A 56,786-nucleotide genomic window follows, 5' to 3' on the forward strand; every position below is an offset into this window, starting at 1 on the left:
AGGCGATCACCGTCGTGGCACACTATACGGACGCAGGCAATACTGCGGAGAGCATGAACAGCGGCGCCACCGCCGTGGTCGCCAACGTCAACGATGCGCCAGGCGGCAGCGTCACCATCAGCGGCACCGCTGAACAGGGAGAGATCCTGTCGGCGCAGCATACGCTGTCCGACCTCGACGGACTGGGCACGGTCGGCTGGCAGTGGCAGGCGGATGGCGTCGACATCGCCGGCGCCACCGGCTCGACCCTGGTCCTGACCCAGGAACAGGTGGGCAAGTCGATCACTGTCGTGGCACGCTATACGGACGTGGGCGGTACCGCTGAGCGCATGGACAGCGGCGCGACCGCCTTGGTCGCAAACCGCAACGATGCACCAGGCGGCAGCGTCACCATCAGCGGAACCGCTGAACAGGGAGAGCCCCTGTCGGCGCAGCACACGCTGTCCGACCTCGACGGCATGGGCACGATCGGCTGGCAGTGGCAGGCCGATGGCCTCGACATCGCCGGCGCCACCGGCGCCACGCTGGTGCTGGGCCAGGAACAGGTGGACAAGACGATCACGGTCGTCGCCCGCTACACGGATGGCGGCGGTGCGGCGGAAAGCATGGCCAGCATCCCGACCGCCGTGGTCGCAAACCGCAACGATGCGCCAAGCGGCAGCGTCACCATCAGCGGCACCGCTGAACAGCGCCAGACCCTGTCGGCGCAGCACACGCTGGCCGACCTCGATGGCCTGGGCACGATCGGCTGGCAGTGGCAGGCGGATGGCGTCGACATCGCCGGCGCCACCAGCGCCACGCTGGTGCTGGGCCAGGCCGAAGTGGGCAAGGCGATCACCGTCGTGGCGCGTTACACGGACGACGACGGCGTGCAGGAAAGCATGGCCAGCACCCCGACCGCGACGGTCGCCAATGTCAACGATGCGCCGACCGGCAGCGTCTCGATCGCCGGCGCCGCGCAACAGGGCGCGACCCTGGCGGCATCGCACAACCTGCTCGATGCGGACGGCCTGGGCGCCATCGGCTGGCAGTGGCAGGCCAACGGCGCCGACATCGCCGGCGCGACCGGCGCGACGCTGGTCCTTGGCGCGAACGAAGTGGGCAAGACGATCACGGTGCTTGCGCGCTACCGTGATGCCGGCGGCGCCATGGAACAGGTGGCTGCCGCGGGAACCGCGGCCGTCCGCGCGGCGGCTCCCGTCGACGTGACGCCGCCCTTCGTGACGCGGCTCGTGGATGGGGTCGAGATCGTCGTGCGCGCCACCAGTCCGGATGGGACGAACTGGCAGAACGTGTCGGTGCCGGTGGTCAGCACGGCGCGCCAGGACCAGATCGGCGACGCGAATTCCGCCGACATCGCACTGGTCACCTCCGCGTCGGGCGAACAGCTGCTGCTCGCGCAGGTACCGGCGGGCTACGGCCTGCAGGTCTCGGGCGCCGTGTCCACGCATCCTGCCGCCGCGGCGCAGGATGCGCTGCTGCGCGCCGTCACCAGCCACACGGGCGCGCAAGGGCTGGCGTCCGGCGTGAACGGCTTCGTGGACTCGCTGGCGCCAGGTGCGTCGCTGCTGGTCCAGACCGTCGCGATCACCGTTCCGGCAGGCTCGCCCGCCTCGGGACACGCGCTCACGCTGGTGGGCGATGCCGGCAGTGCGCTGGTCATCGACACCACGGCGGCCCCGGCGGGTGCAAACGTGCAGCTGGAGAACATCGGATTTGCCGCCATTGTCGGCGCGGCCAGCATCGTCGCCGCGGGCGGCTCCCAGCACATCGTGGCCGACGGCGCGCGGCAGGCGATCATGGCGGGCGCCGGCAATGACGTGCTGCACGCCGGCGCCGGTGACGACCTCATCGCCGGTGGCGCGGGGAACGACCTGGTCGACGGCGGCAACGGCGATGACGTGGCGCAGTTCTCGGGCCTCGGCCGCTCGGCTTACACGCTGCGCATCCAGGATGGGCAAGTCGTGGCGAGCGAACGCGGCAGCGGCGCGGACGGCGTCGACATCCTCGCCAACATCGAAACCCTGCGCTTCACCGGCGTCTCTTCCGATACCGGCGCCGCAGGCTCGCTCGCGCGCATCTACGACACGCTGTTCGACCGCGCCCTCGACGCCAGCGGCGAAGCCTGGTGGCTGGACCAGCAGGCCAGGGGCATGTCCATGCACGAGATCGCCGCCGGGATCCTGGGCAGCGAGGAAGCACAGGGAGCACAGCTCGGCGCCCTCGGCAATGCCGGCTACGTCGACCAGCTGTATGCGCGGGTACTGGGCCGTGCCGCCGACCAGGCGGGACTCGACTTCTGGGTGCAACAGCTCGACAGCGGCGCCGTCGACCGTGCGGGTGTGCTGCTGGGATTCGCCGATTCAGGCGAGAAGCTGGCGAGCGAACCTGGCGCCGCGGTCGACTTCGACTTCAACCACAGCGACGTGGCGACGCTGGTGCGCATGTACTACGCCGCGTTCGGCCGGACGCCGGATGAAAGCGGCATCAACTACTGGATCGGCCGCAGCGAAGCGGGTGCGGACCTGGACCTGATCGCGAACGAGTTCGTCGCCGCGGCCGAGGGACAGGCTGTGTATGGGGCGCTGAGCGACCGCCAGTTCGTCTCCGCGCTCTACCAGGACGCCCTCGGGCGGAATGCGAGCGAGGCGGAACTGGACGGATGGATGCGGGCGCTGGACGGCGACCAGGCCGATCGCGGCGACGTGCTGCTGGGCTTGGCCCAGTCCGAGGAGATGATCGGCCTGATCGGCGCCATCAACACCACGATCGACACCATCTGACCGGTGTGTCGGACCAGCCGGGAGTTGGCAAGCAACTCCCGGCCGGGATTACATGGCGAGGGCCTGTTCGATCTTGCCGACCAGCTGGGGATCCTCGGGCGTGACCTTGCTCGCGAAATGCTCGATCACCTTGCCGTCACGGCCGATCAGGTACTTGGTGAAGTTCCACTTGGGTTCCTTGCCGGTGATCTTCGTCAGGCTGGCGTGCAGCGGATTGGCTTCCGGTCCGCTGACCACGCTCTTGGCGAACATCGGGAATTTCACGCCATAGGTATTGAAGCAGAAATCGGCGATTTCCTTCGCGTTGCCCGGTTCCTGCTTGCCGAAGTCGTTCGACGGGAAGCCGAGCACCACCAGGCCGCGGCCGCCGTACTTGGCGTACAGCTTTTCCAGGCCTTCGTACTGCTTGGTGAAGCCGCAGTAGCTGGCCGTGTTCACCACCAGCACCACCTTGCCGGAGTACTGGCACAGGTCCTGCGGCGCTTCGTCCTGCAGACGCTTGAATTGATGCTTGAGCAGCGCGGGGCAGCTGGCCGGGCGCGCGACGGCTGGCGCCGCCTGGACCTGCGCGATCGCAGGCTGGGTGACGCTGGCGGCAGCGGCGGCGGCGATCGCCAGGGCGAGAATCTTGATCATGGGGTAATTCCACAGGCATTGAAGTGGCCATGATTGTAACGCAGCCGCCCCTCCGTAAACACGGTCTCAGGCGTCGAGGGCGCGGTGCGCTATCTTGAGGCAGTGGTTCATGACCACATCCAGGCCGGCGGCGCGCGCCAGGTCGGCCGCGGGCTGGTTCTCGATGTCGAGCTGCATCCACAGGCAGCCGGCGCGCACGGCGATGGCGTCGCGCGCGATCGGCGGGATGTCGGCCGACTTGCGGAAGCAGTCGACGATATCGATGCGCTGGCCGCTGGCGGCGAGCGCATCGGCGGCTTCCTGCAGGCTGGCGTGCACCGGTTCGCCGAGGATGCTCTCGCCGGCATGGTTCGGGTTGACCGGGATGATCTGGTAGCCGTGGTCCTTCAGGTACTCGGCGACGCCGTAGCTCGCGCGCTCGGGCTTGTTCGACAGGCCGACGATGGCGATGGTCCTGCTTTCCTTCAGAATCTGGGCAATGCTTCTCATGATGGCGACGTTGGCTGGAAGTGTTGGCGCTAGCTTATCAGGTTTGCATGGGCCAGGCGCATGCCCCCGCTGGCGCCCGGCGCGCAAACATGGAAAGATGGCGGCTCATCCGTTCTTGAGCGATCCTTATGCATTCTCCTGTCCTGTCCCGCCTGGCCGCCGTGCTGGCGCTGGCCGTCTCCAGCTTCACCGCCCAGGCCGCCGTGCCGCTTGCCGACGTCGAGCGCGCCATCCTTCCTGTCGCCGCCTGGGGCGGCACCCCTGCCGATCCGGCCAAGGCGCGCCGCCATGAGATCACCCACGTCACCTTGCACCACCAGGGCGAGCCGTTCAAGCCGGGCACCGACCCGCAGGCTTACCTGCGCCGGCTGCAGTCGTGGTCGCGTTCCAGCAAGGGATGGCTGGACATTCCCTACCACTACATCATCGATCTCGACGGACGCATCCATGCGGGGCGCGATATCGCCTATGCGGGCGATACGAATACCGAGTACGACCCGAAGGGGCATGCGCTGATCGAGGTGGTAGGGAACTTCGAGGAGGTCGAGCCGAACCAGAAGCAGCTCGATGCGGTGGTCGACCTGATGGCCATGCTGGCGGCCAAGTACAAGGTGGGGCTGGACGGGATCCAGAGCCATCGGGATTATTCGGACCAGACCGTGTGTCCGGGGGCGAATCTGTACCGGTATGTGCAGGAGGGATATTTCAGGCAGAAGGTGGCCTTGCGCCTGGCGCAGGAGCAGGTGAGTAAGTAATTGCTCTGTCCGTTACACAGCACCTGTGCGCGTCCACGAAGTGACGCCACAAAACAAGAAAGGCAGCCCGAGGGCTGCCTTTCCTTGATACCGAGCCTGGAAGCTTAGCGCCCTTTGGCGCGCAGCCTCTGGAGCGCTGCCAGCTGCGCGATCGCCGCGGCCAGTTCGGCCTGGGCTTTCGCGTAGTCGATCTTCGACTCCTTGTTCAGCATCAGCTCTTCCGCCTGGCGCTTGGCTTCCTGCGCCTTTGCCTCGTCCAGGTCGCTACCGCGGATCGCGGTGTCGGCCAGTACGGTCACGGCGTTCGGCTGCACCTCGAGGATGCCGCCGGCGACGAATACGAACTCCTCGCCGCCACCGGCAACCTGGATCCGTACAGCACCCGGCCTGATGCGCGTGATCAGCGGGGTGTGCTTCGGGTAGATACCCAGCTCGCCCGCTTCACCCGGCAACGCGACGAATTCGGCCTGGCCCGAGAAGATCTGCTCTTCGGCCGAGACCACGTCAACGTGAATAGTGTTTGCCATGTCTGTCCTTCAGGTTGGGAACGCCAGCTTAGGCAGCCAGTTTCTTGGCTTTCTCGATGGCTTCCTCGATGGTGCCGACCATGTAGAAGGCCTGCTCCGGCAGGTGGTCCAGTTCGCCCGATGCGATCATCTTGAAGCCCTTGATCGTGTCTTTCAGCGAAACGTACTTGCCCGGCGAGCCGGTGAACACTTCTGCGACGTGGAACGGCTGCGACAGGAAACGCTGCATCTTGCGAGCGCGTGCGACGACCAGCTTGTCTTCCGGCGCCAGTTCGTCCATGCCCAGAATCGCGATGATGTCACGCAGTTCCTTGTAGCGCTGCAGGGTGCCCTGCACGGCGCGCGCGGTGGCGTAGTGCTCTTCACCGACGACCAGCGGGTCCAGCTGGCGCGAGGTCGAGTCCAGCGGATCCACTGCCGGGTAGATACCCAGCGAAGCGATGTCACGCGACAGGACGACGGTCGAGTCCAAGTGGGCGAAGGTGGTTGCCGGCGACGGGTCGGTCAAGTCATCCGCAGGGACGTACACGGCCTGGATCGAGGTGATCGAACCGGTCTTGGTCGAGGTGATACGCTCTTGCAAGCGGCCCATTTCTTCGGCCAGGGTCGGCTGGTAGCCCACTGCCGACGGCATACGGCCCAGCAGTGCCGACACTTCGGTACCGGCCAGGGTGTAACGGTAGATGTTGTCGACGAAGAACAGAACGTCCTTGCCTTCGTCACGGAACGCTTCCGCCATGGTCAGGCCGGTCAGCGCGACGCGCAGACGGTTGCCCGGCGGTTCGTTCATCTGGCCGTAGACCATCGCCACTTTCGAGTTGGCAGGATTTTCCAGGTCGACGACCTTGGCATCGGCCATCTCGTGGTAGAAGTCGTTACCTTCACGGGTACGCTCGCCCACGCCGGCGAACACGGACAGACCCGAGTGCGCTTTAGCGATGTTGTTGATCAGTTCCATCATGTTGACGGTCTTGCCCACGCCGGCGCCGCCGAACAGGCCGACCTTGCCGCCTTTTGCGAACGGGCAGACCAGGTCGATCACCTTGATGCCGGTTTCCAGCAGGTCGGTCGACGGCGACAGTTCGTCGTACACCGGCGCCGAGCGGTGGATCGAAGCCAGACGCTCGTGGCTGACCGGACCGCATTCGTCGATCGGGTTGCCCAGCACGTCCATGATGCGGCCCAGGGTGGCGGTGCCGACCGGGACCATGATCGGGTTGCCGGTGTTCTGGATAATCATGCCGCGACGCAGGCCTTCCGAGCTGCCCAGTGCAATGGTACGGACCACGCCGTCACCCAGCTGCTGCTGCACTTCCAGGGTCAGTTCCGAGCCTTCCATTTTCAGTGCGTCGAAAACCTTCGGCATGGCATTGCGCGGGAATTCCACGTCAACCACTGCGCCGATACACTGAACGATTTTGCCATCAGCCATGTTCGTTCCTTCAGATATAGTTAAATTCTTTTACTTGATCAATCGGGGACAGGGTACGCGCGCTTATCGCGCTGACCCCTGGTCCCCGAATAGCGTTCTTACACCGCTGCCGCGCCTGCGACGATCTCGGAGAGTTCTTTGGTAATCGCCGCCTGGCGGGTCTTGTTGTAGACCAGCTTCAGCTCGCCGATGACGCTGCCCGCGTTGTCGCTCGCGGCCTTCATCGCCACCATGCGCGCCGACTGCTCCGACGCCAGGTTCTCGGCCACCGCCTGGTACACCAGGGCTTCCACGTAGCGCACCAGCAGTTCGTCGATGACGACCTGTGCGTCCGGTTCGTAGATATAGTCCCAGGCGTGCGTGTACGCATCGGCTTCCAGTGCCTGCTTCGGCAGCGGCAGCAGTTGCTCGACCATCGGTTCCTGCTTCATCGTGTTGACGAATTTCGTGTAGCACAGGTAGACAGCGTCGAGCTTGCCTTCCTGGTACGCGTCCAGCATCACTTTGACCGGGCCGATCAGCTTTTCCAGGTGCGGGGTATCGCCGATCTGGGTTGCGTGCGACACGACCTTGACGCCCACACGGTTCAGGAAGCCCAGGCCCTTGTTGCCAATGGCGACGGCTTCAATGCGGTTGCCAGCCTGTTCCAGCTCGCGGATCTTCTGCGTTACCTGGCGCAGCACGTTGGTGTTCATGCCGCCGCACAGACCCTTGTCGGTCGTGACGACGATGAAACCGACGGCCTTCGCCTGCACGTCCTTGGCCTGGGCCATGAACGGGTGCGTGTACTCCGGGTTTGCATTCGCAAGATGGGCGGTGATGGTACGAACCTTCTCACTGTAGGGACGGGCGGCGCGCATCCGTTCCTGCGCCTTGCGCATCTTGGACGCGGCGACCATTTCCATCGCCTTGGTGATCTTCTTCGTATTCTCTACGCTCTTGATCTTGCCACGTATCTCTTTGCCTACTGCCATGAGTCCTTACTCCTTCCACGCGCCGGAGCTACCATCCGGTAGCTCCGGCCCGACGATTAATATGCGCCGGATTTCTTGAAATCAGCAATGGCGGCGGCCAGCGCTGCTTCGCTGTCCTTGTCCAGTTGCTTGGTTTCTTCGATCTTCGACAGGAGCGCAGCTTGCTTGGACTTCATGAAGCCGTGCAGTGCCAGCTCGAACGGCAGCACTTTCTTGACTTCCACGTCATCGAAGTAGCCTTTGTTGACGGCGAACAGCGAGACGGCCATCAGCGACACCGGCAGCGGCGAGAATTGCGGCTGCTTCAGCAGTTCGGTCACGCGTGCACCGCGGTCCAGCTGCTTGCGGGTCGATTCGTCCAGGTCGGATGCGAACTGCGCGAACGCAGCCAGCTCACGGTACTGGGCCAGGTCGGTACGGATACCGCCCGACAGGTTCTTGATGACCTTGGTCTGTGCTGCGCCACCGACGCGCGACACCGAGATACCGGCGTTAATCGCAGGACGGATACCGGCGTTGAACAGCGAGGTCTCCAGGAAGATCTGGCCGTCGGTAATCGAGATCACGTTGGTCGGAACGAAGGCCGAGACGTCGCCTGCCTGGGTTTCGATGATCGGCAGTGCGGTCAGCGAACCGGTCTTGCCGGTGACGGCGCCGTTGGTGAACTTCGAGACGTAGTCGGCGTTCACGCGCGCTGCGCGTTCCAGCAGACGGCTGTGCAGGTAGAACACGTCGCCCGGGTAGGCTTCGCGGCCCGGCGGACGGCGCAGCAGCAGCGAGATCTGGCGATAGGCGACAGCCTGCTTCGACAGGTCATCATAGACGATCAGCGCGTCTTCGCCGCGGTCGCGGAAGTATTCGCCCATCGCGCAGCCCGAGTAGGCCGAGATGTATTGCATGGCGGCCGATTCCGAAGCGGAGGCGGCGACCACGATGGTGTACTCCATCGCGCCGTGCTGTTCCAGCGAGCGGACGATGTTCTTGATGGTCGAGGCCTTCTGGCCGATCGCCACGTACACGCAGGTCATGTTCTGACCCTTCTGGTTGATGATCGCGTCGACTGCCACGGCCGACTTGCCGGTCTGGCGGTCGCCGATGATCAGCTCACGCTGGCCACGGCCGATCGGCACCATCGCGTCGATCGACTTCAGGCCGGTCTGCATCGGCTGCGAGACGGATTCACGCGCGATCACGCCCGGGGCGATCTTTTCGATCGGGGCGGTCAGCTGGGCGTTGATCGGACCCTTGCCGTCGATCGGCTGGCCCAGTGCGTTGACGACGCGGCCGCGCAGTTCCGGACCGATCGGCACTTCCAGGATGCGGCCGGTGGTCTTGACGGTGTCGCCTTCCGAGATGTGCTCGTAGGCGCCCAGGATGACCGAGCCGACCGAGTCGCGCTCGAGGTTCATCGCCAGGCCGAAGGTGTTGCCAGGGAATTCCAGCATCTCGCCCTGCATCACGTCCGACAGACCATGGATGCGGCAGATACCGTCGGCGACGGAAATCACCGTGCCTTGATTGCGAACATCAGCGGAACCTTCGAGGCCCTGGATGCGGCTCTTGATCAGTTCGCTGATTTCAGATGGGTTAAGTTGCATGCTTGCTAACTCCTAATAGTTTCTTGATGCGTAGGGCAAGGGCGGGACGCCGGCGAGTGCGAGCAGGTTACGACACCAGCGCAACATGCATCTGTTGCAGCTTGGCGCGTACCGAGGTATCGAGCACTTCGTCACCGACGACCACGCGCACACCACCGATCAGCGAAGGATCCACTGTTACCGTTGGGTTCAGCTTGCGGCCAAATTTCTTTTCCAGCGTGGCAACCAGCTGTGCCAGCTGGTCAGCCGAGATCTCGAATGCGCTGTAGATCGTTGCGTCGGCGGCGCCTTCGCTCGCGTTCTTCAGGACAGCAAACTGCGTGCTGATCTCGGGCAGCAGAGCGATGCGGCCATTTTCTGCCAGCATCGCGATAAAGTTTTTCGCTTGAGCGTTCAGCGGCGACTTGACCAGGGACGCAATCGTGTCCGCCAGCTGTGCGTGCGTAACGTTCGGGTTGCTGGCGAAAGCCTGCACATCGGGAATGGCGCCGATCTGGCCCAGTTCCGACGCGATGGCCGACCACGCCGCCATGTCGCCGGATTGGGCGACACGGAACAGCGCTTCGGCGTAAGGGCGGGCGACGGTTGCGAGTTCTGCCATGATCAGAGCTCGGTCGACAGTTTCGACAGCAGGTCGGCGTGCGCCGTTGCGTTCACTTCACGCTTCAGGATCTGCTCTGCGCCCTGGACTGCAAGTGCAGCGACCTGGCCGCGCAGTTCTTCGCGCGCGCGGGTCACTTGCTGCTCGGCGTCGGCCTTGGCGGCGGCGACGATACGGGCGGCTTCGTCAGCAGCGGTTTTCTTGGCTTCGTCGATGATCGCAGCGGCGCGCTTTTCAGCGTCGGCGATGCGCTTCTGGCCTTCGTCACGGGCGCCAGCCAGTTCGGACTGCACGCGCTTTTCAGCGGCGGCCAGGTCGGCCTTGCCACGGTCGGCGGCGGCCAGTCCATTCGCGATCCTCTCAGCGCGCTCGTCGAGCGCTTTCATCAGCGGCGGCCACACGAACTTCATGGTGAACATCGCCAGGATGAAGAAGACAGCGAACTGTGCAAACAGGGTTGCATTAAGGTTCACGGTATTTTCCCTCTTACAGAAACACGGATGCCGAACCAGGAACTGGTTCGGCCCTTCAAGACGTCAAGACCGGGGGTCTTAAACAGCTGCCACGAACGGGTTAGCGAATGCGAACAGCATGGCGATACCGACGCCGATCAGGAATGCCGCGTCGATCAGGCCAGCCAGCAGGAACATCTTGGTCTGCAGGGTGTTCATCAGTTCAGGCTGACGTGCCGAGGCTTCCAGGTACTTACCACCCATCAGAGCGATACCGATACATGCGCCGATAGCGCCGAGGCCGATGATCAAACCGCAAGCCAGTGCAACAAAAGATACGTCAGTCATGATTACTCCAAAAAGTTAAATTAAAAACTAGATTAAAAACTACAACTTCGTTACAACCACTATCTTGTTCGATGCTTGCGGCGCCGATCAGTGGCCTTCATGGGCCTGACCGAGATACACCAGCGTCAGCATCATGAAGATGAATGCCTGCAGGAACACGATCAGGATGTGGAAGATCGCCCAGATCGAGCCAGCAATCACGTGGCCGACGAAACCGAACACCGTAGCGGTCGAGCCCAGCAGTGCGATCAAGAGGAACAGCAGTTCACCGGCAAACATGTTGCCGAACAGTCGCATACCGAGCGACACCATTTTTGCTGCGTATTCGATGATGTTCAGGAGCAGGTTGAACGGCGCCATCCAGATGCCGAACGGTGCTGCGAACAGTTCGTGGACAAAGCCGCCAAAGCCCTTGATCTTGATGCCGTAGTAGAGCATCAGGACCAGCACGCCGAGCGAGATGCCGATGGTGCCGTTCAGGTCGGCGGTCGGGACCACGCGGTGGTACGGGAACAGATGTTCAACGCCCATGGCCGAGAACATGGCCGAGAACAGGTCGACCGGCAGGAAGTCCAGCGAGTTCATCAGGGCGACCCAGACGAACACGGTCAGTGCGGCCGGCGCGATGAAGCTGCGGTCGCCGTGGACGATCGACTTCGACTGGTCTTCGACCATTTCGACCAGCATCTCGACGGCAGCCTGGAAACGGCCCGGCACGCCCGAGGTGGCACGGCGCGCGGCCATCCACATGACCAGGGAGCCGAGCACACCCATGGCGATCGACCAGAACACGGTGTCCATGTTGATGATCGAGAAGTCGACCGGACCATTCTGGTGTCCATTGGACAAATGGCCGAGGTGGTGCTTGATATATTCTGAAGCGGTTGGCGCGTGTGCTGCTGCGCCGTCTACGGTTGGATTCGCCATGTCAGTGCCTAAATAATAAGATGATGTAACTCTTCAGTGCCACGATGAACCCGCCCAGCAGGGCCAGCCAGTTCAGATCGCGGTACAGCCACGCCGTCACGCCCAACAGCGCCAGCGTTAATGCAATCTTTATAAATTCCCAGATGAAAAACGTGAAGGGGTTAGCCCCTCCCGCTTTCGTAGATGCGGCAAACAGGCGTACTGCCATGATGCCGTTGGGCACGACGCAACACAGACCGCCCAGTACCGCTGAAAACATCGCAGCCCTTCCCCCCAGCAGCGCGGCGATGATGCCGGCGACTACCGTTGCTATCAACTGCAGGGAAACGATGCGCAGCATATTCTTCTCTTCGCGCTAGCGCATTTGGACGAGTTACGATGTGGTAATTACATGAATCAGCGGGATTATAAGTGGTTATACGGACGCGAGTCAAACGATTCGCCACTTATAACTGCTGCGTAAAGATGACGAAAATGTGACGTAAAGACGACGTATTCCACAATCTTTTCAGTTACTTAACGACAGATCGCTGCTGACTTGACAGTTAACAATTGGGCGGGTCTGCTATAAGACTGGCGTTTGTTTCCGTAGTGCAGGAGGGGAAAATCTGCGGCGGGGGCGAGCGCGGGGCGTGCGCTACGGGACGGGGAAAAACCGCATCGGCGGACCTAAGCGCCGATGCGTTTACGCAACAAATGTTAACTGTGCTTAGGCACGCAGGCGGGCCAGCACGCCGTCGAGAATGTCGAGGTCGGCGAAATCGATGATCAGCTGGCCCTTCCCTTTCGCCCCCATCTTGAACACGACCGGCGTGGCCAGGCGGTCGGACAGTTCTTCCTCCAGGCGCACGATGTCGCCCGGCTTGTCCTTGGCGCGCGCCGGGGTTGCCGGGCTGTTCTGTTCCTCGATGGCGCGGGCCACCAGCTTCTCGGTCTCGCGTACCGACAGGCGCTTGGCGATCACCTGGTTGGCCAGGGTGATCTGGTTCGCGCTCTCGACTGCCAGCAGGGCGCGGGCGTGACCCATGTCGATGTCGCCCGCCATCAGCATGGTTTGCACCGGCTGCGCCAAGTTGATCAGACGCAACAGGTTGGACACGGCGCTGCGCGAACGCCCGACCGCGGCCGCAGCTTGCTCATGAGTAAAATTGAAATCCGAGATCAGGCGCTGGATGCCTTGCGCCTCTTCCAGCGGATTCAGGTCTTCGCGCTGGATGTTCTCGATCAGGGCCATGGCGGCGGCGGCCTGGTCGTCGACGTCGCGCACCAGCACCGGGATTTCTTCCAGGCCGGCCATCTGGGCGGCGCGGAAGCGGCGTTCGCCGGCGATGATCTCGTAGGAGGCGCCGGATCCCGCGGGCAGCGGACGCACCAGCACCGGCTGCATGATGCCCTGGGTCTTGATCGAGGCGGCCAGCTCGCTGAGCGAACCTTCGTCCATGCGGGTGCGCGGCTGGTATTTACCGGCCTGTATCTGGCCGACCGGCAGCGCGGACGGGTTGGCCGCCACCGGTGCTTCTTCGCTGACCCCGCCGAGCAGCGCATCGAGGCCGCGGCCGAGTCCCTTGAGTTTCTTGGTTGCCATTCTGATGTCTCTTCGGTTTACATTGTCTTGATGCGCTCGACCATCTCGGCGCCGAAGGCGATGTACGCCTGGGCGCCCTTCGACGACGGATCGAACACCACGCCCGGAATGCCGTACGACGGCGCTTCGGCCAGGCGCACGTTGCGCGGGATGATGGTCTTGAACACCTTGTCGCCGAAGTGCTGCTCGAGCTGGCTCGACACCTGCTGCGACAGGGTCATGCGCGGATCGAACATCACGCGCAGCAGGCCGATGATGCGCAGGTCGGTATTCAGGTTCGCATGCACTTTCTTGATCGTGTTGACCAGGTCGGACAGCCCTTCGAGCGCATAGTACTCGCACTGCATCGGGATGATCACGCCGTGCGCGCCGCACAGGCCGTTCAGGGTCAGCAGCGACAGGGCCGGCGGGCAGTCGATCAGGATGAAGTCGTAGTCGGCGTCGACCTGGGCCAGCGCGTCCTTCAGTCTCTTCTCGCGGTTATCCAGCGACACCATCTCGACTTCGGCGCCGGCCAGCTCGCGGTTGGCGGGCAGCACGTCGAAGCGCCCCGACTCGGAGCGCAGGCGCGCGGTGGCCACGTCCGCCTCGCCCAGCAGCACCTGGTAGATCGAGGCTTCGAGCTCGGCCTTGTTGATGCCCGCCCCCATCGTGGCATTGCCCTGGGGGTCGAGGTCGACCAGCAGCACGCGCTGGTTCAGCTTGGCCAGGCCTGCAGACAGGTTGACGGTGGTGGTGGTCTTGCCCACCCCGCCCTTCTGGTTCGCAACACAAAATATCTTCGCCATCTGTTCCTTCCGTGGAGGCCATCAATCCATCATACCGTTCATACGGTAAAAATCATATTAACGATTCATACTGAATAAACGATATAAACGGTATAAACGATTTATACAGTTAATACGGTTTATTCCGTTTTCTCATTTTGCCCGTTCGATGAAAACGAGGTGGCGTTCCGCTCCCAGCCGGGGCACCTGCAGGGGCTGCAAATCCGTCACTTTCCAGTCTGGCGGAATCCGCTCCCGCTCCTCGCTTGGGGCCACCCCTTTCAATGCGATGTAGCGCCCTCCGTCCGCCAGCAGGTGCCCGGACCAGTTGACGAAATCGGAGAGGTCGGCAAAAGCGCGCGAGGTGATGACGTCGAATTTGTCGCTCACCGCCAGGTCCTGCACCTTCATCGTGTACACGGTGACGTTGGCCAGGCCCAGTTCCGCCTTCACCTGCGTGAGGAAGGCGGTTTTCTTGTGCACGGTGTCGATCATCGAGACTTTCATGTCCGGGCGGCAAATCGCCAGCACGATGCCGGGCAGGCCGCCGCCCGCCCCCACGTCCAGGACATTGCGCGCGCCCGCGAACGCCGGCACGGCGGCCAGCGAATCGAGCAGGTGGTGGGTCACCATCTGCATCGGATCGCGTAGCGAGGTCAGGTTGTAGACGCCATTCCACTTGTTGAGCAGCGCCAGGTAGTCCATCAGCTGGCCCTGCTGGGCCGCGCTGATGTCGAGTTGCATGTCGGTGATGCCGTCGGCCAGCACCTGCGAGAGTTGAGCGCGGTCGAAAAACTTCATTCAGCCTGTTCCGTGGTGGTGTTGGTAAAGCCCTTGGCGCCGCGTTTTTTCAGGTGCACCAGCAGCAGCGAGATGGCCGCCGGGGTCACGCCCGAGATGCGCGAAGCTTGGCCCAGGGTTTCCGGACGCTGCTTGTCGAGCTTCTGGCGCACCTCGATCGACAGCGCCGCGATCTCCAGGTAGTTCAGGTTCTCGGGCAGTTTCAGGTTTTCGTAGTGGTCGTGGCGTTCGACTTCGCGCGCCTGGCGGTCGATGTAGCCGGCGTACTTGAGCTGGATTTCGACCTGCTCCTTCACCGCCGGATCCTCGACGCCGGGGCCGGCCAGCGGCTGGCCCTCGTTGCCGGTCATCGTCATCAGGGTGTCGTACTCCACGCCCGGACGGCGCAGCAGGTCGGCCAGGTTGTATTCGCGCTCGATCGCCTGCCCCACCACGCGCTCGGATTCGGCGGCGGCCAGGATGCGCGGGTTGACCCAGGTCGCACGCAGGCGTTCGAGTTCGCGCGCGACGGTCTCGCGCTTGGTCTCGAAGGCGGCCCATTGCGCGTCGCCGACCACGCCCAGCTTGCGGCCGATCTCGGTCAGGCGCATGTCGGCGTTATCTTCGCGCAGCGACAGGCGGTATTCCGCGCGGCTGGTGAACATGCGGTAAGGCTCGGCCACACCCTGGGTGGTGAGGTCGTCGACCAGCACCCCGAGGTAGGCTTCCGAGCGGCCCGGGGTCCAGGCTTCCTTGTCCTGGGTTTGCAGCGCGGCGTTCAGGCCGGCCAGCAGGCCCTGGGCGGCGGCTTCCTCGTAGCCGGTGGTGCCGTTGATCTGGCCGGCGAAGAACAGGCCCTTGATCGCCTTGGTTTCCAGCGAGGCCTTCAGGCCGCGCGGGTCGAAATAGTCGTATTCGATCGCATAGCCGGGACGCAGGATGAAGGCGTTTTCCAGGCCGCGCATCGAGCGCACCAGGTCCAGCTGCACGTCGAACGGCAGGCTGGTCGAGATCCCGTTCGGGTAGAACTCGTTGGTCGTCAGGCCTTCCGGCTCGAGGAAGATCTGGTGCGATTCCTTCGAGGCGAAGCGATGGATCTTGTCTTCGATCGACGGACAGTAGCGCGGGCCGACGCCTTCGATCACGCCGGTGTACATCGGGCTGCGGTCCAGGCCGTTGCGGATGATCTCGTGGGTCTTCGCATTCGTGTGCGTGACCCAGCACGGCATCTGGCGCGGGTGCATGGCGGCGTTGCCCATGAAGGAAAACACCGGCACCGGATCGAGGTCGCCCGGCTGCTCGGCCAGCACCGAGAAGTCGATGCTGCGGCCATCGATGCGCGGCGGCGTGCCGGTCTTCAGGCGGCCTTGCGGCAGCTTGAGTTCCTTCAGGCGGCTCGACAGCGAGATCGCCGGCGGATCGCCCGCGCGGCCGCCGGAATAGTTTTGCAGGCCGACGTGGATTTTACCGTCAAGGAAAGTGCCAGCGGTCAACACCACGGCACGGGCGCGGAACTGCAGCCCAACCTGGGTCACGGCGCCGACCACGCGGTCGCCCTCCACCATCAGGTCATCCACGGCCTGCTGGAACAGCCACAGGTTCGGCTGGTTCTCGATGCGCGAACGGATGGCCTGCTTGTACAGCACGCGGTCGGCCTGGGCACGGGTCGCGCGCACGGCCGGGCCCTTGGACGAGTTCAGGATCCGGAACTGGATGCCGGCCTCGTCGGTAGCGATTGCCATGGCGCCGCCGAGGGCGTCCACTTCCTTGACGAGGTGGCCCTTGCCGATGCCGCCAATCGACGGGTTGCACGACATGGCGCCCAGGGTTTCGATGTTATGTGTCAGCAGCAGGGTTTTTTGGCCCGTGCGTGCCGACGCGAGTGCGGCTTCGGTACCGGCATGGCCGCCGCCGACGACGATGACGTCGAATTCAGTAGGAAATAGCATGATGGAAGAGTGAGGCGAGGAGACTTAATGCGCGATTATAGATTCTTTTCTCTTGCGGGACTTCGAACTGATCCGGAAAACCACGAAATTTGATTCACGTGGAACAGTCAGCCGTGAAGCCGGCGCGTTGTTTCACGTGAAACAAAAAACAAAAAGCCGGGTTAGCCCGGCTTGTTTGTTTCACGTGAAACAATCGCCCTACCACCCTATCTTGGTGAAGGAATCGTAAGCCGTCTTGATGATCAGCCCGCTTACCACGACCAGGAACAGCTTGCGCACGAAGCCGCTGCCATGCTTCAGCGCCAGCCTGGTGCCGATCAGGGAACCGCCCACCTGGCATACCGCCATCATCAGGCCGATCTGCCACAGCAGGTGACCGCTGTAGCCGAACCACATCAGTGCCGACATGTTACAGGCCACGTTGACGATCTTGGCCGCCGCCGAGGCGCTGAGGAAGTCGAAGCCGAAGAAGCGCACGAACAGGAAGATCAGGAAGCTGCCGGTGCCGGGGCCGAAGAAGCCGTCATAGAAACCGATCGCCGCGCCGATGGCGATGGCCCAGTAGCGCTCCGCCATTCCGCTATGCACCGGCGCATGCACCGCCCCCAGGTCTTTCTTCCTGAAGGTATAGATGGCGACCGCGACCAGGATGATCGGCAGCAGCGTACGTACGAAATCGGCCGGCACCCGGGTCACGGTCCAGGCGCCGACGAAGGACAAGGCGAAGGCGGCGATGGCGGCCGGCGCCGCCGTACTCCAGGCGACCCTTACCCGGCGCGCGTAATTCACTGCCGCGGCGCTGGTGCCGAACACGCTGGCCAGCTTGTTGGTGCCCAGCAGGGTGGCCGGGGCTTCCTTCGGCAGGACGGAAAAGATGGCGGGAATCTGGATCAGGCCGCCGCCGCCGACAACGGCGTCGACCAGCCCGGCGGTAAACGCGGCCACGCCGAGCCATGCGAAATCGATCATGGAACAACTTTCAGGGAGGGTGCAGAGGCAGCATTTTACCGCCGGCATTATTCCAAAGTGAAATGGCGCGGCTGCGCAAGCGGTGCGGCAGTTGGGATAAGCTTGATGGCAATGTCAATCAAGGAGACCAGCATGCCCGCGTTCGCTTTCAGCACCGTCGCCCAGATCCTGTCAGAACCCGGCGCCACCGCCCGCCTGGGGCGGCTGCTGGCGGAGCGCTTCCCGCAAGCGCGGCGTCCCCTGCTCGTCACCGATGCGGGTTTCCTGCGCACTGGCCTGATGGAAGCGGCGCGCGCCGACCTCGCCCGCTGCGGCATGGCGGACGCCGTCTTCGCCGGGGTCGTCGCCGATCCGCCCGAACACGTCGTGCTGGCCGCCGTCGAGGCGGCGCGCCGCATGGATGCCGACCTGGTGATCGGCTTCGGCGGCGGCAGCTCGATGGACGTGGCCAAGCTGGTCGCCGTGCTCGCCGGCAGCGAGCAGCCGCTGGCCGCGATCTACGGGATCGGGAATGTCCAGGGCGGACGCCTGCCGCTGGTGCAGGTGCCGACCACCGCCGGCACCGGTTCCGAGGTGACCAACATCGCCATCGTGACCACGGGAGCAAGCACCAAGATGGGCGTGGTGGCGCCGCAGCTGTATGCCGACCTCGCGGTGCTGGACGCCGCCCTCACCCTGGGCCTGCCGCCCAAGCTCACGGCCGCGACCGGCATCGACGCCATGGTCCATGCGATCGAGGCGACGACCAGCCGCCACAAGAAGAACCCGCTGTCCGACGCCCTGGCGCGCGAGGCGCTGGGCCTGCTGTCGCGCAACCTGCTGCCGGCCTGCGAACGGGGCGGCGACCTGGACGCGCGCCAGGCCATGCTGCTCGGGGCCTGCCTCGCGGGCCAGGCTTTTTCGAATGCGCCGGTGGCGGCAGTCCACGCCCTCGCCTATCCGGTCGGCGGCATCTTCCACGTGCCGCACGGCCTGTCGAACTCGCTCGTCCTGCCGCACGTGCTCGAGTTCAACCTGCCGGCGGCGGCATCTTCCTATGCCGAACTGGCCGCCATCGTGGCGCCCCATGCGAGCGGCAGCGAGGAAGCACGGGCACGGGCACTGATTGCTGCTATGCAACAAATTACCAGGATGACGGGGATCGAGGCGAGCTTGCGCCAGGTCGGGATCGCGGAGACGGACCTCGATCGCCTGGCCGACGAGGCCATGCTGCAGACCCGTTTGCTGGGCAATAACCCGCGAGAAATGACGCGTGAGCATGCACGCGCGATCTATGCCGCCGCCCTGTGAACGGCGGCCCGCCTGTCAGGCTTTGCGGCCCCGTTCGAGCAGCGCCCCGAGTTCCCCGACGATGCCGCGGCGGAACAGCAGGACGCAGACGATAAAGATGAGCCCGGTGACCATGCCCACCGATTCGCCCAGGGTCGAGAACCAGGCGATGCCGAGTGATTCGGCCAGGTTCGTGCCGAGGTCGCCCAGCTTGTTCTCCAGCGCGACGATCAGGAAGGCGCCGAGGATCGGCCCGGCCAGGGTGCCCATGCCGCCCACCAGGGTCATCAGGACGACCAGGCCGGACATGGTCCAGTGTACGTCGGTCAGGGTCTCGAAGCCCAGCACGACGGTCTTGGTGGCCCCCGCCAGCCCTGCCAGCGCGGCCGACAGCACGAAGGCCAGCAGCTTGTAGCGGTCGACCTCGTAGCCGAGCGACATGGCGCGCGGCTCGTTTTCCTTGATCGCCTTGAGCACCTGGCCGAACGGCGAATGCACGGTGCGGACGATCAGGGCGAAGCCGGCCGTGAAGATCGCCAGCACCACGTAGTACATGACCAGGTCGCTGGACAGGTCCAGCAGGCCCAGCAGGCGCCCGCGCGGCACGCCCTGCAGGCCATCCTCGCCATGGGTGAACGGCGCGCGCAGGGCCGCGAAATACACCATCTGGGCCAGCGCCAGGGTGATCATCGAGAAATAGATGCCCTGCCGGCGGATCGCCAGCGCGCCGATCACCAGGCCCAGCAGGGCGCTGGCGAGCACGCCCAGCACGATGCCCAGCCCGGTCGGCAAGCCGCTGACGGCCAGCAAATGGCCGGTGGCGTAGCCGGCCGTGCCGAAAAATGCGGCGTGGCCGAAGGACAGCAGGCCGGTGAATCCGATCAGGAGATTGAAGGCGCAGGCGAACAGCGCGAAGCACAGCAGCTTCATCAGGAACACGGGATAGGCGACAAAGGGCGCGGCCAGGGCCAGTGCGAATGCGACGGCATAGACAATTTTTCGGTTCATGGACGCCCTCTTATTTTTCCTTGCCGAACAGCCCGGCCGGGCGCAGCAGCAAGACGATCACCATCACGACGAACACCACCACTTCCGAGCCTTCCGGATAGAACACGCGGGTCAGGCCTTCGATCACGCCCAGCGCCAGCCCGGTGAGGATGGAACCGAGGATCGAGCCCATGCCGCCGATCACGACCACGGCGAACACGACGATGATGAGGTTCGAGCCCATCAGGGGCGTCACGTTGATCACCGGCGCCGCCAGCACCCCGGCAAAGCCGGCCAGCGCGACCCCGAAGCCATAGGTGAGCGTGACCATCAGCGGCACGTTGATGCCGAAGGCTTCGACCAGTTTCGGGTTCTCGGTGCCGGCGCGCAGGTAGGCGCCGAGGCGGGTCTTTTCGATCACGAACCAGGTGCCCAGACACACCACCAGCGAGGCCGCCACCACCCAGGCGCGGTAGTTCGGCAGGATCATGAAGCCGAGGTCGGTGGCGCCGGCGAGCTGTTCCGGCACGTCCAGGGTCTGTCCCGAGACGCCGAAGAAGGAGCGGAACACGCCTTCCAGCAGCAGGGTGATGCCGAAGGTGAGCAGCAGGCCGTACAGGTGGTCGAGCTTGTACAGCCAGCGCAGCATGCTGCGCTCGATCAGGATGCCGAACGCGCCCACCAGCAGCGGCGCCAGCACCAGCATCATCCAGTAGTTCAGGCCGTACGACGCGACGCCGATGTAGGCCACGAAGGCGCCCACCATGTACAGGGCGCCGTGGGAGAAGTTGATGACGTTGAGCAGTCCGAAAATGACCGCCAGGCCCAGCGACAGCATCGCATAGAAGGAGCCGTTGACCAGCCCCAGCAGCAGCTGGCTCATCAGGGCTTGCAGGGGAACGCCGAAAATGTCCATGGATCCGCTCGAAGACGGCGCGGGCCGGGCCCGCGCGGTGGATGCGCAAGGCCGGCGCGCCGCGCCTGGAAAGCGGCGGCGCCGGCCTTCAGGAAAGCCTGCTTACTTCCACAGGCTGCACTTGGTCTCGGCCTTGGTGGTATAGGCCTGGTCGCCCGGGATGGTGGCGACGACCTTGTAGTAATCCCAGGGATACTTCGATTCCGCCGGCTTCTTCACCTGCATCAGGTACATGTCGTGCACCATGCGGCCGTCGGGCCGGATCACGCCGTTCTTGGTGAACATGTCGTTGACCGGGGTCTTCTTCAGGTGGGCCATGACCTTGTCGGCGTTGTCGGTCCCGGTCGCCTTGACGGCGTTCAGGAACTGCATCGCGGCCGAGTAGTCGCCCGCCTGCAGCATCGAGGGCTGCTTCTTCATCTTGGCAAAGTAGCGCTTCGACCAGGCGCGGGTGTCCGGGTTCATGTCCCAGTACCAGCCGTCGGTGAGGTACATGCCCTGGGTGGTGTTCAGGCCCAGGGTGTGCACGTCGTTGATGAACACCAGCAGGCCGGCCAGCTTCATCTTCTTGGTCAGGCCGAATTCGTTGGCCGCCTTGACCGTGTTGATGGTGTCGCCGCCGGCGTTCGCCAGGCCCAGCACCTGGGCCTTGGAGGAAGACGCCTGCAGCAGGAAGGACGAGAAATCGGAGGCCGAGAGCGGATGCTTGACGCTGCCGAGCACCGTGCCGCCATTCGCCTTGACCACGTCGGCGGTGTCCTTTTCCAGCGACTGGCCGAAGGCATAGTCGGCGGTCAGGAAATACCAGGACTTGCCGCCCTGCTTCAGCATCGCCGAGCCGGTGCCGCGCGCCAGCGCCACGGTGTCGTAGGCGTAGTGCACGGTGTAGGGCGTGCACTGCTCGTTGGTCAGCTGGGCGGTGCCGGAACCGATCGCGATGAATACCTTTTTCTTTTCGGCCGCCACCTTGGCCATGGCCAGGCTGGCGCCGGAATTCGTGCCCCCAATCAAGAGGTCGACTTTCTCCCGGTCGAACCATTCGCGCGCCTTCGAGGCGGCGATGTCGGGCTTGTTCTGGTGGTCCGCGACGATCAGCTGGATCTTCTTGCCGTTGATGGCGCTGCCCATGTCGGCGATGGCCATGCGGATCGCTTCCGCGCCGCCGTTGCCGTCGATGTCCGAATAGACGCCGGACAGGTCGGTCAGGAAGCCGATCTTGATCACGTCGTCCGAAATCTGGGCCTGGGCCGGCATGGTGAAACCGGCGCTGGCGGCAAGTGCCAGGGCAATGGCAGGTCGTTTCATGTTGTCTCCGTTCTGTTAATTACACTCCCAGGAGTTCGGTCAGCACCGGCATCCTGGCATCCAGCTCGGCCGCCGCGATCGTCTCGACGACCTGGCCGTGCTCCACCACGTAAAAACGGTCCGCCAGCGGGGCGGCAAATCTGAAATTCTGTTCCACCATGACGATCGTGTAGCCCTTCGCCTTGAGGGTGGTGATCATGCGCGCCAGGGTTTGCACGATGACCGGCGCCAGCCCTTCGGAAATCTCGTCCAGCAGCAGCAGGCGCGCGCCGGTGCGCAGGATGCGCGCCACCGCCAGCATCTGCTGCTCGCCGCCCGACAGGCGCGTGCCCTGGCTATGGCGGCGCTCGTACAGGTTGGGGAACATCGCGTAGATCTCGTCGACCGTCATGCCGGCGCCGCCATTCCCTTTCAAGGTGGGCGGCAGCATCAGGTTTTCCTCGGCCGACAGCGAGGCAAAGATGCCCCGCTCTTCCGGGCAATAGCCGATCCCGAGGTGGGCGATGCGGTGCGTCGGCAGCGTGATGGCTTCCACGCCGTCGACCCGCACCGAGCCGCTGCGGCGCCCGGTCAGGCCCATGATGGCGCGCAGGGTGGTGGTGCGGCCGGCGCCGTTGCGCCCCAGCAGGGTGACGACTTCGCCCGGCTGCACGGTCAGGTCGATGCCGTGCAGGATGTGCGATTCGCCATACCAGGCGTGCAGGCCGCGGATCTCCAGCGCGGCCGTCATCCCTGCGCTCCCTGCAGTTCGGTCGCGCTGGTGCCCATGTAGGCTTCCATCACCTGCGGATTGCGCGACACCTCGGCATAGCTGCCTTCGGCCAGCAGCGCGCCGCGCTGGAGCACCGAGATGCGGTCGCAGATGCCGGACACGACGTTCATGTTGTGCTCGACCATCAGGATGGTGCGCCCCGCCGACACTTTCTTGATCAGCTCGGTGACCCGGTGCACGTCCTCGTGGCCCATGCCCTGGGTCGGTTCGTCGAGCAGCATCAGTTCCGGCTCCATCGCCAGGGTGGTGGCGATCTCGAGCGCACGCTTGCGCCCGTACGGCAGGTCGGCCGTCATGGTGGTTGCGAAGCCCTCGAGGCCGACTTCGGCCAGCAACTGGAGCGCGCGTTCGTCCAGCCGCTCCAGCGAAGCGCTGCTCTGCCAGAAATGGAAGCTGGTGCCGAGCTGGCGCTGCAGGCCGATGCGCACGTTCTCGAGCACGCTCATGTGGGGAAAGACGGCGGAAATCTGGAACGAACGGATCACGCCCATGCGGGCGATCTGGGCCGGCCTGGCCCCCGTGATGTCCTTGCCGTTGAAAAAAATCTGCCCGGAAGTAGGCGTCAGGAACTTGGTGAGCAGGTTGAAGCAGGTGGTCTTGCCGGCCCCGTTGGGACCGATCAGCGCATGGATATGGCCGCGCTCGACCTTGAGGTTGACGTTATTGACTGCTGTGAATCCCTTGAATTCCTTGGTCAGATTCCTTGTCTCCAGGATGAGATCCGCCATTCGTTCTCCAAAACGTGGGCCTGCACCAGACAACAGCTTTTGACAAATAGTACATACTAAGATGGCGCATCACAACAAGCAGCTCTACGGTGCGGCGCTCCGTCCCCTCTTCCTGCGCGCACGCCGGCTGTGCACTTTTGCACAGCCTTGCGGATTCAGCCGCCCTTCAGCAGGTCTTCGGCGGCCTTTTCCGCGATCATGATGGTCGGCGAATTCGTATTCCCCGAAGTAATGAACGGCATGATCGAGGCGTCCACCACGCGCAAATTAGCGATGCCGCGCACGCGCAGGCGGCTGTCGACCACGGCCTGCGGATCGTCGGCGCGCCCCATGCGGCAGGTGCCGACCGGATGGAAGATCGTGGTGCCGATCAGGCCGGCGGCCTGGGCCAGTTCTTCCTCGGTCTGGTAGGCCGGGCCGGGCAGGTATTCTTCCGGCCGGTAGCGCGCCAGTGCCGGCGCCGCCACGATGCGCCGCGTCAGGCCCAGGGCGGCGGCGGCGGTCTTGCGGTCGGCCTCGGTGCTCAGGTAATTCGGCGTGATCTTCGGCGCCGCATGGCTGTCGTTCGACGCGATGCGCACATGGCCGCGCGAGGTCGGCTGCAGGTTGCACACGCTCGCCGTGAAGGCGGGAAAACGGTGCAGCGGCTCGCCGAACTTGTCGAGCGAGAGCGGCTGCACGTGGAATTGCAGGTCGGGCGCCTCCGTCATGCCCCGTCCGGAGCGGGCGAACACGCCCAGCTGCGACGGCGCCATCGACATCGGGCCGCTCTGGAACAGCGCATATTCGAGGCCGATGCGCAGCTTGCCGAACCAGTTCGCGGTGCGCATGTTCAAGGTTGGCGCCCCGCTGATCCGGAAGATCATGCGCAGCTGCAGGTGGTCCTGCAGGTTTTCGCCCACGCCCGGCAGCTCGGCCACAGGAGCGATTCCCTGCCCGTGCAGATTCGCCGCCGCGCCGATGCCGGACAGCTGGAGGATCTGCGGCGAGCCGATGGCGCCAGCCGCCAGCAGGGTTTCGCGGTGCGCGGTCGCGGTGTAGGCGCGGCCGCCGCCGCTGAACTGCACGCCGCGGCAGACTTTGCCCTGCGGCCCGTCCTCGACCAGCAGGCGCTCGACATGGCAGCCCGTCATGATGGTCAGGTTCGGGCGCTGCGCGGCCGGTTTCAGGAAAGCCCGCGCCGTATTCAGGCGGATGCCGCGCCGCTGGTTGACCTCGAAATAGGCGGAGCCCGCGCCGCCGCCGGCATTCAGGTCGCCGATCTTGGGAATGCCGACCTCCTGCGCCGCGTCGCGGAAGGCATCCAGGATCTGCCACGACAGGCGTTGCCGCTCGACCCGCCATTCGCCGCCGACGCCATGCACCTCGCTGGCGCCGCCGTAGTAATCTTCGCTGCGCTTGAACAGCGGCAGCACCTGGTCCCAGCGCCAGGATGGATCGCCCGCCACCTCGGCCCAGCGGTCGTAGTCGGCCGCCTGGCCGCGCATGTAGATCATGCCGTTGATCGACGAGCTGCCGCCGAGCACCTTGCCCCGCGGGTAGATCAGCGAACGCCCGCCCAGTCCGGCTTCCGCTTCGGTCTTGAACAGCCAGTCGGTGCGCGGATTGCCGATGCAGTGCAGGTAGCCGACGGGGATATGGATCCAGACGTAGTCATCGCGGCCTCCCGCTTCGATCAGGAGCACGTCCACATCCTTGTTCCGTGTCAGGCGGTTCGCCAGGACGCAGCCGGAAGTGCCGGCCCCGATGATGATGTAGTCGTACTCGCCGGCCGATTCCATGGGCTAGCGTACCGAGTCGACGGAAAGATGGCCGGCCGGCGAGCGCATACCGCCGGGCTTCGGCATGCATTCAGCGAGCAGACACGGCAGCGCGTCGAGATCCAATACCCCTCCGTCCGTAGTTCGATGAATGGAGCTTACCAGATCGTAAACGGAAGTCCAGAGCCCATCTGTGGATAACCAACTTGATATCCACAGGTATCGATTGTGCAAAACTCGGCTTTTTTGCACAGGCAAAAATCTTGTTCAGGTTTTCCCTCAGGAACTTCGATGACTAGCGCACCGTCTTATCCGTCACGTAAACGACTGATTCTTCACCCGTTAACCGGGTTGTCCACAGAAAAGGGCTACCGTTAACCACTACTATCAACGTTGTATATAGATCTGGTTGTAAACCGAACGGGGCCGCGAAAAAAAATTTTTTTTGATGTCGCGTTGCAACTTGGCACATCGCCAACGCGCTTCGCCGTGTCGACCGATCGGGTTTGCCGAACGCTGTGCCAGGCCTTCCAGGCCGCCAGGAGGCCTGCGCGCCCTTCCCGTCTGTGGACAACCCAATGAATATCCACAGGATCGAATGTGCGGAACTGGTGGTTTACCCCGACCACCGGATTTCTATCCAGTTTTCCTGCAAGACAAAAACAAGCTTTGTCCAGCTGGTTAACGCGACCGTAAACCACTGATGCTGTGGAAAAAATCCTTGTTATCCACAAAGAAGCTGCCGTTTACTACTACTACCAATGTATATATAAATCTTTAGATACAACAACAGAACAAAAACGCACGCGTATCCGCCAGCGCCAGGCCTGGTGGAAGCTTTCCTGAAGAGTTTTCAAAAAAAACGGCAGCTCAGCGAACTGGTTCTGTATGCATCTGCTGAAAAAACCGGCAGATCAAACCCCTACCCCGACGCACAGCGCGATGGCCAAGCGCTCGCGGATCGCCAGTTCGCGTCCGGTGCTGACGACCTGGCTTGGCGAACGGACGGTCGATGCTCAGCCCGGACACCCTGGAAGCGGTTTTTCAGAAGATTTTTTTTAAGCGGCTGTGGAAAAGCCACTGAATATCCACAGGAGCAGATGTGCAGAACCGGCGTTTACTGAGCAGCCAGAAATCTTGTCCAAGATCCGTTCTCGCTGAAAACAAGGTTTGTCCAGCACTTCAGAAATGCCGTAAACGGTTGATACTGTGGAGTAAACCCGGTTTATCCACAGATGAAGACGCGTTTACTATCACTACCAGTTTTGTATACATCCTTAGTTTACTAACTACCTGAACAGCAAAAACCGGGACAGCAGAAAACGAACGCCACCAGGGCCGCTTCTGTTACTCTTCCAGCCAATGAACCACGTCGACAGCCACTTCCATGACCACCATCACGCGCTGTACAAGTCCTGGACAGCCTGGCTGGCTGGCGCTGCGCACCGCTTTATGGCCCGAAGAAGAGGAAGAACACCTGGCTGAAATGCGCGCCTTCTGTGCACAACCCGAGCGTTATGCACAGTTCCTCGCCTGCTCTGCCGATAATGCACCCCAGGGATTCGTTGAGATCGCCCTGCGCAGCGATTACGTGAACGGCACCGCCAGTTCTCCCGTCGCGTTCCTGGAAGGCCTGTACGTCGCGCCAGCGTTTCGCCGGCAAGGCATTGCCGCGCTGCTGGTCGAGAAGGCCCAGGAATGGGCGCGCGAACACGGCTGCAGCGAACTGGCTTCCGATGCCGTGCTCGAGAATACGGCGAGCCATGCGCTGCACAGAGCGCTCGGATTCACGGAAACGGAGCGCGTGGTGTACTTCCGCAAACTACTTTGACAGCAAAAACACATTAAAAAAAATGCGATTAGGGATCATCAGCGCTTTGCAAGAAGAACAGGCAGGGCTCGTGGAAGCCATGAGAGGGCCCTCCAGGCTCATCCATGGCAAGCGCGAGTACTTTGCCGGACACCTGTGGGAAATCGACGCTGTGTGCGTTTTATCGCGGATTGGCAAGGTTGCCGCCGCCATGACGGCCACCACGCTTGTGGAAAAGTTCGGAGTTACCCACATCCTGTTCACGGGCGTGGCTGGCGCCGGGGATAAATCGGTGCGTGTCGGGGATATCGTGGTCGCGGAATCCTTCGTCCAGCACGACATGGACGCCAGTCCCCTGTTCCCGCGCTTCGAGGTGCCGCTGACGGGGCTGACGCACTTCCAGCCCGACCAGCAGATGGCGGTGCGCCTGTCCGGGGCCGCCCATGACTTCCTCGAACTGGACCTGCTGGAAGCGATCAGCGAAACGGAAAGGCGCGAATTCCGCCTCGAGCAGCCGCGCGTGCACCGCGGCCTGGTGGCCAGCGGCGACCAGTTCGTCAACGACCGCGAGCGGCTGAACGCCATGAACGATGCCCTGCCGGGCCTGGTGGCGGTGGAGATGGAAGGCGCCGCGGTGGCGCAGGTGTGCTTCGAACTGGGCGTGCCCTTCGCCGTGCTGCGCACGATTTCCGACAACGCCAATGAAAACGCGGCCCCCGATTTCATGCGTTTCGTGAAATCGGTGGCCGCGCAATATGCCTTTCACATCACCCGGCGCATGTGCCGCGACCTGAAAGACGCGCCGCTTCAGTTCAGCAGCGATTCGGCCGGCACGTAGTCGTAGCCGAGGGCCTGGGCCACGGCGGCGTAGGTGATCTTGCCTTCGCAGACGTTCAGGCCCTGGCGCAGGTGCGGGTCGTCCGCCATCGCCTGTTTCCAGCCCTTGCCGGCCAGCGCCACGGCGTGGCCGATGGTGGCGTTATTCAGGGCGAAGGTGGAGGTGCGCGCCACCGCGCCCGGCATGTTGGCCACGCAGTAGTGGATCACGTTGTCGACCACGAAGGTCGGATCGGCGTGGGTGGTGGGATGCGAGGTTTCGAAGCAGCCGCCCTGGTCGATCGCCACGTCCACGATCACCGCGCCCTTCTTCATGTGCGAGACCATGTCGCGGGTGACCAGTTTCGGCGCCGCGGCGCCCGGCACCAGCACGCCGCCGACCACCAGGTCGGCCGACAGCACCGCTTTCTCGAGCGCGAGCGCGTTCGAATACAGGGTGGAGATGCGGTTGCCGAACACCAGGTCGAGCTGGCGCAGCCGGTCGACGTTCTTGTCCAGCACCGTGACGCGCGCCCCGGCGCCGACCGCCATCTGCAGCGCATTGGTGCCGACCACGCCGGCGCCGATGACGACGACGTGTCCAGGCGCCACGCCCGGCACGCCGCCCAGCAGCAGGCCCATGCCGCCCTTGGATTTCTCCAGGTGGCTGGCGCCGGCCTGGATCGCCATGCGGCCGGCGACCTCGCTCATCGGCGCCAGCAGCGGCAGGCCGCCACCCTGGCCGGTGATGGTTTCGTAGGCGATGCAGACCGCCCCCGATTTCACGAGCGCCGCGGTCTGCTCCGGATCCGGCGCCAGGTGCAGGTAGGTGTACAGCACCTGCCCCGGGCGCAGCATCGCGCATTCCGCCGGCTGCGGCTCCTTGACCTTCACGATCATTTCCGCACGCGCGAAGATTTCCCTAGCCGTCCCGACGATCGCGGCGCCGGCCGCCACGTACTGCTCGTCGAGCAGGCCGATCTCGGCCCCCGCATCCTGCTGCACGATGACCTGGTGACCACGGGCCACCAGTTCGCGCACCGACGCGGGCGTGAGCCCGACGCGGTACTCGTGGTTCTTGATTTCCTTCGGAACGCCAACCAGCATGTCTGTCTCCTTTGTATTGACTACGTCTACTGCTACTCCTACTCCTCGGTGATGCGTCGATTACGGTGTGACCAGCTTACTACGGTCGATTGTTACAGGCCCAGGGTCATCAGGCTTGCGTTGCCGCCAGCCGCGGTGGTGTTGACGCAGACCGCGCGCTCGGCCACCAGGCGCCACAGCCCGATCGCTTCCACGGCGCCGGTGTCGACGATGCCGACGATGGCGCCCTGGCGCGCAGCCAGCTTGGCGCGCAGCGAACCGGCCAGGCCGCTCTCCACCATCGCGATCTGGAACTCGTTCGCATCCAGCTCGTCCTGGCCGACGAAGCGCACGCGCTCCTTCACCAGCACCGGCAGGCTGGCCGGAATCAGTTCCGGCGCGCTGGCCAGCACCAGCGCGCGGTTACCGGTCGCCAGCGCGGCGGCCAGCTGGTTCAGCAGGCCGGCGGCGCTCTTCGGTGCGCACAGCACGGCGCCGCGCGGCGTGAACGACAGGGTGTTGCGTTCGCCCGTCGGTCCCGGCAGGGCGATCTCCACGCCGGTCAGGCTGCTCCTCGCATAGCCTTCGGCCAGCGCGACGAGCGGCTGGTGGCCGTTGGTGCGCAGCCAGCCGAGCAGCGCTTCCAGGCCGGCGTCCGCCGGGCGCTGGTGCTGGTGCTGGTGCAGCGAGGCGCCGGCGGCGCGCTGCAGGCGCTTCAGGTAGAGCGGGCCGCCGGCCTTCGGGCCGGTGCCGGACTTGCCTTCGCCGCCGAACGGCTGCACGCCCACGACCGCACCCACGATGTTGCGGTTGACGTAGATGTTGCCGACATGCGCACGCTGGACGATGAAGTCGATGGTCTCGTCGATACGCGAGTGGACGCCCAGGGTCAGGCCGTAGCCGGTGGCGTTGATCGCATCGATCACCTGCGGCAGCTCGGCGCGGCGGTAGCGCACGATGTGCAGGACCGGGCCGAACACCTCCTGCTTGAGCTCCGCCAGCGAGGCGATTTCGAGCACGGTCGGCGGCACGAAGGTGCCGTAGCTGGTGACGGATGGCGGCAGGTCGAGCGCGAAGTGGCTGCGCGCGGTCGCCTTCATGCGTTCGATATGGGCCAGCAGGTTGCGCTGGGCCTCGAGGTCGATCACCGGGCCGATGTCGGTCGCGAGGCGGTCCGGGCTGCCCACGACCAGTTCCTGCATCGCACCCTTGAGCATCCTGATGGTCTTGTCGGCGATGTCGTCCTGCAGGAACAGCACGCGCAGCGCCGAGCAGCGCTGGCCGGCGCTGTCGAAGGCCGAGCTCACGACGTCCTGCACCACCTGCTCCGGCAGCGCCGAGGAATCGACGATCAGCGCGTTCTGGCCGCCGGTTTCGGCCACCAGCGGGATATCGATGCCTTCTTTTTCGGCACGTGCGGCCAGGGTGCGGTTGATCAGCTGCGCCACTTCGGTGGAACCGGTGAAGATCACGCCCCTGACGCGGCTGTCGGCGGTCAGCGCGGCGCCGACCACTTCGCCGCAGCCCGGCAGCAGCTGCAGCGCGGCGCGCGGCGCACCCGCTTCATGGAACAGTTCCACCGCGCGGTGCGCGATCAGCGGGGTCTGCTCGGCCGGCTTGGCCAGCACCACGTTGCCGGCGGCAAGGCTTGCTGCGACCTGGCCGGTGAAGATCGCCAGCGGGAAGTTCCACGGGCTGATGCAGGTCACCGGGCCCAGGGAACCGGCGCTTGGGGATGCGCGCAGCTGCGCCGCGTAGTAGCGCAGGAAGTCGACCGCTTCGCGCAGTTCGGCGATCGCGTTCGGCAGCGATTTGCCGGCTTCGCGCACGGCCAGCGCCATCAGCTCGGTGCCGTTCTGCTCGAACAGGTCGGCGCTGCGTTCCAGGATCGCGGCGCGTGCGCCGGCAGGCGTGGCTTCCCATTCGCCGGCGAAGGCGGCGGCGGCGGCCAGCGCGGTCTCGACGTCGGTGCGCGAGGCTTCGCGCACCTGGCCGACGATGTCGGCCGACTGGGCCGGGTTGACGACCATGGCCGTGTCGCTGCCCTCCACCGGGCCGGCGATCAGCGGCCCGGCGGCGTGCCGGCGCTGGGCGGCCAGGCCGGCGGCGACCTGGCGCAGGATGTTTTCGTTGACCAGGTCCAGGCCGGCGGAATTCCTGCGCTCGGCGCCGAACATGTCGAGCGGCAGCGCGATCGCCGGGTGCGGCTTGCCGCCGCTGGCGCGCGCCGCCTCGAACGGATCGGCCAGCAGGGTGTCGATGGCCACGCTCTCGTCGACGATCTGGTTCACGAACGAGGAGTTGGCGCCGTTTTCCAGCAGGCGGCGCACCAGGTAGGCGAGCAGGGTTTCATGCGAACCGACCGGCGCATAGATGCGGCAGGCCTTGTCCAGCTTGCGCGGGCCGACGACCTGGTCGTACAGGGTTTCGCCCATGCCGTGCAGGCACTGGAATTCGTAGTTGCTGATGTTCCCGGCCTTGGCCCAGGTGTAGATCACCGACAGGGTGTGCGCGTTGTGGGTCGCGAACTGCGGGTAGATCACCTCGGACGCGGCCAGCAGCTTGCGCGCGCAGGTGAGATACGACACGTCGGTATGGACCTTGCGCGTGTAGACCGGATAGCCCGGCATGCCCTCGACCTGGGCGCGCTTGATCTCGGCGTCCCAGTAGGCGCCCTTCACCAGGCGCACCATGAACTTGCGGCCGCTCCTCTTGGCCAGGTCGACCACGAAGTCGATCACGAACGGGCAGCGCTTCTGGTAGGCCTGCACCACCAGGCCGATGCCTTCGAAGCCGGCCAGCTCCGGATCGAAGGCGAGTGCTTCGAGCATGTCGAGCGAGATCTCGAGGCGGTCGGCTTCCTCGGCGTCGATGTTGATGCCGATGTCGTACTGCTTGGCCAGCAGGACCAGGCTGCGCACGCGCGGCAGCAGTTCGCCCATCACGCGGGCGTATTGCGCGCGGCTGTAGCGCGGGTGCAGGGCCGACAGCTTGATCGAGATGCCCGGGCCGTCCTTGATGCCGCGGCCGTTCGAGGCCTTGCCGATCGCGTGGATCGCGGTTTCGTAGGAGGCGTAATAGGCCTTCGCATCGGCTTCGGTCAGCGCGGCTTCGCCCAGCATGTCGTACGAGTAGCGGTAGCCGCGGGTTTCGTTCTCGCGGCTGTTCTTCAGCGCTTCGGCGATGGTCTGGCCGGTGACGAACTGGTTGCCCAGCATGCGCATCGCCAGGTCCACGCCCTTGCGGATCAGCGGTTCGCCGCCCTTCGCGATCAGGCGCGTGAGCGCCGAGCCGAGTCCCTTTTCGCTGCTGGTGGAGACCAGCTTGCCGGTGACCAGCAGGCCCCAGGTGGCGGCGTTCACGAACAGCGACGGCGATTCGCCCAGGTGCTTGCGCCAGTCGCCCTTGCTGATCTTGTCGGCGATCAGGCGGTCGGCGGTTTCGCTGTCGGGAATGCGCAGCAGCGCTTCGGCCAGGCACATCAGCGCCACGCCTTCTTCGGACGAGAGCGAGAATTCGTGCATCAGCGCGTCCACGCCGGAGGCGCGGGTACGCTTTTCGCGCACGCTCGATACCAGGCGGTGCGCCAGCATGTAGGCGTCGCCATTGGCGCTGGCGCCCTGTGCCAGCAGCCACTGTACGGCTTCGCTTTCATCGCGGCGGTAGGCGGCGGTGATGGCCGCGCGCAGCGGCGACTGCTCGCGCTTGACTTCAGCCTGGAGCGCATCGAAGGGGACAAAGGTGGAGGCCGGGGAGGCGGCAATCTGCATGGCTAGTCTTCAGAAAAAGAAAGGAAACAGGGCATCGGATGCGGCAATAGCGCCGTACCGCTTGTGGCGGCCGGCGCATTTTTTGGCACGATGAAATGATTCGATTGTAGAAGTAAATCTACTGGATTAATTCTGTTTTTAAGCCAGACTGGCAAAAGATAGTTCTTGATTCTGCGATCTTGCCGAATAACATTTACGGCACAACAAGGGCCGCATCTTGGGAAATATCGGTATGAAAATTCTTGCAGGAGCGCAGCAGGACGGACCCGGCAGCAAGGGCGCGCCGGCCCCCTGCGTGAACCTTTTTAATTCTGTTTTTACGACAGACTAGCAAAAGATAGTTTTTGGTGCGACAATCTGGCCGAATAATATTTACAACACAAGAGGCGCCAGATGTTGGACAAGATCAGTAAGAAAATTCTTGCGGAACTGCAGAACGACGGACGTATCAGCAACGTCGAGCTGGCCGCGCGCGTGAACCTGTCGCCGGCCGCCTGCCTGGAGCGGGTGCGCAAGCTGCATGAATCGGGCTACATCATGGGTTACACGGCCCAGCTCAATCCCCAGCTGCTGGACGTCTCGCTGCTGGTCTTCATCGAAGTGGTATTGGATCGTACCACTCCCGAGGTGTTCGATGCATTCAAACAGAGCGTCCAGATGATCCCGGAGGTGCTGGAATGCCATATGGTGGCCGGCGGCTTCGATTACCTGGTCAAGGCGCGCGTCAAGGACATGGCGGCGTACCGCGAATTCCTCGGCAAGACCCTGCTGCAAAAAGGCGTGCGCGAAACGCACACCTATGCCGTGATGGAAGAGGTCAAGAACACGACCAAGCTGCCGATCCGCTGAGCGGACCGGTCTTCTTCATGGACGCCCTGCGGCAGGCCGCGGGGCGCTGCCCGATCAGGCTATCTTGCGCGCGCCAGTCTTCGGCGACGCGGTTTCCGACATGCTTTCCAGGTTCTTGCGCAGCCAGCGGTGCGCCGGGCTGCGTCCGTCGCGCTCGTGCCAGAGCATGTCCAGGTGCACGGCCGGCAGCTGGAAGGGCAGTTCGCGCCAGATCAGCACGTCCGCCATGCCGGTCGAGGCCAGCAGGTGTTTCGGCAGGACCGTGATCAGGTCGGAGTTCGCCACCACCCGGCCTGCGGTAAAGAACTGGTTCACCGTCAGCAGGATGCGGCGTTCGCGGCCGATCTGGGCCAGCGCCTCGTCGACCAGGCCGTGGGCGCGGCCCGAGAAGCTCACCAAGAGGTGGTTCGCCTTGCAATAGGTGTCGAGATCGAGCTTGTCCTTGGCCAGCGGGTGGTCCTTGCGCATCACGCACACATAGACACCCGAATACAGGCGCTCGTGGCGGATCGGCGAACCCGTTTCATACGACAGCTGGGCCGCCACGCCCGGGAAGAAGCCGACCGCCAGGTCGATATCGCCGCGCAGCAGCATCGGACGCGGTTCGCGCGTGGTCAGCGGCACCATGCGGATGTTCACTCCCGGCGCCTCGCTCTCGATCGAGCGCATCAGCGAGGGCAGCCACAGGGCGGCGGTCGCGTCGGCCATCGCCATCCGGAAGGTCGCCTGGGCTTTCGAGACATCGAAGGTTTCCGGCATCACCGCCGCTTCCAGCGCGGCCAGCGCCTGCCGCACTGCCGGCCACAGCGCTTCCGCACGCGGGGTCGGCTTGACCCCATAGGCGGTGCGGATCAGCAATTCGTCGCCGAGACTTTCCCGCAAGCGCTTGATGGCATTCGATACCGCGGGTTGGGTCATCGCCAGGTGGCCGGCGGCGCGCGTCAGGTTTTGCTCGGTCATGACCGCGTCGAAGACACGCAGCAGATTCAGGTCAAGCGTCAGAAAGCTCATGGGAAGTCAGGAAAAACTGTTGTGGGTACAGTGTACCTCAAATCATTCACAAACAGTATAAGTGCCATCAGCGAACAGAATTAGATTTATATGTTGCGTTGCACTATAGTTTCCAACGATAACATTACCACACGCATCATGTCTGCCTCCATCACGCTTCTCCAGACCGCCGCCGCACTGCCTTTCGGCCAGCTATTCAGGTCCACTGTGTATGCCGCACTGCTGGGTGGTACCGCCATGTTTTTCCGTCCGCTGCTGGTCGGCATCGGCCGCGCCCTGTTCCTGACCGTGCGCCCGCGCCGTACCAGGGCCGAACTGGCTGCCCGCCAGGCCCTGCGCGATGCGCTGGCGCTGCAGCGCAAGGACCTCGATGCCGTCGACGCCGCCGAGGTGCGCGCCATGGCTTGCCGCCACTGACAGCCCAGCTTTCCTTTTCCGTTTGACGCGGCCTCCAGTACGGACGCCGCGTTTTTTTTCGTCCAGCTTCCGGGCCGGACGCCCCTGTCTAGCCCTTCCGCCTCCCTCCTCTCCCGCCCTTCCGGTGCTCGTGCGCCTCCAGGCCCGCCCGTCGCTCGCAAACTAGTCCGGTTTTCGTCAGCGTGGCCTTTTCCCCAGGAGGGCACGACCAATCAGGTCTGATCCAGAAGTGACTCTTCGTCACGGGAGTTTTCTCGCTCTGTTGATTTCACAAAGTTCACGAAGAGTTAAAAATGGCGCGATGAATCGTGTTCCCACTATTTTCACATTAGCGTATGAATAAGATAAAAAGACGCCATCATCGATATCAATTGGAAGAAGATGCGCCGATAACGCATGTGTCATGAAAGGTGTCGTTGAAAATACAGGATGACGCTATGTTGAATGCATATTGATGTGAGTTTCATGCGCAATGCAGGGTGATTACACGAACTTCACGTTCTTTATCGTGCTTGCCAATACTTTTGGTAAAAACACGGGGCGAGCGCATCCAGGGGGCGACAGCGCGCCCCGCAAGGGCCTCGAGGGCCGGCGTCAGCAGGGAATTATTTCTTCCCGCAGTTCAGGCCTTCGGCTTCCTGCTCGATGACGGAAAGGACGGCCCGGGTGTCGGTCGGTTGAGCGAGCTCCTCGGCTTCGCGGTCGGGCTTGTTGCGGACATTGGGAAGGTCGCGGCGCAGTTCTTCGAGCATTTCGATGATCTTGCTGCTCTTCTCTTCCGCCAGGAGGTTGACCTGCAGGTCGAGGTGGGTGTGCTGGTTGGCCAGTTTCGCCATGCGGTTCTGGCGGATCAGCACGGTGGTGGAGATGATGAAGGCGTTCAGGGTGACCAGGCCCTGCAGCCAGGGGAAAGGCGGCTCGTCGATCTGCTTGAACCCGTAGCCTGGCGCGAGGACGTTCCACAGGATCCAGGCAACCACGAACAACAGATTGGTGCCGACATAGGCCGGACTGCCAAGGATGAGGCTCAGCCTTTCGAAAAACGCTTGCGCCGGGTGCAGGTGCTCTTCGTTGCGTTCGTAGAACTCCGCGATCGTGCCGAGGTTTTCATGCACGGAAGACGGAATCCTGCGGGATAGTTCTTCGTTCAAGGGAGCCATGAAAAAAGCATAGCACGCAGTATTTATCCATCGAGGAAATGGATCCTACCGTGCGTGCTGAGCTGACCCGTCAAAGCGCGCACAGGCGTGGCGGGACGGCGCTCCCAGGCTGGGAGCGCGAGCGGAGGAAATGCGGGAAGAAAGAAAGGCGGCAGGTGGGGCCGCCCGGAGGAATCAGGCCGCGGAGGCCTTGGCGGCGGTCAGGCGTTCGTACTTGACCAGCAGTTGTTCGCGGGTTTCACGCCGCGCGGGATCGAGCGGGATGCAGGCGACGGGGCAGACCTGCTGGCACTGCGGTTCGTCGAAGTGGCCGACACACTCGGTGCACTTGTTCGGATCGATCTGGTAATACTCGTCGCCCATCGAAATGGCTTCGTTCGGGCATTCGGGTTCGCAGACGTCGCAGTTGATGCAGTCGTCGGTAATCAGTAGGGACATCTTGCGGCTCGTTTAGGCTTTCGGTGCGGCAGCCATGCTGGCGATCTTCTTTTGCAGCCAGCGGTCGACCGAGGGGAACACGAATTTCGACACGTCGCCGCCCAGCACGGCGATCTCGCGCACGATGGTGCCCGAGATGAACTGGTACTGGTCGGACGGGGTCAGGAACATGGTTTCGACATCGGGCAGCAGGTAGCGGTTCATGCCCGCCATCTGGAACTCGTATTCGAAGTCGGACACGGCGCGCAGGCCGCGCACGATGACACGGGCGTCATGCTGGCGCACGAAATCCTTGAGCAGGCCCGAGAAGCTTTCGACCTGCACGTTCGGATAATGGCCCAGCACTTCCTTGGCGATCTCGAGCCGCTCTTCGACGCTGAAGAACGGACGCTTGTTCCTGCTGTCGGCTACACCCACCACCAGTCGGTCGAACAGGCCCGATGCGCGACGCACCAAATCCTCATGGCCGCGAGTAAGCGGATCGAACGTACCTGGATAAACGGCTACAACCATTGCGGCTCCCTGAAAATCACCCTGTTGGAACGCGCATTATGCCTGAAAATCCGGCAATCGCCCCAGGCCGGGGCGCTTATTGCCCAATCTTTGTGCAGTTTTACAGCTCAGGCTTTGTTTTCGTGCAACTTGAGCAGATGGTAATAGACCATGCCGGCCTTATCCGCCCTCACCGCGTCCCAGCCGGCCAGCCATTCCGGCATTTCTTCGCCTTCGCCAAGCGGCAGCGGGGTCTCGGCTTCCGCGTACACCATGCCGCCTTCTTTCAGCAGGGCCGGGCACAGCGGCAGGGTCTTGGCCAGCAGGTCCTGCTGGTAGGGCGGATCGAGGAAGATCACGTCGAAGCGCTGGCCGCGCGCCGCCAGGTCGCGCGCCGCGGCGATCGCATCGGCGCGCAGGATGGTGATGTTGGCGGCCTTGAGCTTGTCGCGGTTGGCTTCCAGCTGGCGTACCGCCGGGCCATGGTTGTCGATCATCGTCACCGAAGCGGCGCCGCGGCTGGCCGCTTCGAAGCCGAGGGCGCCGGAGCCGGCGTACAGGTCGAGGCAGGTCGCCCCGTTCCAGTCGCTGCCGAGCTGGTGGTTGATCCAGTTGAAGACGGTTTCGCGCACGCGGTCGGGCGTCGGGCGCAGGCCGAGGGCGTCGACGACCGGCAGCAGGGTGCGTTTCCATGTTCCGCCGATGATGCGGACCTGGTGCGTCGCCATGCGTGGCGCGCCGTGTGGCTGGGGTTTGGCTGGCTTTCTTTGCATGGGCGGCACTATAGCATGGGGGCTGGCGCCCCCTGCCCGCCTACCGGTTGGCCGCCAGCGCCTGCAAATCGCCGATCCAGCCCTGCATGCGCTGGTGCGCGTGGCTCTTCTGCGCCGGCGTGGCGATGCGGATCGCCGTCAATATGTACTTGATGGTCTGGTCGATGTAGACGTCGTAGACGGCCTTGCGCTCGGGCGACTCGGTGCGGGTGAAGAACTCGCGCAGCATCGCCTGGATCTGGGCCGCGGCCTGGTCGCGGTTCGGGCGCTTTTGCTGGATGTCGCGCAGCAGGGCCAGGATGCGGCGTTGGCGGTAGATCCGCTCTTCAAGCAAGAACTGGTTATCCAGCGGGCGCGCGTCCGAGGCGCGCCGCAAGGCGGCTTCCTGGTCCTTGCTGAAGTTGCCGAACCAGAGCTCGAACTGGTCCATCGATTTCTTGAAGCGGGCACGCTGGCGCTTTTCCGTGTCTCCGGTCATGAACTTGCGGCGGTATTCCTCGTTCTTGGTGTTGAACTTGCGTTCGATGTGGCCGATCTGTTCGGGCGTGAGCGACAGCGCCATCGTGGTGATCTCGGGCACGGCGTGGGTGGCGAGGCGCTCGGCGCGCACGCGGATCTCGCGGTAGGCATTGACCATGTCGGCCTGGGTCGGATTCCCGGCAAGCCCACGCTGGAAATTGCCCAGCAGCGCAGCGTAGTCGCGCAACTCGGACTGGCGGTGCCATTTGAACAGGTTGTCGATGTCGCGCTTGGTGATGTCGGCCTGCCTGCCTTCGAGATCGGCATAGGAATCCAGCCACCAATACAGTAAGGTATCGCCCTGGTTGTACGTAAAACGGATGGTGCTGCAGCCCGCTACCAGTGCCAGCAGTGTGATCGCGAGCAAGGCAAGCGTGCGCCTGAACAACAAGTCTGGCGTGCTAAAATTTTTCATATTTTCAACTTTTTGAGAACGGCTTATGAACGTTGTGATCCTCGCCGCCGGCATGGGAAAGCGCATGCAATCCGCACTGCCGAAAGTCCTGCACCCACTGGCTGGGAAGCCGCTGTTGCAGCATGTCATCGATACGGCAAGCAGCCTGAAGCCGAGCAAATTATGCGTGATTTACGGCCATGGAGGCGCAGCGGTGCCGGAGATGGTGTCCAGGCTGGCAGAATCCACTGGCATCGCGATCGACACCGCCCTGCAGGAGCCGCAGCTGGGCACCGGCCACGCCGTGATGCAGGCGGTTCCGCAAATCGATGAAAGCGCGCCGACCCTGGTGCTGTACGGCGACGTGCCGCTGACCACGGCCGCTTCGCTGCGCCGCCTGGTCGAGGCCGCCGGCAGCGACAAGCTGGCGATCCTCACCGTCGAGCAGGCCAACCCCTTCGGCCTGGGCCGCATCGTCCGCGAAAACGGCCAGATCGTGCGCATCGTCGAGGAAAAGGACGCCAGCGAAGCCGAGCGCGCGATCCGCGAGATCAACAGCGGCATCATGGTGATCCCGACCCGCCGCCTGAAGGCATGGCTCGAATCGCTGTCGAACAACAATGCCCAGGGCGAGTACTACCTCACCGACATCGTCGCCAAGGCGGTGGCCGAGGGCGTGCCTGTGGTGTCGGCCCAGCCGGCGGCCGAGTGGGAAGTGGCGGGCGTCAACAGCAAGGTCCAGCTGGCCGAGCTGGAGCGCCGCCACCAGCTGAACATCGCCACTGCCCTGCTGGAACAAGGCGTGACCCTGATGGACCCGGCCCGCATCGACGTGCGTGGGGAACTGGTTTGCGGCCGCGATGTCGTGATCGACGTCGGCTGCGTGTTCGAAGGCCGGGTCGAGCTGGCCGACGGCGTGAAGGTCGGCCCGCACTGCGTGCTGGTCGATGTCAGGATCGGCGCGGGGGCGCAGATCAAGCCGTTCTGCCATCTCGAGGATGCCGTGGTGGGCGATAAATCGCAGATCGGTCCGTATGCGCGCCTGCGTCCGGGCACCGAGCTGGGCGAAGACGTCCATGTGGGTAACTTTGTCGAGATCAAGAACAGCCAGGTGGCCGCGCACTCGAAGGCCAACCACCTGGCCTATGTCGGCGATGCGACCGTCGGATCGCGCGTGAACATCGGCGCCGGCACGATTACCTGCAATTACGACGGCGCGAACAAGTTCCGCACCGTGATCGAGGACGACGCCTTCATCGGCAGCGACAGCCAGCTGGTGGCGCCGGTTACCGTGGGCAAGGGCGCGACCCTGGGCGCGGGCACCACCCTGACCAAGGACGCGCCGGCCGGCAAGCTGACCATCTCGCGCCCCAAGCAGCTGAGCATCGAAGGATGGAAGCGTCCGGTGAAGGTGAAGAAGTAATCCACCGGCTATCGACAGGCTGATAACAGGAAAAACACAGGGTAATCACAGGCTTGTCCCATGGTCTTCCAAAGGGTCTTCCACAATGTTATCCACAGGATGCGGCGTGGAAGAAGGGTCTGGTTTTCGGGGTGGCGCCAGCTTTCACAGCGCAATCCGCGTATCGAACTTGCTGCGGTGCGTAGAGAAATACGCCTTCACATTGCGCACATTCGCATGCGAGGTGAACAGGCGGTGCGCCAGCGCGTGATAGGCCGGCATGTCGGCCACCTGCACGATCAGCACGAAATCCGGCCCGGGCGTGACGCGGTAGCACTGCAGCACGGCCGTTTCCGCCGCCGCCAGCTTCTCGAACTGGTCCATGCGCTCGGCGGCCTGCACGTCGAGGGTGATCTCGACGATGGCGGTCAGCCGCGCGCCCACCTTGTCCGGCGCCACGATCGCTACCTGGCGCTCGATGACGCCGCCGTCGGTCAGCTGCTTGACGCGGCGAAGGCAGGTCGGCGGCGACACGTGCACCAGCGCCGCCAGTTCGGCATTCGTCTGCGATGCATCAGCCTGCAACGTATTCAGGATGCGACGATCGAGTTCGTCGAGGGGATAGAGTTCATTCATGGTATGAAATATTCAGAAAATAATTCCTCGTTAGTGAAGCAAAATTTCATCTTTTTGAGTCTGTGAAATAATCTAACAAAATATACAGGATTCTGAAAGCTTATTTCATTGTGCTTGCTCTACGATAGGTTTCCTTAACAATCTTCTCAACGAGGTAAAGCCATGTGCGGTATCGTCGGCGCGGTTGCCCAGCGCAACATCACTCCTGTCCTGATCGAAGGCCTCAAGCGTCTGGAATACCGGGGCTATGACTCGTGCGGTGTTGCCGTGCACTTCGATGGCCGTCTCACCCGTTCGCGCAGCACTTCGCGCGTGGCCGACCTCGAATCGCAGGTGCGCGAAGCCCACCTCGCCGGCTTCACCGGCATCGCCCACACCCGCTGGGCCACCCATGGCGCCCCGGCCTCGCACAACGCCCACCCGCACTTCTCGCCCAACGAGGAAAACGCGCGCATCGCACTTGTCCACAACGGCATCATCGAAAACCACGACGAACTGCGCCGCGAACTGACCGACCTCGGCTACAAATTCCAGAGCCAGACCGACACCGAGGTGATCGCCCACCTGGTCGACCACATGTACAACGGCGACCTGTTCGAGACCGTGCAGCAGGCCGTCAAGCGCCTGCAGGGCGCCTACGCGATCGCCGTGTTCTGCCGCGAAGAGCCGCACCGCGTGATCGCCGCGCGCCAGGGCTCGCCGCTGATCGTCGGCGTCGGCGACAACGAGAACTTCGTCGCCTCGGACGCGATGGCGCTGGCCGGCACCACCGACCAGATCATCTACCTGGAAGAAGGCGACGTGGTGGACCTGCAGCTGGCCCGCTACTGGATCGTCGACGTCGACGGCCGTTCGGTCGAGCGCGAAGTCAAGACCGTGCACGCCCACACCGGCGCGGCCGAGCTGGGCCCGTACCGCCACTACATGCAGAAGGAGATCTTCGAGCAGCCGCGCGTCATCGGCGACACGCTCGAGGGCGTCACAGGCGTCATGCCGGAACTGTTCGGCGACGGCGCCTACCAGGTGTTCAAGAAGATCGACCGCGTGCTGATCCTGGCCTGCGGCACCAGCTACTACGCCGGCCTGACCGCGAAGTACTGGATCGAATCGATCGCCAGGGTGCCGGTGAACGTCGAAATCGCGAGCGAATACCGCTACCGCGAGAGCGTGCCGCATCCGGACACGCTGGTGGTGACGATCTCGCAGAGCGGCGAGACGGCCGATACCCTGGCCGCGCTCAAGCACGCACGCAACCTGGGCATGGAACACACGCTGACCATCTGCAACGTGTCGACCAGCGCCATGGTGCGCGAATGCAAGCTGGCCTACATCACCCGCGCCGGCGTGGAAGTGGGCGTGGCCTCGACCAAGGCGTTCACGACCCAGCTGGCCGCGCTGTTCCTGCTGACCCTGACCCTGGCGCAAGTCAACGGCCGCCTGACCGATGCCGAGGAAGCGCAGCACCTGAAGATGATGCGCCACCTGCCGGTCGCGCTGTCCTCGGTGCTGGCGCTGGAGCCGCAGATCATCGCCTGGGCCGAGGAATTCGCACGCAAGGAAAACGCCCTGTTCCTGGGCCGCGGCCTGCACTATCCGATCGCCCTGGAAGGCGCACTGAAGCTCAAGGAAATCTCCTACATCCACGCCGAAGCCTATCCGGCGGGCGAACTGAAGCATGGTCCGCTGGCGCTGGTGACCGAAGAGATGCCGGTAGTGACGATCGCCCCCAACGATGCGCTGCTCGAAAAGCTGAAGTCGAACATGCAGGAAGTGCGCGCCCGCGGCGGCCAGCTGTACGTGTTCGCCGACGTCGATTCGCGCATCACCTCGGGTGACGGCGTGCACGTGATCCGCCTGCCGGAGCACTACGGCCAGCTGTCGCCGATCCTGCACGTCGCTGCGCTGCAATTGCTGGCGTATCACACCGCGCTGGCGCGCGGCACCGATGTGGACAAGCCGCGCAACCTGGCGAAATCGGTGACGGTCGAGTAATCCGATAGCGGTTCCATGACAGCCGTGACGGGCGCCATGACGCGCCCGTCACGGCTGTTTGTTTTGGAAATACCAGATATGCTTATTACCGATATAAACAAACCGAATATCCAAAGGCATGTTGTCGTGTAAAACTTGCCTTTTTAAATAATTTTATTCGTCAATACAACACATAAAAGACGAAAAATTCGGAACAGGGTACAAAAGCAATACATTTGGGATATACTACCCGCGCCCTTGTGGGCATCGTCCCGCTCAATGGACACCAAAGATATTGCCCCGCCTTCCTGGCCACCAAAGGCCGGCCATATCACCGCTCGTATTGCCGTCGTCCGGTCCGGGATGGATCGCCAGGCCGATCTGCGGCATTGCCCTCGCTTTGCGTCGTGCTGCCGGGTTCACGTGCTTTCGTATCGACGAAGACGGAACCCTGCCCTACGTTCCCATCGCTACCCGTCCATGCGCCTGCCGGTGCAGGGAAGGTTCCGCATGGTGTCCTTGAGTTTCTTAACCAGATTTCTGCCTGGTGGCCTCCTGCATTGATCTTTCAGGTAAATACCGTATGCGTAAGTCGCTTGTAGCCGTAGCAGCATCTTGTCTCGTTCTTGCTTCCTGCACCAAAACTCCTCCCGCTTCCTCGGACAAGCCAGTCGATGTCGTCCTGATCGGCGCAGGCGTCATGAGCGCAACCCTGGGCACCATGCTCAAGGAGCTGCAGCCCGACCTGTCCATGCAAATGTATGAGCGTCTCGACTCGGTGTCGGCCGAGAGTTCCGATGCGATGAACAATGCCGGCACCGGCCACTCCGGTTTCGCCGAGCTGAACTACACGCCGGAAACGCCGGATGGCGGCATCGATACCAAGAAAGCCGTCGACATCAACGAGCAGTTCGAAGTCTCGAAACAGTTCTGGGCCTACCAGGTGAAAAAGAAGTATCTCGGCGAGCCGCAGAGCTTCATCAACAACGTTCCCCATATGAGCTTCGTGTGGGGCGACGACAACATCGCCTACCTGCGCAAGCGCTACGACGCCCTGCAAAAGGAAAACCTGTTCAAGGGCATGCTCTACTCCGAGGATCAGAACGAGATCCGCAAGTGGGCGCCGCTCGTGATGACCGGCCGCGACAGCACCCAGAAAGTGGCTGCGACCCGGATGGACTTCGGCACCGACGTCAACTACGGCACCCTGACCCGCAGCATGGTCAAGCACCTGAGCAGCAGCCAGGGCGTGCAGCTCAGCCTGGGCCATGAAGTCCAGGATATCAAGCGCGGCGCCGATGGCCTCTGGAACGTGACCGTCAAGAACCTCGGTGACGGCCAGTCGAAGACCGTGCGCGCGAAGTTCGTCTTCATCGGCGCCGGCGGCGGTTCGCTGCCCCTGCTGGAAAAGACCGGCATCCCCGAAGCCAAGGGCTTCGGCGGCGTTCCGGTCGGCGGCCAGTGGCTGGTGACGACCAACCAGAAGCTGATCGACGCCCACCAGGCGAAAGTGTATGGCAAGGCCTCGGTCGGCTCGCCGCCGATGTCGGTGCCTCACCTCGACACCCGTATCATCGACGGCAAGAAAGCACTGCTGTTCGGACCGTTCGCGACCTTCTCGACCAAGTTCCTGAAAAACGGTTCGTGGATCGACCTGCCGGCCTCGGTCGGTACCGGCAACGTGCGTCCGATGCTGCAAGCAGGCATCGATAACATTCCGCTGACGAAGTATTTGGTGGAACAGGTGATGCAGTCGCAGGAAGACCGCGTGGCCACCCTGCGCGAGTATCTGCCGGAAGCCAGGTCGGAAGACTGGACGCTGGTCAACGCCGGTCAGCGCGTGCAGATCGTCAAGGACGATCCGGAAAAAGGCGGCCTGCTGCAGTTCGGTACCGAAGTGGTGGCCTCCGCCGACGGCAGCGTCACCGCCCTGCTGGGTGCCTCGCCTGGCGCCTCGACCGCCGCGCCGATCATGCTGAAGGTGCTCAAGGTTTCTTCGTTCAAGGACAAACTCGCCACGCCCGAGTGGCAAGCCAAGCTGAAGGAAATGGTGCCGTCGTACGGTCGCAAGCTGAATGCGGATCCGGCGTTTGCCAACGAGATCCGCGGATACAGCAGCGCAGTCCTGAAGCTGCAAGCGATCAAGCTGGATGAGCCGGCCGCAGTCAAGGAAGCGGTCGTGGCGAAACAATAAGCCGGTTATGCCAGGGAATGGCTGCGCTGTTCACTGATGACTGATGAGGGGCTGGAGATGATCGACATCTCCAGCCCTTTTTCTTTTGGGGAGCTCCGCCTGGCTGCGAACCAGGACGACGGAGCGGCGATGGGGGTCGGCATTGGCGACGCAGAGCAGCGCCTGCGGCTGTTCGAGTGCGAAGTGGCGCGCCAGCGCCAGTGCGGCGATGAACGGTACGGCGCCACACGCGCCGCTGGCTGCGCCGACGCGCACGACATCGTCCGCAGCGTCGAGTTGCTGGACGGCCTTGGCCGCGGCTTCCATCAGCTCGAGCACATGCCTGGGGCGGTGGTCGGTATCGGCCACGATCATCGCGATATCGGAGAGCACGGTGTCCGTACCCTCGAGGGCAAGCGCGGTCAACTGTCCGAGCAGCGTCGCGTCCACGCGCCTGTCGTCATCGATGGCCGTGTGGCGGCGAGCATGCGCGCCCGCATGCAGCACGGCGAACTCCGGATGGCCGGATGCGGCAGCCAGTTCCAGGCCAGCCAGCAGCAGGCCTGCCGCACCTTCGCCGGGTATCCGGCCATGCTGGCGGGACGGCTTGAACAGCGTAGCCTGGGCCTCCCACCGGTCCACGGTGTCCTGGCCAATATTCGATGCGCAGGCAAGCACGATCGCCGGCGCGGTTTCCTCCATCAGCTGCTGAACGATCGTGGCGGGACCGGATTCCTCCGCCGCTGTCTCCGCCATGGCGATCCGGTCGGCGGGCCAGCCGAACTGGATGATCGTGAAGCGCAGCCACATCGCCATGGCGCGCCGCTGCTCGACGTGCCACTCAAGCGGAAGCATCGGCATGAACCGCAGCATCGGCGCGGCCTGCCCGGGAAGCAGCAGGCTGGACGCCGCATCGCCGGCCAGCTCGCGCGCGACCGCCGTCCCCAGGGTCAGGGCGCGCCATTGTTCGTCGTGGAAGCGCAGTCCGGCCATCTCGTTCCGCGACAGCCATTCCATGATTTCTTCCCGCAGCGCTTCGTCCGTCGCTTCATCGCTGCGCGCTGTCGTGAGTGGAAAGCCGTCGTCGTCGAGCAGCGTCGGATCGAGGTCGGGGTGCGGGGCCTCGTCCTTGAGGACGGCGGCGAATTCCCCGGCGCTGGCGCCATGCGGGATGCGCATCGACGCCGCCAGCATGGCCAATGGCGGCAGTCGCGCCGCCCCCTTCGCCTGCACCGGCGCGCTGGACGCGGCAGGAAGGGAAGCGGACCCAGGCCGCTTGAGCAATCGGGGACCACGCCACAGCGCCAGCAGCACCGCAGCCGGCAAGGCGAGCAGACCCAGCAAGGCGTCGCCCATGTCGGGCGCATGGTCGGTCGCCGACCAGAACAGGACCGCGGTGCCCCAGCAGAGGACAATGACGACAGCCGCCAACAGGAGGCCCTTGAGCCAGCCGGGAAGCGCGGGCCTGGGCGAAGGAAGTGTGGTGGACATGGATGGACTAGACCTTGTCGACCGTGGCCTGCTGGCCGGCGATCAGGGTGGCGCCGCAGGCGGTCTTGTCGCCGTGCCGCGCCGCCGGCTTGCCGTCGACGACCAGTGTCGCGTCGCCGCTGATGATGGGCGCGGGGCCGTGGATGGGGCAAGTGGCCTTGTCGCCCAGGCGGGCGATCCCGATGCCGCCGCTATCGCTGTTCGGCGAGGCTTCGATGACGACGCCGCCGTGCGAGGTCTTGTCGCCAAGCCTGATCAGGGGACCGGCCATCACGCGCCTCCATCGATCAGGCGATGGCCCGGCAGAGGGAACCCCATGGGAAACAGGCTGTGTTCGTCGGGAGCGGGAGTGAAGTACAGCCTGATCTGACGGCATTTTTCGCCGAGGGCGAGCCGCTCGCCGTGCGCGATGTCCGGCCGCCGGGCCTGGAGCGCCTGGTTGAGGTCGGGAATGCGCTCCACCAGGTACCAGACACAGCTCCTTTCCTCGAACATGCGCTCCTCGCCATGTTGTTCTCCAGTGACGAGGTTCGGCATCTCCCTGACGCCCACCAGCACCCTGGCGGAGGGCGCCGGCTTGCGGGTGCCCAGGAATTGCGCGCACCAGTATTCCATCTGGTTCCCGAAGTCGCTGCGCGGGCCCCATGCATGGCCGAGGCCCGTGAAATCTCCATGCTTCAGCAGGAGATAGCCGGTATTCAGGCCCTCCAGCGTGTCGCGCAGGCCTGGCAGTACCCGCTCGCCCCAGGCGAGAGGCGCTTCCCCATGCGATGCCAGGCAGGACGCGACATGGCCGACCAATCTTGTCCAGGTATCTCGTAACACTCGAAAATAATCCGTTGAAATGTAGCGCACGAGCAGATAGATTTCTTGCGGATTGACGCTGAGTGACATTTGGTTCTCCTCATTCACGCCACTTATGTCTGGGGGTGGGCCGTTTACTTATGGTTTCTTTGGGCCCGAATCGTCATCATTCCTGCCTGTTTCCTTGAGTTATCCACAGGAGATTCAGGAGGCCACGGCCAGCAGTTCGAGCTTCAGTTCCTTCAGGCCGGCCGGCACGTAGATCGAGATCGACTGCGCCTTGAGCATGCGTTCGTACATCGGCCCTTTCGCCTCCAGCACGAAGTAGCAGGTATCGGGCCGCACCGGAATCGCGGCGGGCAGCTGCGGCGCATACTGCAGGCGCACGCCGGGCAGGGCCGACAGCACGAATTTCTCGACATCGTCGGGAGCGCCGACCTTGAAGCGCAGCGGCGCCACCTCGACCAGTTCGAGCGCCGGCATGTCGGCCGACACCGCGATGTAGAAGGTGGTGTCGTCGTCGATCTTGCCGGAATCGAGCATGCCGATGTGGTAGGAGGGCCGGACTTCGTTCAGGGCGATCGCGAAGTACTTGGACGAGATCACGGTGTCCAGCAGTTCGCGGATGATCGCGACCAGTTTGGCGAAGGCCGGCCCCGGGTCGCCATGCTGGTAGGCCGGCAGGTCGGCCAGGGTCCAGCTTTTCGAGAAGGTCATCAGCCCGCCCGCGACGTCCAGCAGCGCCTCGAACAGCCGCTCGGGATGCAGGCCCGGATGGTGGAAGTGGTGGCTCAAGCCGGCATAGGCGGAGCTGGCCGTATGCAGCAGCCAGAACGAGGACATGTCGCCGGAGCGGAATTCGACCACGTTGCGGCTCGGTTCCCGGTGGTGGCCGAACAGCGCGCCGACCTTGGCCTGCAGCGCATCGAGCAGGCGCCGCAGCTGCTGGAACAGGGCCGGCGCCGCCGCCAGCGACAGGGCCGGCGGCACGAAGGCCGGATCGAGCTCGAAGCCGCCGGTACCCGCGCGGCGCAGCCGCAGCAGCGGGAAATGCACGTAGGCGTCGCGCGGCTCGAATTCCGAGACCAGGCGCACCGATTTCTTCAGGTAGGCCAGCTGCACCGGCGAGGCCTGCGTGTACAGGTCCGGGGTCTCGTGGTTGGCCTGCACAAAACGGGCCGCGTTCGGGGCCGTATTGGCGGCCTGGCCAGGCTGGGTGAAATTGCCGCTGAAGGGTTTCAGTCCCGGCAGCGCGGCGTAATAGGTCACGCCCTGCTGCGTCAGCTGGCCCAGGTCGACGGTGTCGGGAAGCGCGTCGACCCCGGGCGCGTCGACCAGTTCGCCGTCCTGGAAGCGCAGCGCCAGCTCGAGGATGCGCAGCACGCCGCTGGCCAGCGCTTCGCGGTCGACCTCCAGCTTGTCGACACCCCAGGCATACGGATGGACCGCCTTGATACTCTTGTGCAGGCAGTGTTCGTGATACTGGTCCTGGCGCTGGAAATGCTGTGGACGCAACAGCAGGCCTTCGCCCCAGAGTACTTTGCTGGTCATGTGCGGGCTTCCCTCGCGGTTTGTTCGAGATGGATGAAGCTTTGCGAAAGGCAACGATAACGAATGCAGCAGCCGTGCTTGTGAACTTAATCAAAGCTTGGCATTGCAGGGCGTGGCACCATGCGATTGCTTTTTTAAATCAAACTGATCGGCAAGCCGAGGAGGAGCGATGAAGGGTTTTACGCCTGGATTATTCGACCGCTTGCTGGGGGCGCCGGTGCGCGGCGCGAGCGGCGCGGCGGCGGCCGGCCTGTCGGCCGACGACCTGAAGGACACGGTCGCGCGCGACCTCGAGGCGCTGCTGAATACCCGCTCGATGGTGGACGAAGCGTCGCTCACCTCCTACCCGGAGTGCAGCCGCTCGATGGTCACCTATGGCCTGGTCGATTTCGCCGACCGTTCGCTGTCCAGCCCTTCCGACCGCGCCCACATCTGCCTGTGCATCGAGCAGGCGATCGCGCAGCACGAACCGCGCCTGCGCAATGTGCGCGCCGTGCTGGAAGTGCGCGGGCAGACCGTCAACCGGCTCGATTTTTCCATTACCGCCCTGCTGGCCGGCAGCCTGTCCCAGGAAGCCGTCAACTTCGACGCCGTCCTGCAGCCGTCGACCCTCCAGTACAGCATCCGGAAAGCACGCGCCGCAGGGCGCGCTGCGGGCGCGGGAGCCTGAGCGTGGAACAGCTGCTGCCCTACTATGAAAGCGAACTGGCCTACCTGCGCCGCAACCTGCGCGACTTCGCCGAGCGCTATCCGAAGATCGCCGGCCGCCTCCTGATCAGCGGCGAAGCGTGCGAGGACCCGCACACCGAACGCATGATCGAATCCTTCGCCTTCCTGAATGCGCGCATCGCCAGGCGGCTGGACGACGACTACCCCGAATTCACCGAAGCCCTGTTCGAGGTGCTGTATCCGCACTACCTGCGGCCCTTTCCTTCCTGCTCCATCGCGCGCATGGACTTCAGCGGCGCGACCAGGCAGCAGACCGGCGCCAGCGTGATCGCGCGCGGCACCCAGCTGGCCACGCGCCCGGTGCGCGGCGTCGCCTGCACCTTCCGCACCGTCTATCCGGTGACGCTGGCGCCGCTGGCGCTCACCAGCGCCGGCTTCAACGCGATCATCGGCGCGCCCGAGGCGGTGCGCCTGCCGGCCGGCGCCAGCTCCTGCGTCAGCCTGACCATCGCCAGCACGGCCGAGCAGCTGGGGCCCGCGCAGCTGGGACTGGATTCGCTGCGGGTGTTCATCGACGGCGAGCCCTCGTTCTGCGCCGCGCTGCGCGACGCGCTGTTCATGCGCACGGTCGCCGCCTATGCGGAAGCCGACGGCAACGGGCGCTGGGCGCGCCTGGATGGCGTCCCCGCGGTGCCGGCCGGCTTCGGCGACGACGAGGCGCTGATCGACTTCCCGGCGCGCTCGCATGCCGCCTACCGCCTGCTCACCGAATACTTCTGCTTCCCCGAGAAATTCAACTTCTTCGATATCGACCTGGCGGCGCTCGCCAGGGCGCTGCCGCCCGGCGCGCGGACGATCACCCTGCACCTGGCGCTGTCCGGCATCCGCAGCGATTCGAACACGGCGCGCATGCTCGGCACCCTGTCGACCAACAACGTGCTGCTCGGGTGCACGCCGGTGATCAACCTGTTCCGCCAGCGCGGCGAACCGATCCGCCTGACCCACACCAGCGCCAGCTACCCGGTGCTGGCCGATGCGCGCCGCGCCCATGCCTATGAGGTCAATGCGATCGAATCGGTCAACATGGTGCGCCAGACGCCGCAGGGCGAGTCGGTGCTGCAGTTCCGGCCCTTCTACGCGCTACAGCACGCCCAGACGCCGGAACAGAACGGCCACTACTGGGCGATGCGGCGCGACGACACCCTGGCCGAGCGCAGTCCCGGATTCGAAACCCGGATCTCGATCGTCGACATCGACTTCGATCCGGCCGAGGTCGAGACCTCCACCCTCAACCTGGAGCTGACCTGCACCAACCGCGACCTGCCGGCCGCGCTGAGCTATGGGCAGGCCGGCGGCGACCTGTTCCTCGAAGGCGGCTCGAGCGTGCGCTCGATCGCCTTCCTGCGCAAGCCCACGGCCTCCTGCCGCTTCGCGCGCGGCCGCAATGCGCACTGGCGCCTGGTCTCGCTGCTGTCGCTGAACCACCTGTCGCTGGCCGACGGCGGCGTCGACGCCTTCCGCGAGATGCTGGCGCTGCACGACCTGCCGCGCTCTCCCTCCTCGCAGCGCCAGATCGGCGGCATCGCGGCCATCGCCTGCCGCGCGGCCAGTGCCTGGCTGCCGGGCAATCCCTACACCTGCCTGGTGCGCGGCGTCGAAGTGCGGCTGGCGATCGACGAAGAGGCTTTCGTCGGCAGCGGCATCCACGCCTTTGCCCACGTCATCGAACGTTTCCTGGCGCTCTACGTGCATGCCAACAGCTTCACCCAGCTGGTGATCGCATCCCGCCAAACCGGAGAGGAGTTATTCACATGCAGGCCGAGAAGCGGCGACCTGAGCCTGCTGTAATCGAGCGCCTGTTCAGGGAGCCCTACCGCTTCGAATTCTTCCAGGCGGTGCGCCTGCTCGAACTGTGGCTCAAGCGCCGCGGCCTGCCCCGCCACGGCCTGGTCGCGCGCTACCTGCGCTTCCGGAATTCGACCTCGCTCGGCTTCCCGGCCAGCCAGCTCGAAGCCATCCAGGCCGAGCCGCGCGAGATCGGCGCCGGGGCGGACGCGCTGGCCCGGGCGCTGGCAGCGTCCACCCTGCGGCACGTCGTCCTCACGCCCTCGTTCATGGGCCTTTTGGGCGGCAACGGCGTGCTGCCGGCGCATTACACCGAGCGCATCGCGGAACACCAGGTGCGCGACAAGGACGAGGGCGCGCGGGCCTTCCTGGATACCTTCTCGAACCGTTCGCTGGCCCTGTTCTACGAAGCCTGGCGCAAGTACCGGCTGGCGCTGAACTACCAGGTCGACGGCCATGACAGCTTCCTGCCGCTGCTGCTGGCGCTGGCCGGCCTGGGCGATGCGTCGCTGCGCCGGCGGCTGGCCGGGCCGGAGCATGGCGGCGTGCTGGACGAATCGATCGGCTGCTTCGCCGCCTCCATCCGCCAGCGCCCCGTCTCCGCCGCCCAGCTCGGGCGCGTGCTGTCCACCTACTTCGGCCATCCGGTGCGGGTCGAGCAGTTCATCGGCTGCTGGTACGACGTGCCGCTCGCGCAACAGACCACGCTCGGGGACGACAGCGCCGTGCTCGGTTCGCGCGCGATCGCGGGCGGGCGCGTCTGGCAGCGCGACCTGCGCCTGCGGGTGGAGATCGGGCCGCTCGACCATGCCGCTTTCCATGCCTTCCTGCCCGGCGACATGGCGGCGCGCGCCCTGAAAAGCCTGCTCTCGATGTTCACCGGCCTGTCGCTCGAGTACGAAGTGGAACTGGTGCTGCGCGCCGCCGACGTGCGCAATGCGGTGCTGGACGAGACGGCCCCCGCCTGCCGCCTCGGTTGGGATACCTTCCTGGTCGCGGACTCCGCGCCGCGCGATCGCCACGACGTCTGCTACAGCCTGCACGCGCTGTAAACGGCAGGTCCCGCCCTCCCTGCAGGATTGATGCGGTCCGGAATCGTCCATGGCCGGATGGCCGCTGGGCTATCGCCGCGGAATCGACAATTTCACTGGGGGCAGACCGGAAACGGCGCGGCGCCGGATGGGTGCGCGCACACGTAGTCGCGCGCGCCGTTTGACGATGTTGGCGTATTCTGCGCATGTCAGGCACTCGCCTCAATCAACGGATATCGACATGAGCGAACGGGGAATCGAAATGAGCGAACGAATCATTTCAGCGATCAAGCTCGGGGCGCAGCAATTGGCGGCCGTTGTCACGCTCCCCGGCTCAGACCGCTACGAGTATTTCGTCAAGCGTGTGGCGGATTCGCAGGAAGTCTGGGGCCTGTACCAGGACGGTTGGGCGCTGGCGAAAACGGATGACGGCACCCTGGTGTTCCCGATGTGGCCGGCAAGCGACTACGCCAGCCTGTGCGCGGAATTCGAATGGGACGGCTACGATGCGCAGTCGTTCTCGGTCGAGGAACTGCTGGACGACCTGTTGCCGCAGCTGGAGCAGGACCGCGTCCTGCCGGGCATCTTCTACACCCCGGGCGACAAGGGCATCACCCCGACGGTGGCGCAGCTGCGCGAAGACCTCGCCTACGAACTGGGAAAGTACTAAGCCTGCCTGTCGGGTAGGATGACGGCGGCGATCCGCCGACTTCCACCCTGCCCGATGATCCTCGACCTGTTTTCCACCGGCCGCCTGCTCGGCCTGTTTTTCGTTACCGCAATTGCCGAACTGCTCGGCTGCTATCTTCCCCTGCTCTGGCTCACCGGCCGCGTGTATGCGAGCTATGGCGCGGTCTACATCGCCACGGCGCTTGCCTGGCTGGCCGTGGTGGATGGCGTGAAACCCCTGTGGACCGATTACCTGGGCGTGGGCCTGGCGCTGCTGGGCGCGGCCTGCATCGGTCTCGGTCACCGGCCGGCCTGAGCGTCAGGCCGCGTCGCTGCGTTCCGCGGTGCTGGCGGCGGTGTCGCGCTGCGCCGGCATGGCAGGGCTGGGCGCAGGAGTGGCCGGCGCACTGGCCGCCATGGCGGGTTCCTCAGGGAACAGCGCCGCACGGATCGCCTCGGTGCCGGGCTTGCTGCGCGACTGGAAACGGATAGTGCGGATGCCGCCCTGTCCGAGCCGCGCATCGCGCAACTGGTCCTTCGACTGCGAATGGGTGCGGTCATCCAGTTCCACCACCGCGATCACGTCGCAATAGGCGTTGCACACCACATAATCGACGCGCTGCTGGGCGATGCGCAGCCGGTCGGCATGCGCCTGCTTGCGGTCGCTGTGCGATGCCTCCAGCAAGGCGCCCATCGACACCTGCGGAAACACATAATGCCCGGGCAGGGCGCGCACCAGGCGGATGAAGAATTCGCGCTCGTTTTCCGTCATCAGCTTGCGGCGCCGGTAGCGTCCCACCGGGGAGCCGGGGCGCGCCATTTTCGCGACCAGGATCAGGGTCATGATGACGCCGACCGCCAGTACAAGCAATCCGATTTCCGAGCTCATGCGATGTCCTTTCCTGGTCCAGATTTTGTATCCTACAGGAAATATTTTGGAAAATATTCACTCTTTGTAATAGCCCGGGAAAGAGGCAGGGGGGAGGAGTACTACCCGCTCACGTCATCAAATTGTTATAAGAACGTCACAGAGCCGTCATGTTCGCTCACTACCATTCACGAACTTTCCTAACCAATGAACAGGATTACTTCGTGAACAAGCCGACCGACCTCGCCCGCATCCCTGTCGACCACGACGACATCGATACGAACGTTTCGTCGAACGAACAATTCAGCTCCGTCCTTGAGGCCCGCCTGAGCCGCCGCAACATGCTGCGCGGCAGCGCTGCGTCGGCCATGACCGCGCTGCTTGGCAGCTTCGGCCTGACAGCCTGCGGCGGTTCGGACCACGAGGTCGTCACCGCGCCGCCGGTGACGACTCCGCCGGTGACGACTCCGCCGGTGACGACGCCGCCGGCCGAAAAGCTGCTCGGTTTCACGGCTGTCTCGAAGAGCCTGGCCGACGCCGTCGTCGTCCCGGCCGGCTACACCGCCACCGTCCTGTACGCGATGGGCGATCCGCTGACCGCCTCGACCCCGGCCTTCAAGAACGACGGCACCGACGCCGACTTCGAGAACCGCGCGGGCGACCAGCACGACGGCATGGAATTCTTCCCGCTCTCCGGCGCCGGCGCCGCGTCGACCAGCGCCAACGACCGCGGCCTGCTGGCGATGAACCACGAAGCCACCATCGACGAGAAGCTGTCGGCCTACTTCCTGCACCCCACCGGCGGCACCATGAGCCTGCCGCGCCCGGCCGCGGAAGTCGACAAGGAACTGGCCCTGCACGGCCTGTCGGTCGCCGAAGTGCGCAAGGCCGACAGCAAGTGGTCCTACCTGAAGGATTCCTCGTTCAACCGCCGCGTCACCCCGCAGACCGAGATCGAGATCGCCGGCCCGGCCCGCGGCAACGCGCTGCTGGCGACCAGATTCTCGCCGACCGGCGTGAAAACCCGCGGCACCCTGAACAACTGCGGCACCGGCAAGACCCCGTGGAACACCTACCTGTCGGGCGAGGAAAACTGGTCCGGCTACTTCACCCGCGCGAGCACCGACGATGCCGCGCGTGGCAACGACAAGAGCGTCGCCTCGCTCAAGCGCTACGGCCGCAACCAGGGCGACGCCTCGCGCCACGGCTGGGAAACCGGCGGCGCCGACGACAAGTACGTGCGCTGGAATAACAGCAAGCTGGGCGCCTCGACGGACGGCAGCGATGACTACCGCAACGAGATGAACGGCATGGGCTACATCGTCGAGATGGACGCCTACGACAAGACCAGGGCGGTCAAGAAGCGCACCGCGCTGGGCCGCTTCGCGCACGAGAGCGCCGCCTTCGGCAAGGTCACCGTCGGCCAGCCGCTGGCCGTCTACATGGGCGACGACTCGCGCAACGAATACATCTACAAGTACGTGTCGAACGCGGTCTGGGCCGCCGCCGATGCTACCGCCGCGGACCGCATCGCCACCGGCGACAAGTACCTGGACAACGGCAAGCTGTACGTCGCCAGGTTCGCCGCCGACGGCAGCGGCCAGTGGATCGAACTGTCGATCGCCAACAGCGCGATCGCGGGCTACGCCGGCTACAAGTTCGCCGACCAGGCCGATGTCCTGGTGAATGCCCGCCTGGCCGCCGACGCCGTCGGCGCGACCAAGATGGACCGTCCGGAATGGTGCGCGGTCAACCCGGCCAACGGCGAGATCTACTACACGCTGACCAACAACAGCAACCGCCGCGTCGAGCCGGGCAGCTCCAGCCAGTCCGCGCCGGACGCGGCCAATCCGCGCGTCTACACCGACATGAAGGGCACGAGCTCGCAGGTCGGCAACCCGAACGGCCACATCGTGCGCGTCAAGGAAGGCGCGGCCGGTTCGACGGCGGTTTCCTTCACCTGGGACGTGTACCTGTTCGGCGCCGAGGCGAAGGCCGCGGCCGCCACCGTCAACCTCTCCGGCCTGACCGAAGACCAGGACTTCTCGAGCCCGGACGGCCTGGCCTTCAGCACCGCCACCGGCATCTGCTGGTTCCAGACCGACGACGGCGCCTACACCGACGTCACCAACTGCATGATGATGGCCGGCGTGCCGGGCCAGGTGGGCGACGGCAAGAAAGTCAGCCTGAGCTACCCGCGCGCCAGCGGCGGCAACCTGACGGTCGACACCTATGTCGGCAAGGCCGCCACGCCGGATACCCTGAAGCGCTTCCTGGTCGGTCCGGCCGGTGCGGAAATCACCGGCATCGCCGAGACCCCGGATGGCAAGGCATTGTTCGTCAACATCCAGCACCCGGGCGAAGGCACGCCGGCCGCCAGCGTGACCGATCCGACCAAGTACGTCAGCCAGTGGCCGTCGAATGCCGGCTACGGCGCCGGCAAGCGTCCGCGCTCGGCGACCATCGTCGTCACCAAGAACGACGGCGGCCGCATCGGCACCTGATTTCCCTCGAGCTGTACTTGATACGGGCGGGCTGCGACAGCGGCTTGCCCGTTTTTTTATGGCGGCGCCGGTTTGCGCAAGCGCGCCGCGCGCGCCGCGCGCGCCGCGTGCCAGCATGGAGACTTGTCCACATCGTGTTCCGTGCCATGCGAGCACTCTCCCTGCCGTCCTACCTGCGCCTCACCCGCGCCAGCGCCGCCTACGACATCGTCGTGGCCGCGCCCCTGGCCACGCCCTGGACCTTCGCGCTGTTCCACACCCAGCTCTCCGCCGTCAACGGGGCGCTCGGCGCCGGGCCGCTGCCGCCGTTCGCGCCGCTGCACTTCCT

At 64.3% G+C, this 56,786-nt stretch carries 54 protein-coding genes (1 of these 54 running past the window's edge); 18 read left to right on the forward strand and 36 right to left on the reverse strand.

The annotated features are described in order from the left end of the window. Positions 1 to 2,783: DUF4214 domain-containing protein (locus H162_RS30985; RefSeq protein WP_040787531.1), on the forward strand; the 2,783-nt coding region annotated here is incomplete at its 5' end. 48 nt (positions 2,784 to 2,831) lie between these two features. On the opposite strand, the gene H162_RS0115085 is transcribed toward H162_RS30985, so the two are convergent. Together H162_RS0115085 and H162_RS0115090 are read right to left on the reverse strand one after the other, a co-directional pair. Then, a complete protein-coding gene (locus H162_RS0115085; protein ID WP_020654312.1) occupies positions 2,832 to 3,419 on the reverse strand; it encodes a glutathione peroxidase in 588 nt (195 codons plus the stop codon). Between the two features lie 66 nt (positions 3,420 to 3,485). Beyond that, entirely contained in the window at positions 3,486 to 3,908 is a 423-nt protein-coding gene (locus H162_RS0115090; RefSeq protein ID WP_020654313.1) for a CoA-binding protein, read from the reverse strand. Positions 3,909 to 4,036: 128 nt separating this feature from the next. On the opposite strand from H162_RS0115090, the gene H162_RS0115095 reads away from it, so the two are divergent. After that, entirely contained in the window at positions 4,037 to 4,663 is a 627-nt protein-coding gene (locus H162_RS0115095; protein ID WP_020654314.1) for a peptidoglycan recognition protein family protein, read from the forward strand. 104 nt (positions 4,664 to 4,767) lie between these two features. Here H162_RS0115095 and H162_RS0115100 read toward each other — a convergent pair whose 3' ends face one another. From H162_RS0115100 to H162_RS0115165, 14 genes are all read right to left on the reverse strand, one after another. Beyond that, positions 4,768 to 5,190, reverse strand: coding sequence for a F0F1 ATP synthase subunit epsilon (locus H162_RS0115100; RefSeq protein WP_026354669.1), 423 nt, complete (start codon positions 5,188 to 5,190; stop codon positions 4,768 to 4,770). Positions 5,191 to 5,218: 28 nt separating this feature from the next. Beyond that, positions 5,219 to 6,622: a F0F1 ATP synthase subunit beta gene (atpD, locus tag H162_RS0115105; protein ID WP_026354670.1), complete on the reverse strand. Its 1,404-nt coding sequence runs from the start codon at positions 6,620 to 6,622 to the stop codon at positions 5,219 to 5,221. Between the two features lie 98 nt (positions 6,623 to 6,720). Further along, complete coding sequence (gene atpG, locus H162_RS0115110) at positions 6,721 to 7,596, reverse strand: F0F1 ATP synthase subunit gamma (protein WP_020654317.1); 876 nt, start codon at positions 7,594 to 7,596, stop codon at positions 6,721 to 6,723. Positions 7,597 to 7,652: 56 nt separating this feature from the next. Next, complete coding sequence (gene atpA, locus H162_RS0115115) at positions 7,653 to 9,194, reverse strand: F0F1 ATP synthase subunit alpha (RefSeq protein ID WP_020654318.1); 1,542 nt, start codon at positions 9,192 to 9,194, stop codon at positions 7,653 to 7,655. A 67-nt stretch (positions 9,195 to 9,261) separates the two neighbouring features. Continuing rightward, positions 9,262 to 9,795 (reverse strand): F0F1 ATP synthase subunit delta, encoded by a 534-nt coding sequence (locus H162_RS0115120; protein ID WP_020654319.1) that lies wholly within the window; start codon positions 9,793 to 9,795, stop codon positions 9,262 to 9,264. Positions 9,796 to 9,797: 2 nt separating this feature from the next. Then, entirely contained in the window at positions 9,798 to 10,268 is a 471-nt protein-coding gene (locus H162_RS0115125; protein ID WP_020654320.1) for a F0F1 ATP synthase subunit B, read from the reverse strand. 78 nt (positions 10,269 to 10,346) lie between these two features. Further along, positions 10,347 to 10,595 carry a F0F1 ATP synthase subunit C gene (gene atpE / locus H162_RS0115130; RefSeq protein ID WP_020654321.1) on the reverse strand — a complete coding sequence of 83 codons (249 nt, stop codon included), beginning with the start codon at positions 10,593 to 10,595 and terminating at the stop codon, positions 10,347 to 10,349. 87 nt (positions 10,596 to 10,682) lie between these two features. Further along, complete coding sequence (gene atpB / locus H162_RS0115135; RefSeq protein WP_026354671.1) at positions 10,683 to 11,522, reverse strand: F0F1 ATP synthase subunit A; 840 nt, start codon at positions 11,520 to 11,522, stop codon at positions 10,683 to 10,685. Position 11,523: 1 nt separating this feature from the next. Continuing rightward, positions 11,524 to 11,862, reverse strand: a complete 339-nt coding sequence (locus H162_RS0115140; RefSeq protein WP_020654323.1) for an ATP synthase subunit I — start codon at positions 11,860 to 11,862, stop codon at positions 11,524 to 11,526. A 369-nt stretch (positions 11,863 to 12,231) separates the two neighbouring features. Continuing rightward, positions 12,232 to 13,107, reverse strand: coding sequence for a ParB/RepB/Spo0J family partition protein (locus tag H162_RS0115145; RefSeq protein ID WP_020654324.1), 876 nt, complete (start codon positions 13,105 to 13,107; stop codon positions 12,232 to 12,234). Positions 13,108 to 13,124: 17 nt separating this feature from the next. After that, entirely contained in the window at positions 13,125 to 13,895 is a 771-nt protein-coding gene (locus tag H162_RS0115150) for a ParA family protein (protein ID WP_026354672.1), read from the reverse strand. Between the two features lie 132 nt (positions 13,896 to 14,027). Continuing rightward, a complete protein-coding gene (gene rsmG, locus H162_RS0115155) occupies positions 14,028 to 14,675 on the reverse strand; it encodes a 16S rRNA (guanine(527)-N(7))-methyltransferase RsmG (protein ID WP_020654326.1) in 648 nt (215 codons plus the stop codon). Beyond that, entirely contained in the window at positions 14,672 to 16,603 is a 1,932-nt protein-coding gene (gene mnmG, locus H162_RS0115160) for a tRNA uridine-5-carboxymethylaminomethyl(34) synthesis enzyme MnmG (RefSeq protein ID WP_020654327.1), read from the reverse strand. The genes rsmG and mnmG overlap by 4 nt, the downstream gene beginning before the upstream one ends. 198 nt (positions 16,604 to 16,801) lie before the next feature. Beyond that, the gene (locus H162_RS0115165; protein ID WP_020654328.1) at positions 16,802 to 17,572 is read right to left on the reverse strand and encodes a TSUP family transporter; all 771 of its coding nucleotides are present in this window, start codon (positions 17,570 to 17,572) and stop codon (positions 16,802 to 16,804) included. A 132-nt stretch (positions 17,573 to 17,704) separates the two neighbouring features. Between H162_RS0115165 and H162_RS0115175 the strand changes: the two genes are divergently transcribed. Continuing rightward, complete coding sequence (locus H162_RS0115175) at positions 17,705 to 18,862, forward strand: iron-containing alcohol dehydrogenase (RefSeq protein ID WP_020654329.1); 1,158 nt, start codon at positions 17,705 to 17,707, stop codon at positions 18,860 to 18,862. 15 nt (positions 18,863 to 18,877) lie between these two features. Here the strand turns inward: H162_RS0115175 and H162_RS0115180 are convergent, their stop codons facing one another. The 6 genes from H162_RS0115180 to H162_RS0115205 form a co-directional block, all read right to left on the reverse strand. Continuing rightward, positions 18,878 to 19,849 carry a branched-chain amino acid ABC transporter permease gene (locus tag H162_RS0115180; RefSeq protein WP_020654330.1) on the reverse strand — a complete coding sequence of 324 codons (972 nt, stop codon included), beginning with the start codon at positions 19,847 to 19,849 and terminating at the stop codon, positions 18,878 to 18,880. Between the two features lie 10 nt (positions 19,850 to 19,859). Further along, positions 19,860 to 20,744, reverse strand: coding sequence for a branched-chain amino acid ABC transporter permease (locus H162_RS0115185; RefSeq protein WP_020654331.1), 885 nt, complete (start codon positions 20,742 to 20,744; stop codon positions 19,860 to 19,862). Between the two features lie 102 nt (positions 20,745 to 20,846). Next, on the reverse strand, positions 20,847 to 22,049 hold the full coding sequence (locus tag H162_RS0115190; protein WP_020654332.1) for an ABC transporter substrate-binding protein: 1,203 nt from the start codon (positions 22,047 to 22,049) through the stop codon (positions 20,847 to 20,849). 19 nt (positions 22,050 to 22,068) lie between these two features. Beyond that, positions 22,069 to 22,779, reverse strand: a complete 711-nt coding sequence (locus tag H162_RS0115195) for an ABC transporter ATP-binding protein (RefSeq protein WP_020654333.1) — start codon at positions 22,777 to 22,779, stop codon at positions 22,069 to 22,071. Further along, a complete protein-coding gene (locus tag H162_RS0115200) occupies positions 22,776 to 23,549 on the reverse strand; it encodes an ABC transporter ATP-binding protein (RefSeq protein WP_020654334.1) in 774 nt (257 codons plus the stop codon). Before H162_RS0115200 ends, H162_RS0115195 begins: the two co-directional genes overlap by 4 nt. Positions 23,550 to 23,704: 155 nt before the next feature. Then, complete coding sequence (locus H162_RS0115205; RefSeq protein WP_020654335.1) at positions 23,705 to 25,330, reverse strand: GMC family oxidoreductase; 1,626 nt, start codon at positions 25,328 to 25,330, stop codon at positions 23,705 to 23,707. 867 nt (positions 25,331 to 26,197) lie between these two features. On the opposite strand from H162_RS0115205, the gene H162_RS34050 reads away from it, so the two are divergent. From H162_RS34050 to H162_RS30990, 3 genes are all read left to right on the forward strand, one after another. After that, positions 26,198 to 26,371, forward strand: a complete 174-nt coding sequence (locus tag H162_RS34050; protein WP_156885632.1) for a hypothetical protein — start codon at positions 26,198 to 26,200, stop codon at positions 26,369 to 26,371. A gap of 325 nt (positions 26,372 to 26,696) precedes the next feature. After that, the gene (gene aac(6'), locus H162_RS0115210; protein ID WP_026354673.1) at positions 26,697 to 27,140 is read left to right on the forward strand and encodes an aminoglycoside 6'-N-acetyltransferase; all 444 of its coding nucleotides are present in this window, start codon (positions 26,697 to 26,699) and stop codon (positions 27,138 to 27,140) included. 22 nt (positions 27,141 to 27,162) lie between these two features. Next, complete coding sequence (locus tag H162_RS30990; RefSeq protein ID WP_040787533.1) at positions 27,163 to 27,957, forward strand: 5'-methylthioadenosine/adenosylhomocysteine nucleosidase; 795 nt, start codon at positions 27,163 to 27,165, stop codon at positions 27,955 to 27,957. On the opposite strand, the gene ald is transcribed toward H162_RS30990, so the two are convergent. Both ald and putA read right to left on the reverse strand, forming a co-directional pair. After that, positions 27,927 to 29,042, reverse strand: a complete 1,116-nt coding sequence (gene ald, locus H162_RS0115220) for an alanine dehydrogenase (RefSeq protein WP_020654338.1) — start codon at positions 29,040 to 29,042, stop codon at positions 27,927 to 27,929. The genes H162_RS30990 and ald overlap by 31 nt on opposite strands. 92 nt (positions 29,043 to 29,134) lie before the next feature. Next, positions 29,135 to 32,791 carry a trifunctional transcriptional regulator/proline dehydrogenase/L-glutamate gamma-semialdehyde dehydrogenase gene (putA, locus tag H162_RS0115225; protein WP_020654339.1) on the reverse strand — a complete coding sequence of 1,219 codons (3,657 nt, stop codon included), beginning with the start codon at positions 32,789 to 32,791 and terminating at the stop codon, positions 29,135 to 29,137. Between the two features lie 393 nt (positions 32,792 to 33,184). On the opposite strand from putA, the gene H162_RS0115230 reads away from it, so the two are divergent. Further along, positions 33,185 to 33,640 (forward strand): Lrp/AsnC ligand binding domain-containing protein, encoded by a 456-nt coding sequence (locus H162_RS0115230; RefSeq protein WP_005664065.1) that lies wholly within the window; start codon positions 33,185 to 33,187, stop codon positions 33,638 to 33,640. Between the two features lie 54 nt (positions 33,641 to 33,694). Here the strand turns inward: H162_RS0115230 and H162_RS0115235 are convergent, their stop codons facing one another. Beyond that, complete coding sequence (locus H162_RS0115235; protein WP_020654340.1) at positions 33,695 to 34,651, reverse strand: LysR family transcriptional regulator; 957 nt, start codon at positions 34,649 to 34,651, stop codon at positions 33,695 to 33,697. A 138-nt stretch (positions 34,652 to 34,789) separates the two neighbouring features. Between H162_RS0115235 and H162_RS0115240 the strand changes: the two genes are divergently transcribed. Further along, entirely contained in the window at positions 34,790 to 35,068 is a 279-nt protein-coding gene (locus H162_RS0115240) for a hypothetical protein (protein ID WP_020654341.1), read from the forward strand. A 605-nt stretch (positions 35,069 to 35,673) separates the two neighbouring features. Here H162_RS0115240 and H162_RS30995 read toward each other — a convergent pair. The 5 genes from H162_RS30995 to H162_RS0115265 all read right to left on the reverse strand — a co-directional run bounded on the left by H162_RS30995 (position 35,674) and on the right by H162_RS0115265 (position 38,817). Continuing rightward, complete coding sequence (locus H162_RS30995; RefSeq protein WP_020654342.1) at positions 35,674 to 36,183, reverse strand: DUF1003 domain-containing protein; 510 nt, start codon at positions 36,181 to 36,183, stop codon at positions 35,674 to 35,676. Positions 36,184 to 36,402: 219 nt separating this feature from the next. After that, entirely contained in the window at positions 36,403 to 36,666 is a 264-nt protein-coding gene (locus H162_RS0115250) for a YfhL family 4Fe-4S dicluster ferredoxin (protein WP_020654343.1), read from the reverse strand. A gap of 12 nt (positions 36,667 to 36,678) precedes the next feature. Continuing rightward, a complete protein-coding gene (coaD, locus tag H162_RS0115255; protein ID WP_026354674.1) occupies positions 36,679 to 37,179 on the reverse strand; it encodes a pantetheine-phosphate adenylyltransferase in 501 nt (166 codons plus the stop codon). Positions 37,180 to 37,286: 107 nt separating this feature from the next. Continuing rightward, positions 37,287 to 37,886 (reverse strand): 16S rRNA (guanine(966)-N(2))-methyltransferase RsmD, encoded by a 600-nt coding sequence (rsmD, locus tag H162_RS0115260; RefSeq protein WP_020654345.1) that lies wholly within the window; start codon positions 37,884 to 37,886, stop codon positions 37,287 to 37,289. 85 nt (positions 37,887 to 37,971) lie between these two features. Then, on the reverse strand, positions 37,972 to 38,817 hold the full coding sequence (locus tag H162_RS0115265; RefSeq protein WP_229452092.1) for a DUF6279 family lipoprotein: 846 nt from the start codon (positions 38,815 to 38,817) through the stop codon (positions 37,972 to 37,974). Between the two features lie 73 nt (positions 38,818 to 38,890). Here H162_RS0115265 and glmU point away from each other — a divergent pair, with 73 nt between their 5' ends. Beyond that, the gene (glmU, locus tag H162_RS0115270) at positions 38,891 to 40,267 is read left to right on the forward strand and encodes a bifunctional UDP-N-acetylglucosamine diphosphorylase/glucosamine-1-phosphate N-acetyltransferase GlmU (RefSeq protein WP_020654347.1); all 1,377 of its coding nucleotides are present in this window, start codon (positions 38,891 to 38,893) and stop codon (positions 40,265 to 40,267) included. 144 nt (positions 40,268 to 40,411) lie between these two features. Here the strand turns inward: glmU and H162_RS0115275 are convergent, their stop codons facing one another. After that, positions 40,412 to 40,882, reverse strand: a complete 471-nt coding sequence (locus H162_RS0115275) for an Lrp/AsnC family transcriptional regulator (protein WP_020654348.1) — start codon at positions 40,880 to 40,882, stop codon at positions 40,412 to 40,414. 162 nt (positions 40,883 to 41,044) lie between these two features. On the opposite strand from H162_RS0115275, the gene glmS reads away from it, so the two are divergent. Next, positions 41,045 to 42,874, forward strand: a complete 1,830-nt coding sequence (glmS, locus tag H162_RS0115280) for a glutamine--fructose-6-phosphate transaminase (isomerizing) (RefSeq protein ID WP_020654349.1) — start codon at positions 41,045 to 41,047, stop codon at positions 42,872 to 42,874. A gap of 562 nt (positions 42,875 to 43,436) precedes the next feature. Next, positions 43,437 to 45,047, forward strand: coding sequence for a malate dehydrogenase (quinone) (gene mqo, locus H162_RS0115285; RefSeq protein ID WP_026354676.1), 1,611 nt, complete (start codon positions 43,437 to 43,439; stop codon positions 45,045 to 45,047). 30 nt (positions 45,048 to 45,077) lie between these two features. Here mqo and H162_RS31000 read toward each other — a convergent pair whose 3' ends face one another. The 4 genes from H162_RS31000 to tssK form a co-directional block, all read right to left on the reverse strand. Further along, positions 45,078 to 46,517 (reverse strand): hypothetical protein, encoded by a 1,440-nt coding sequence (locus tag H162_RS31000; protein ID WP_020654351.1) that lies wholly within the window; start codon positions 46,515 to 46,517, stop codon positions 45,078 to 45,080. A 7-nt stretch (positions 46,518 to 46,524) separates the two neighbouring features. Further along, positions 46,525 to 46,788: a PAAR domain-containing protein gene (locus tag H162_RS0115295; RefSeq protein WP_020654352.1), complete on the reverse strand. Its 264-nt coding sequence runs from the start codon at positions 46,786 to 46,788 to the stop codon at positions 46,525 to 46,527. Then, positions 46,788 to 47,411, reverse strand: a complete 624-nt coding sequence (locus H162_RS0115300) for a hypothetical protein (protein WP_020654353.1) — start codon at positions 47,409 to 47,411, stop codon at positions 46,788 to 46,790. The genes H162_RS0115295 and H162_RS0115300 overlap by 1 nt, the downstream gene beginning before the upstream one ends. A 114-nt stretch (positions 47,412 to 47,525) precedes the next feature. Then, positions 47,526 to 48,872 (reverse strand): type VI secretion system baseplate subunit TssK, encoded by a 1,347-nt coding sequence (tssK, locus tag H162_RS0115305; protein ID WP_020654354.1) that lies wholly within the window; start codon positions 48,870 to 48,872, stop codon positions 47,526 to 47,528. A gap of 169 nt (positions 48,873 to 49,041) precedes the next feature. Between tssK and tssE the strand changes: the two genes are divergently transcribed. From tssE to H162_RS0115330, 5 genes are all read left to right on the forward strand, one after another. Then, positions 49,042 to 49,542: a type VI secretion system baseplate subunit TssE gene (gene tssE / locus H162_RS0115310; protein WP_026354677.1), complete on the forward strand. Its 501-nt coding sequence runs from the start codon at positions 49,042 to 49,044 to the stop codon at positions 49,540 to 49,542. A 2-nt stretch (positions 49,543 to 49,544) separates the two neighbouring features. Beyond that, positions 49,545 to 51,389 (forward strand): type VI secretion system baseplate subunit TssF, encoded by a 1,845-nt coding sequence (gene tssF, locus H162_RS0115315; protein WP_020654356.1) that lies wholly within the window; start codon positions 49,545 to 49,547, stop codon positions 51,387 to 51,389. Beyond that, entirely contained in the window at positions 51,353 to 52,438 is a 1,086-nt protein-coding gene (gene tssG, locus H162_RS0115320; protein WP_020654357.1) for a type VI secretion system baseplate subunit TssG, read from the forward strand. The genes tssF and tssG overlap by 37 nt, the downstream gene beginning before the upstream one ends. A 220-nt stretch (positions 52,439 to 52,658) precedes the next feature. Then, positions 52,659 to 53,087: a DUF2750 domain-containing protein gene (locus H162_RS0115325; protein ID WP_020654358.1), complete on the forward strand. Its 429-nt coding sequence runs from the start codon at positions 52,659 to 52,661 to the stop codon at positions 53,085 to 53,087. Between the two features lie 18 nt (positions 53,088 to 53,105). Next, the gene (locus H162_RS0115330; protein ID WP_371846848.1) at positions 53,106 to 53,402 is read left to right on the forward strand and encodes a YnfA family protein; all 297 of its coding nucleotides are present in this window, start codon (positions 53,106 to 53,108) and stop codon (positions 53,400 to 53,402) included. A gap of 3 nt (positions 53,403 to 53,405) precedes the next feature. Here the strand turns inward: H162_RS0115330 and H162_RS32710 are convergent, their stop codons facing one another. Beyond that, positions 53,406 to 53,975 carry a DUF2726 domain-containing protein gene (locus H162_RS32710; RefSeq protein WP_020654360.1) on the reverse strand — a complete coding sequence of 190 codons (570 nt, stop codon included), beginning with the start codon at positions 53,973 to 53,975 and terminating at the stop codon, positions 53,406 to 53,408. A 203-nt stretch (positions 53,976 to 54,178) separates the two neighbouring features. Between H162_RS32710 and H162_RS0115340 the strand changes: the two genes are divergently transcribed. Together H162_RS0115340 and H162_RS31010 are read left to right on the forward strand one after the other, a co-directional pair. Then, complete coding sequence (locus tag H162_RS0115340) at positions 54,179 to 56,458, forward strand: PhoX family protein (protein ID WP_020654361.1); 2,280 nt, start codon at positions 54,179 to 54,181, stop codon at positions 56,456 to 56,458. Positions 56,459 to 56,604: 146 nt separating this feature from the next. Continuing rightward, positions 56,605 to 56,786 carry the 5' portion of a hypothetical protein gene (locus H162_RS31010; RefSeq protein ID WP_020654362.1) on the forward strand. The gene runs 253 nt beyond the window's last position, so only the first 182 of its 435 coding nucleotides appear in the window; it begins with the start codon at positions 56,605 to 56,607; its stop codon lies beyond the right edge, outside the window.

It is taken from the genome of Massilia niastensis DSM 21313 (assembly GCF_000382345.1).
Classification (GTDB): Bacteria; Pseudomonadota; Gammaproteobacteria; order Burkholderiales; family Burkholderiaceae_D; genus Telluria; species Telluria niastensis.

Coding starts and splice junctions, on each gene's coding strand:
- H162_RS0115085 (WP_020654312.1), bottom strand. CDS start 3,419: ATGATCAAGATTCTCGCCCTGGCGATCGCCGCCGCCGCTGCCGCCAGC.
- H162_RS0115090 (WP_020654313.1), bottom strand. CDS start 3,908: ATGAGAAGCATTGCCCAGATTCTGAAGGAAAGCAGGACCATCGCCATC.
- H162_RS0115095 (WP_020654314.1), top strand. CDS start 4,037: ATGCATTCTCCTGTCCTGTCCCGCCTGGCCGCCGTGCTGGCGCTGGCC.
- H162_RS0115100 (WP_026354669.1), bottom strand. CDS start 5,190: ATGGCAAACACTATTCACGTTGACGTGGTCTCGGCCGAAGAGCAGATC.
- atpD (WP_026354670.1), bottom strand. CDS start 6,622: ATGGCTGATGGCAAAATCGTTCAGTGTATCGGCGCAGTGGTTGACGTG.
- atpG (WP_020654317.1), bottom strand. CDS start 7,596: ATGGCAGTAGGCAAAGAGATACGTGGCAAGATCAAGAGCGTAGAGAAT.
- atpA (WP_020654318.1), bottom strand. CDS start 9,194: ATGCAACTTAACCCATCTGAAATCAGCGAACTGATCAAGAGCCGCATC.
- H162_RS0115120 (WP_020654319.1), bottom strand. CDS start 9,795: ATGGCAGAACTCGCAACCGTCGCCCGCCCTTACGCCGAAGCGCTGTTC.
- atpE (WP_020654321.1), bottom strand. CDS start 10,595: ATGACTGACGTATCTTTTGTTGCACTGGCTTGCGGTTTGATCATCGGC.
- atpB (WP_026354671.1), bottom strand. CDS start 11,522: ATGGCGAATCCAACCGTAGACGGCGCAGCAGCACACGCGCCAACCGCT.
- H162_RS0115140 (WP_020654323.1), bottom strand. CDS start 11,862: ATGCTGCGCATCGTTTCCCTGCAGTTGATAGCAACGGTAGTCGCCGGC.
- H162_RS0115145 (WP_020654324.1), bottom strand. CDS start 13,107: ATGGCAACCAAGAAACTCAAGGGACTCGGCCGCGGCCTCGATGCGCTG.
- H162_RS0115150 (WP_026354672.1), bottom strand. CDS start 13,895: ATGGCGAAGATATTTTGTGTTGCGAACCAGAAGGGCGGGGTGGGCAAG.
- rsmG (WP_020654326.1), bottom strand. CDS start 14,675: ATGAAGTTTTTCGACCGCGCTCAACTCTCGCAGGTGCTGGCCGACGGC.
- mnmG (WP_020654327.1), bottom strand. CDS start 16,603: ATGCTATTTCCTACTGAATTCGACGTCATCGTCGTCGGCGGCGGCCAT.
- H162_RS0115165 (WP_020654328.1), bottom strand. CDS start 17,572: ATGATCGATTTCGCATGGCTCGGCGTGGCCGCGTTTACCGCCGGGCTG.
- H162_RS0115175 (WP_020654329.1), top strand. CDS start 17,705: ATGCCCGCGTTCGCTTTCAGCACCGTCGCCCAGATCCTGTCAGAACCC.
- H162_RS0115180 (WP_020654330.1), bottom strand. CDS start 19,849: ATGAACCGAAAAATTGTCTATGCCGTCGCATTCGCACTGGCCCTGGCC.
- H162_RS0115185 (WP_020654331.1), bottom strand. CDS start 20,744: ATGGACATTTTCGGCGTTCCCCTGCAAGCCCTGATGAGCCAGCTGCTG.
- H162_RS0115190 (WP_020654332.1), bottom strand. CDS start 22,049: ATGAAACGACCTGCCATTGCCCTGGCACTTGCCGCCAGCGCCGGTTTC.
- H162_RS0115195 (WP_020654333.1), bottom strand. CDS start 22,779: ATGACGGCCGCGCTGGAGATCCGCGGCCTGCACGCCTGGTATGGCGAA.
- H162_RS0115200 (WP_020654334.1), bottom strand. CDS start 23,549: ATGGCGGATCTCATCCTGGAGACAAGGAATCTGACCAAGGAATTCAAG.
- H162_RS0115205 (WP_020654335.1), bottom strand. CDS start 25,330: ATGGAATCGGCCGGCGAGTACGACTACATCATCATCGGGGCCGGCACT.
- H162_RS34050 (WP_156885632.1), top strand. CDS start 26,198: ATGCATCTGCTGAAAAAACCGGCAGATCAAACCCCTACCCCGACGCAC.
- H162_RS30990 (WP_040787533.1), top strand. CDS start 27,163: ATGCGATTAGGGATCATCAGCGCTTTGCAAGAAGAACAGGCAGGGCTC.
- ald (WP_020654338.1), bottom strand. CDS start 29,042: ATGCTGGTTGGCGTTCCGAAGGAAATCAAGAACCACGAGTACCGCGTC.
- putA (WP_020654339.1), bottom strand. CDS start 32,791: ATGCAGATTGCCGCCTCCCCGGCCTCCACCTTTGTCCCCTTCGATGCG.
- H162_RS0115230 (WP_005664065.1), top strand. CDS start 33,185: ATGTTGGACAAGATCAGTAAGAAAATTCTTGCGGAACTGCAGAACGAC.
- H162_RS0115235 (WP_020654340.1), bottom strand. CDS start 34,651: ATGAGCTTTCTGACGCTTGACCTGAATCTGCTGCGTGTCTTCGACGCG.
- H162_RS0115240 (WP_020654341.1), top strand. CDS start 34,790: ATGTCTGCCTCCATCACGCTTCTCCAGACCGCCGCCGCACTGCCTTTC.
- H162_RS0115250 (WP_020654343.1), bottom strand. CDS start 36,666: ATGTCCCTACTGATTACCGACGACTGCATCAACTGCGACGTCTGCGAA.
- coaD (WP_026354674.1), bottom strand. CDS start 37,179: ATGGTTGTAGCCGTTTATCCAGGTACGTTCGATCCGCTTACTCGCGGC.
- rsmD (WP_020654345.1), bottom strand. CDS start 37,886: ATGGCGACGCACCAGGTCCGCATCATCGGCGGAACATGGAAACGCACC.
- glmU (WP_020654347.1), top strand. CDS start 38,891: ATGAACGTTGTGATCCTCGCCGCCGGCATGGGAAAGCGCATGCAATCC.
- H162_RS0115275 (WP_020654348.1), bottom strand. CDS start 40,882: ATGAATGAACTCTATCCCCTCGACGAACTCGATCGTCGCATCCTGAAT.
- glmS (WP_020654349.1), top strand. CDS start 41,045: ATGTGCGGTATCGTCGGCGCGGTTGCCCAGCGCAACATCACTCCTGTC.
- mqo (WP_026354676.1), top strand. CDS start 43,437: ATGCGTAAGTCGCTTGTAGCCGTAGCAGCATCTTGTCTCGTTCTTGCT.
- H162_RS31000 (WP_020654351.1), bottom strand. CDS start 46,517: ATGTCCACCACACTTCCTTCGCCCAGGCCCGCGCTTCCCGGCTGGCTC.
- H162_RS0115295 (WP_020654352.1), bottom strand. CDS start 46,788: ATGGCCGGTCCCCTGATCAGGCTTGGCGACAAGACCTCGCACGGCGGC.
- H162_RS0115300 (WP_020654353.1), bottom strand. CDS start 47,411: ATGTCACTCAGCGTCAATCCGCAAGAAATCTATCTGCTCGTGCGCTAC.
- tssK (WP_020654354.1), bottom strand. CDS start 48,872: ATGACCAGCAAAGTACTCTGGGGCGAAGGCCTGCTGTTGCGTCCACAG.
- tssE (WP_026354677.1), top strand. CDS start 49,042: ATGAAGGGTTTTACGCCTGGATTATTCGACCGCTTGCTGGGGGCGCCG.
- tssG (WP_020654357.1), top strand. CDS start 51,353: ATGCAGGCCGAGAAGCGGCGACCTGAGCCTGCTGTAATCGAGCGCCTG.
- H162_RS0115325 (WP_020654358.1), top strand. CDS start 52,659: ATGAGCGAACGGGGAATCGAAATGAGCGAACGAATCATTTCAGCGATC.
- H162_RS0115330 (WP_371846848.1), top strand. CDS start 53,106: ATGACGGCGGCGATCCGCCGACTTCCACCCTGCCCGATGATCCTCGAC.
- H162_RS32710 (WP_020654360.1), bottom strand. CDS start 53,975: ATGAGCTCGGAAATCGGATTGCTTGTACTGGCGGTCGGCGTCATCATG.